Below are 55,941 nucleotides of genomic sequence, written 5' to 3'. Positions count from 1 at the left end.
GGCGGGGTGGAACCACGAACTGTTTCGGGGTGGCACAATCATGGTTTGTGAAACGTCGTGTGACGGACCGGAAGCTGGATCTCGACACGTTGGACGTGCTGCAGCGTGTCTCGGAGTCGGGCTCGTTGTCGATGGCTGCGAGCCAGTTGGGCATCACTCAACAGGCGGTGTCAGCGCGGATTGCGGCGGCGGAGCGGATGGTCGGGGTGCAGCTGGTGGTGCGTTCCTCGTCGGGTTCGTGGCTCACCGATGCTGGGGCGACGGTGATGGAGCTTGCCGCACCGGTGTTGGATGCGGCAGCACGATTGGAGGCAGGTGTGCATGCACTGCGGCTGCCATCGGGCACGATCACGGTTGCCGCGTCGCAAACGATCGCGGAGTTGATGTTGCCGGAGTGGTTGTTGCGCTCCCGTCGTGCGGCGCCGGAGATCAGTGTGCGCATGTTGGCGGGGAACAGCACCGACGTGATCGGGTACGTCCGCACCGGCGCCGCTGACATCGGGTTCGTTGAGGGGCCACACACGCCGGTGGATCTTCATGCGATGCCGGTTGCGGACGATGAGCTCACGGTGGTCGTTGCGGCAGAGCATCCATGGGCGTCAGCGGCGTCTGTGACGGCGGCGGATGTCGCCGCGACACCGCTGCTGGTGCGCGAGCAGGGATCGGGCACGCGCGCTGTCGTGGAAGGGTGGTTGCGTGACCAGGGGTTGACGATGGTGGAACCGGCGGCGCAGCTTGATACCACCGCGGTGATTCGCGCGAACGTTCGCTCAGGCGTGGCGCCGGCGGTGATGAGTGTCCGTTCGGTACGTGCGGATGTCGACGCTGGGGTCCTCGTGCGGGTCCCGGTCGATGGCCCATCACCGCTTCGGCGGTTTACCGCGATCTGGTCGACGCCGCCATCAGCCGCGACCGCGGCGTTCCTGCACACCGCAACCCACCCGGTGTAGTCGTCTGCTGGCGAACCGGAGCTGGCGGCCACGGCTTCGCGGGGTTGTCATATTGCGCACGCGTCGTTCCATTCACGGAATGGTGTGTTGGGGTTGGAAACGTCGATGATGGCGTTCGCTGCGGATCGCGGTTCGTCTCGTTGCGTGAACGCCTGCGCGGCTCCGACATCACGGATGGGCGCGCGGACAATGCCGGTACTGGCCCAGATCGTCCAGTCCCAGAGCCCTCGAGCGGGCACTTGCAACAGTCCCCATCCGGTCACGATGAGCACGTCCGCTCCTACCGGGTCGCTGCGGAAGGGAATCGCCACATCCGCTCGTGCTCCCATCGCGGTGATGACCGAAGTGATCGTCTCGTGTTGCACGGCGTAGCCAGCTGCAGTGACCGCGTCACCGAGCGCCGTCGCAACCGCGTGCACGGCGTCGACGGAATCACCATCGACCGCGATGATCGATCGCCGGCCGGCGTACTGCGTGCTCCACTGATGCACCACGTCGCGGTACACGCTGGCGATGGTGTGGGGGGTCATTGGTGCTCCCTTATGTGGCGGCGGGTGTCGGGGACGGATCAAACGGCATGCAGCAGCGGAACGAACAGTGCTGCGGCAGCGATCAAGACGACGAGGGAGACGCCGGTGAGCAGCAGCCGCTTCTGCCGGCGGGGTTGCCCATCTGGTGCGTCGCCCCACACGCTCGCCCGGACGGTGATCTGGTGCGCATCGCCGACCAGACGGCGGATCGTCGGATCGGACAGGTCCAACAGTCCGTTGCGGGCATTGGCCGAGATCTGCGCAGCTTCCCGCATGCTCATCGACATCCGCGACACGCTCCGATCACGTTCCGCGTCGTTGGCACTGAATCGTCTGCGAGACCGACTCGTCCGTTGCATCAGAACGTCTGCCCGTTCTCGTCGCCAACCTGCTTGACAGAATTGCCATGCACCACGGGGCCATCCGGAGCATCTGTGAATGGGCCGCGCCCGATCGGGATGCCAGCCTCAGGGTGATTCAGGTCGAACGCCGGGGACTCCGACCGGATCCTGGGGATCGAGGTGAAGTTGTGTCGCGGCACCGGACACTGGGTTGCCCACTCGAGGGAGCGACCGTACCCCCATGGGTCATTGACCTGCACCTTGGGTGCCTTCCGAGCCGTGATGTAGATATTGAACAGGAATGGCAGGAATGAGATCCCGAGCAGTATCGACCCGATCGTGGAGACCTGGTTCAGCCAGGTGAACCCGTCCTGCGGCAAGTAGGTCGCGTAACGGCGGGGCATGCCGATCACGCCGAGCCAGTGCTGCACGAGGAACGTGGTGTGGAACCCGAGGAACAGTAACCAGAAGTGGATCTTGCCGAGCCGTTCGTTGAGCATCTTCCCGGTCCACTTCGGCCACCAGAAGTAGAAACCGCCGAACATTGCAAACACGACGGTGCCGAACACGACGTAGTGGAAGTGGGCGACGACGAAGTAGCTGTCGGAGAGGTGGAAGTCCAACGGCGGAGACGACAGGATCACGCCGGTAAGGCCACCAAAGGTGAAGGTAATGAGAAACCCGACAGCCCAGAGCATCGGTGTTTCGAATGTCACCGAGCCGCGCCACATGGTGCCGATCCAGTTGAAGATCTTCACCCCGGTCGGGACTGCGATCAGCATCGTCATCAGTGAGAAGAACGGCAGCAGGACGCTGCCGGTGACGTACATGTGGTGTGCCCACACGGTCACCGACAAGGCTCCGATAGAGATGGTGGCGTAAATCAGTGTCTTGTAGCCGAAAATCGGCTTTCGGCTGAACACGGGCATGATCTCGGAGATGATGCCGAAGAACGGCAACGCGATGATGTACACCTCGGGGTGCCCGAAGAACCAGAACATGTGCTGCCACAGCAGCGCTCCACCGTTGGCGGGATTGAAGATCTGCGCGTCGAAGACACGGTCGAGGCCGAGGCCGAAGAGGGCAGCGGCCAATACCGGGAACGCGATCAGTACCAGCAGCGCAGTTACCAGGACGGTCCAGGAGAAGATCGACATGCGGAACATCGTCATGCCGGGGGCACGCATGCAGATGATGGTGGTGATGAAGTTGACCGACCCGAGGATTGATGCGAATCCGACGAGGATGAGCCCGAACACCCACAGGGTGCCACCGAGGCCTGGCGTGAAGGTCGTGTCCGACAGTGGCGCGTACGCGGTCCACCCGAACGATGCTGCACCCTGCGGAGTCAGGAAACCGCCCACAGTGATGAGGCCGCCGAACAGGTAGATCCAGTACGAAAAGGCGTTCAGTCGGGGAAACGCGACATCCGGCGCGCCGAGGTGCAGCGGCATGATCGCGTTCGCAAAACCCGAGAACAACGGTGTCGCGAACAGCAGCAGCATGATCGTGCCGTGCATGGTGAACAGTTGGTTGTACTGCTCCTTTGTCGCCACGATTTGGAGGCCCGGTTCGAACAGTTGCGCGCGGATCACGAGGGCCATGACGCCGGCGAGGAGGAAGAACATGAATGAGGTCATCATGTATAGGTAGCCGATGACTTTGTGGTCGGTGGAGGTGATCCACCGGACAATGATGTTTCCTTTTGCGCCGGTCCGGGGCGCATCGAACACGGGCACCCCGGTGTCGGTGGTGCGCGGGGTTGTGGCGGTCATGAGCTGCCTTTCGACATGCAGTGCAGAGACTGGTTGGGCGAATTCTGCCGGCTCGCTGGGGTCACACGAATAGGACGGCAGCGATCAGGCACGCACTGGGGCTGGCATGAGCCCAGCAGCGCTAGCAGGCTGGCGGTGACGCACCCGGGTCGTGGCATGTGACTGCACCACCTGCTCAGCTTCGGTGACGACGTCGGCGACTGCCTGGTCGTGCATGTCGAATGCATCCGTCGCGACGTAACACCGGCTGCGAGCCGTTCCGTTGAGCGGTCCACCCGAACGTTGATTGGGGCGCATCAGCATGGCTCTCCTGTTCGTGGAAGCGTTCCTGCCGATCTTCCTCGCCGCTCGGGCGGTCGGCAACGGAGATTCGGTTGTGACCACACAACGGCGTGTTGTGTGCGGCGGCGGTTGCGACGCGCAGCGGGCGACTTCCATGCCACCGAGCATCATCGGCACGGTGCACTGGTCGGCACGGTGCACTGGTCCGTGTCGTGGTGTCAGCTCGGCGGAACCGGGCCGGGGTTCACTCGAGCGAACCTGCGTCGGGAGGAAGGGGCGGCGGCGGACTGAGTTTCCTCTGTGCCGGCTGCCGGTGCCGCGCGGGATTTCCGGGTGTCAGCGTGGTCGCGTGGGGCGGGTTGCAACGGGAGCGAGCCAGGCGGTGAGTGCGGTGGCCACGATGCTGCCAGCGCCGATGATGACGGCGAGGACGACGATCTGGAATCGTCCGGCCTCGATGGGCGAAACCCCACCGAAGACCGCGCCGACGAACGCTCCGGGAAGCGTGACCAGCCCGGTCGTTTTCGTCTGGTCCACTGTTGGCACCAATGCTGCGCCGATCGCTCGGCGGACCTGGTCGACGGTGGCCTGCCGTGGCTGCGCTCCAAGGGCGAGCCACCCTTCGACTTCGTCCCATCGGTCATCGACGAGTTCGACGAATCGCCTTCCGGATAAGGTCGAGATCGTCATTGTGTTCCCGATCACGATGCCTCCGATCGCGAGAACGTATCGCGGGGTGAGCGCGATGGCCCCGGTTCCGAAGACGAGTACGCCGGCGACCATGATTCCTGCAGCCATGCACGTCGCGACTGGGACAATGCGAGCGCGGAGCGTGCCGAGCCGTCGAGCTGAGGTAATGGCCGCGACCGTGAACATCACCAAGAGCGCGATGGTGATCAGCGCCGGCGAGCGGATGATCCCTGTCAGCAGCACGCTGATCGCAGCCAACTGCAACACCCCCCGCCCAACTGCGAATGCTGGAGCCCACGGTGAGGGTGCGCGCACTGCCAGCAACACCGCCGCCGTAACACCGACGAGAGTGACCACGCCGACGAGAGTGCGGACGGCTTCATCGGAATTGATCAACTCGCTCCTTCCACCGGCGGCCGCCACGCGCTCAGGTTGCAGGCGTACCCAGATCGGGAAGAAAAGAAGGTGTGTCCGGCCAAGGCGCGCGTCCCCTTGCCCTCGGGCAGGACCGCCCGCCTGAGCATCGTTGATTCGGTCCGCCGGATCGCCGGGAGCATGCCGACTATTGGTCACCGCCCTGTCTGCCAAAGTCGACGAGAAAGATGAAGATGCGTTGCCCATCACGCATCTCGTGCGTCATCTCCCGGATCGTACCGATCTGACCATCGCGCGTGAGCGCCTGCTGCAGCGCCGGGACCTGCACAAGATGGTTCACGTCTACGTCGAACCACTCCACATGGTGCGCGTCAACATCGGATGCCATCCAGTCATCTGCTGGTGCGCTTCGGTCCCACCCGTACTGATGCGTCTCCACTGGAGACCATTTCACGATGCGCTGCATTGTCGCTCACCGCTGCCCGATCAAGCCGTAGGGCAGTCCCGGGTGCTGCTCGGCGATTTCGGTGAGCCGGTTGTACTTTGCGACCCGTTCCCCGCGGGCGGGTGCGCCCGACTTGATCTGCCCAGTACCGGTTCCGACGACGAGGTCGGCGATGAACGTGTCCGTGGTCTCCCCGGAACGGTGGGAGACCATGCTGGCCATCCCGATGCTGGTGGCGGTGGCGATCGCACCGAGGGTCTGGGAGACCGTACCGATCTGGTTCGGCTTGATCAGTGCCGCGTTCGTCAGGTGTTGCTCGCCGCCGTCGCGGATGCGCTGGGGGTCGGTGACGTAGAGGTCGTCGCCGACGGTCTGGATCCGGTCACCGAGCGCCGCTTGCATGCGGCGGAACCCCTCATGGTCGTCCTCAGCGAACCCGTCTTCGATGCTGCGGATCGGGTACGTGTCGATGAGCTGCCGGTAGTAGTCGACCAGCCCGTCCCGGTCGAGGCTGTCGTCGAGCATCCGGTACGAGCCGTCTCCGAGGGAGAACTCGTTCGCGGCCGGATCGAGGGCGATCGCCACCTGGTCGACGCCCGGCTCGTAGCCTGCGGCGCGGATCGCGGTGACCAGCAGGTCGAGCGCTTCCTCGGGTGCAGCGATCGATGGTGCGAAGCCGCCCTCGTCGCCGAGGCCGAGGCTACCGAACCGGTCCCGTACCAGGCCCGCGAGGGCGTGGTAGACGTCCGCGCCGATGCGGACAGCGTCGGCCATCGTTGAGGCGTTGACGGGGGCGATCATGAACTCCTGGAAGTCCAGCTTGTTCGCTGCGTGCGCGCCGCCGTTGAGGACGTTGAAGTGCGGGACCGGCATCCGCGGCGTCGAGCCGGTGATCTCGGCGATCCACTGCCAGAGTGGGAGGTCCGCGGCGTGTGCGAGGGCCCGGGAGGCGGCGATGGAGGTTGCGACGACGCTGTTCGCGCCGAGCCGGCGGTACCCGGTGGTGCCGTCGAGTTCGGCGAGGGCGGCGTCGACCTGTCCGATCGCGGACCAGGACCGGCCGGTGAGCAGGCCCGCGATGTCGGTGTTGATCAGGTGGAGCGCCTGGGTGATGTCGCGGCCACCGAACGCTGTTCCGCCGTCGCGGAGCTCGACGGCTTCGTGGGCGCCGGTGGATGCGCCCGCGGGGGCGTCGCCGGTGACGGTGCGGCCGTCGTCGAGTTCGAGCAGGACGCGGACGGTCGGGTAGCCGCGGGAGTCGAGGATGCGGGTGCCGTGGACGGCGTCGATGGTGACGGGGTGGTCGCGGTGGGTGACGTACTCGCCCTGGTGGGCTCCGAGGTGGTGGATGCCGCTGATGTAGTCGTTCATGGTGACGCTCCTTCTGGTCGGGTCATGCGTCGTGGTCGTGCGGATGGAAGGGAAAGCCGCGGGGAGGCGGAGGGGACGACCTGCTGGCGATCACTCAGCGCCAGTGCCTCCCCGCGGCGGTCAAGGGGCCCGTGGATCACGGGTGTCGGGTGTGGGCTTCCTGTGCGGTGCGGATGACGGCTTCGGCAGCAGGACGGTTGGCCCACCCGTTGGTGGTGACGTGCTTGCCGTGTTCGATCTCCTTGTAGTGGGAGAAGAAGTGCTCGATCTCGATGAGGGTGTGCTCCGGGACGTCGCTGATGTCCTGCAGGTCTTCGAACCGGTCGTCGCCGGCGGGGACGGCGAGGATCTTGTCGTCGCCGCCGTTCTCGTCGACCATGCGGAGCATCCCGATCGGCCGGACCGTGATGACGACGCCCGGGAACGTCGGTCGGGGCAGCAGCACGAGCGCGTCGAGGGGGTCGCCGTCATCGCCGAGCGTGTCATCGATGGAGCCGTAGTCCTGGGGGAACACCATGCTGGTGAACACGGCCCGGTCGAGCCGGATCCGGCCGGTGGTGTGGTCGACTTCGTACTTGTTGCCGCTGCCGCGGGGAACCTCGATCGTGACGTCGAACAGCATGGGAAGGCCCGTTCCAGGATGTGGGGTGGCGGTCACAGCAGACCGCCAAGGAGGATGCCGGCGATGGCTGCCGCGACCGAGAGGACGAGCATCCCGAGACCGTTGACGGCTGCGGCGGTGATCCGGCCGCTGCGGGCGAGGCGGACCGTTTCGAAGTTGGCGGTACTGAACGTGGTGTAGCCGCCCATCACCCCGGTGCCGAGCACCGCCACGGGGGCTGCGCCGAGGTGACTGGCGGCGCCGACGATGAGCCCGAGCAGCAGCGACCCGGTGATGTTGATCGTCAACGTGCCGACGGGGAGCCGGAACTCCCGGCCGGTGTTGATCAGCCCGTCGAGGAGGAACCGGCCGGCAGCGCCCACGCCGCCACCGGCCGCGACCGCGAGGAGGATGCCGGCGTTCATGCGGACACCGTCCGGGGGCGGAACCAGCCGGCGACCACCAGTCCGACCGCGGTCGCGATCGCACCGGCTATGACGGTCAGTAGCGCGTACCCGGTGCCGGCGAGACCGTGGCCGGTGAGGAACAGTGCGGCGGTGGACTCAGCGAGGGTGCTGTAGGTGGTGAAGCCGCCGAGCACTCCCGTGCCGAGCAGCAGACGCAGGACACGGCGGCGGCCCGCGTCGGGACCGCGATGCGCCAACGCTTCCAGGAGCACCCCGAGCAGCAGCGCTCCGCTGATGTTGATCCAGAAGATCGACCAGCTCACCCCGCCGTCTGCTGGGAGCAGCGCACTGATCACGTCGCGCAGGAGTGTGCCGACCGTGCCACCGACCGCGACGAGGCCGACGTACCGCCACCGCAGGTGCACGGGCCGCATGGCCGTTGCGGGGTCGGAGACGTCCACATCCGGGTCGGAGGGGAGCTGATCATCGGGCATCGGGGTGTCCGTTCGGGTGGTCATGTTCCGCCTTCTGCCGCGACCAGCGCCGCGGCGTGGTGCGCTGCTACCGGATCCAGGAACGCCCCACCACGCGGGACGAGAGCACCCGTCGGCGTAAGCTCATACTGCAGCGGCTGCCCCGTGGGCAGGTTCAGTGCGTGCAGTTCCGGCTCCGTGAGGTCGTCGATGCACGCGCACATGGCGCGGAGCGAGTTGCCGTGCGCGACGACGAGGACGCTCCGACCCGACCGCACCATCGGTAGAAGTCGGTCCTGCAGCACGGGTCGGACCCGATCGATGACATCGGAGAGGGCCTCGGTGCGTCGGAGGGCAGCGTCTGACAGGTCGCGCAGCGCGGAACTTGACCGCAGCGCCGTCCACACTTGCAGGGACATCGCCGGTGGTGCGCCGTTCCGGGACCTGCGGATTCGGGTGTATTCGTCGTCGCCGAGCGTTCGGCGGGCATCGGTCTTGGTCATCCCGGTGAGTGCGCCGTAGTTGCGTTCGTTGAGCTGCCAGACCTTCTCCGTCGGGATGGCGATGCCGAGGGTGTCGAGGACCAGTTCCGCAGTGTGCACGGTGCGTTGCAGCGTCGACGTGAGCACCTGGTCCGGCAAGATGCCTGCTGCCTGCAGGAGCCGCCCCGCGGTCACGGCTTGCTGGACACCCTCGACGGTCAACGGTTCGTCGCGGAGGCCGGTGAAGGTGCCGGCCCGGTTCGCGGTGCTTTCCCCGTGGCGCAGCAGCACCAGCCGGCCCGTCACGACGCATCCCACGGCAGGGCGCTCTCGAACCCGACCGGAGCGTGTGGGACGACCACGACGGGACGGTGCTGCTGGTGCGTCAGGCGGGCGGCGACGGAACCGTTCAAGAACTCCGCAACCCGGCGTCGGCCCGTCTGCGACCCGACGACGATCATTACCGCGTCACGTTGCTCCGCCACCGCCGCCAACGCCCGGCTTGGATCTCCAACCCGAGTGAGGATCTCCACCCGGACCGACCGTGCTGCAGCGAGATCGTGGATGACGGCGACGTCGCGGTCGGGCAGCTGCTGCGGTTCGGTGTCCGCCGTGTCCGGATCGATCGGTTCGATGATCTCCGAACCGTCCCGACGAGTTCCTGCGTTCAGCAGCGCCGGATCCACCGCAACACACACTACCGACGCACCGAAATGCTTCGCGATCAGCGTGGCAACGCCGACAACGCTCTCTACCTGCCCGGACTGTACGCCGGCAACGATCGTGCGGGCGGAGTCTGCCTCGACCATGTCTTCTCCCTATCTCGGGCACGCTGACGCGCGCCGTGCTGAGATAGGGACTGTTGTCGACAGGTGTCGAGGTTGGGTCCGGCAAGCCCCACTACCGGGTCCGAAGACACCACCAGTATGCACCCACCACCACGCACCACGCACCACGACAGGAAAGTCCCTCCGGCTTCTGCGGAAGGGGTACGGCCTCTGAACGGTACGGCCACGCGACGCATACCCCTGTGCTGATCAATCACCCAGCCGCCACAGACAGCACATACCCCCAGGGGGTACAGTGCCATTAAATCTACCTTGCACTGTGACGTGCTCAACGCTGCAGCTCGACACTCCGACACTCACCGACCTGATCGAAAGACTGATGCTCACCACCACCGCCTCCCCGCGTCGCCGGCTGCTGTTGCAGGCCGTAGCGACGTTGGCGCTGCTGCTGCTGGTCGGGGTCACGGTCCTGATGCACACGATGGCCGGCCACGAGCACCCGATGGCAGCTCCCGCCGCCACCACCGAGCACGTCCATGCCGTCGCAAACCGCCACGGGGAGCATGCCGCTCCCGCGGCCGCGGTGCTGACGGTCCTCACCGACGCCGGCTGTGACAGCGGCCTGTGCGCGCTGATGTGCTCGCTGATGGGGATGGCGTGCGCGCTGACGATCGCCCTGTTCGCATGGGCGCTAGTGCGCGCACGGACCGGCGGCGTCCTCGCGCTGCTGTCGCGACTGCTTGCGCTGGCTGACCGGCTGCCGCGCCACATCGCAGCACCGAAACCACCGTCACTGACGGCACTGCAGATCATCCGCATCTGATCCTCCCCCTGCGGGACCACACCGCCGCAGGGCGGCTCCCGCATGCCCAGAACCGGGAGGCATCCGCCTGCCCGGACCAATTGACGCATACACGGGAACGGACCTTCCATGCACACCACCACGACCACGCGCATCCTCGCGATCGCCGCCTCGCTCACCCTCGGCCTGACCCTCGCGAGCTGCTCCACCAACAACAGCAGCTCCGACGCGGGCTCGTCCGCCTCGTCGAGATCGGCCGCGTCGGCGCACAACGACCAGGACGTGATGTTCGCGCAGATGATGCTGCCGCACCACGAGCAGGCCGTCGAGATGAGCGACGTGCTCCTCGCCAAGGGCGACGGTGTTGACCCCAACGTCGCCACCCTGGCGAAGCAGATCAAGGCCGAGCAGGGTCCGGAGATCACTCAGCTCACCAGCTGGCTGCAGGGCTGGGGTGAGCCCACGGAGTCGGAGCACCCTGGGTCGGGGCACTCCATGTCCGGGATGATGTCCGATTCCGACATGACCGACCTTGACCAGGCATCCGCGAAGGACGCCGGGAAGCTGTTCCTGCAGCAGATGGTCCAGCACCACGAGGGCGCCGTCGATATGGCCAGGAGCGAAGTCGACAAGGGCAAGAACACCGACGCGGTCGCGATGGCGAAGTCAATCGTGTCGAGCCAGACCGAGCAGATCACGCAGATGAAGGACATGCTCGCGTCCAAGTGACCGGTTCTTCCCCGTTCGTGACCACCCTGTCGCGGCAGAATATGCCCGCGACGTGAAGAAGCAGGTGTATATGTTCGTGATCAACGCAGTCGGTGACGCCCTAGTAGCAGCCGGCTCGATGGGGTGGGAGATCCTCTGGCCCCTCATCCTCGGCTTCACCCTCTCCGGCATCATCCAAGCCGTCGTCCGCACCGACCAGATCACCAAGCTCATGCGCGACGACTCCCCCCGAGCGATCAGCGTCGCAACCGGCCTGGGCGCACTGTCCTCGTCCTGCTCCTACGCCGCCGTCGCCCTCGCACGGGCGCTCTTCCGCAAGGGCGCGAGCCTGTCGTCGGCCATGGCGTTCGAGGTCGCCTCCACGAACCTCGTCGTCGAGCTCGGTCTGATCCTCGCGTTCGTCATGGGCTGGCAGTTCACCGCAGCGGAGTTCGTCGGCGGACCGCTGATGATCATCCTCATCGCCCTCGGGTTCCGGCTCTGGATGCGCGGGAAGATCGTCGACGCCGCCCGCGAACAGGCCGACAAGGGCCTCGCCGGCGCGATGGAGGGCCACGCAGCCATGGACATGTCCGTGCAGGGCGACCAGGGCTTCTGGCGGCGACTGTTCTCGAGGCCCGGGCTCACGAGCGTGTCGCAGTACTTCGTCATGGACTGGGCATCCGTCATCCGCGACATCGTCATCGGCCTACTCATCGCCGGCGCCTTCGACGCCTGGGTCCCGAAGGCGTGGCTGCAAGCACTGTTCCTCGAGGGACACCCGACGCTCGCGTTCCTGATCGACCCGCTCATCGGACCGATCCTGGCGATGGTGAGCTTCGTCTGCTCCGTCGGCAACGTCCCCCTCGCAGCGGTCCTCTGGAACGGTGGGATCAGCTTCGGCGGTGTGATCAGCTTCATCTTCGCCGACCTGATCATCATCCCGATCATCATCATCTACCGGAAGTACTACGGCTGGAAAGCAGCCCTCCGCATCACCGGGATCTTCTACGGCGCCATGGTCCTCGCCGGCTACGCCGTCGAACTGCTCTTCACCCCGCTGCACCTTATCCCCACGAACCGGCACCTCACCATCGTGACGACCTCGATCAGCTGGAACTACACCACCTGGCTCAACATCGTGTTCCTGCTCGTCGCGGCGTTCCTGCTCGTCGTCTTCACCCGCAGCGGCTCATGGCCCATGCTCCGCATGATGAGTGACCACCCCGATACCCACGACCAGGCAAACGCCAAGCACAGCCAGCCCTGACCCGACCGGCCACGCCGACAGGGCAAGCTAGGCCACACAGCATTGTCGGAATCACGCCACAAAGCGTTCCCAGCCACATGCGAACCCCCGCGGCGTCCTGTCCTTCATGCCCTTCTCCGCCAAGGAGCAGGAGATCATGCGTTCGCGAGGGGTACAGTTCATCGCATCTTCCCCGATCAACACGGACAGCGGAGCCAATCAAGAGATCGGCAGGCTTCAGGTGCGTCACCTTGTCGAGAGAGGGCATCGCACCATCGCCTTCGCCCGCCTCCGCGACGCACGCCAGGACGTCTTCGGCGACGAGCGCGAGTCGGGGATTCGCGACGAGTGTCGAGACCAGGGCTTGCCTGAACCGACGATCGTGCGCCTCGGCGTGGACCGAGATGAGGCGTTGGTCGCCCTGGACGCTCTCCCGTCGGCTCCCGTCGGGATCGCCTGTTACAACGATGACGTTGCGACCGCACTTCTGTCGGCGGCAACCACTCGGGGCCGCCAGGTTCCGCAGGATATCGCTCTGATCGGCATGGATAACACGCCGATCTCGCAAGTCATCGTGCCCCGCCTGACGACGATCGACTACCCAGCATCCGAGGCCGCCCACCTCACGGTCGCCGGGTTCCTAGCCGCGCTGACGGGCGAGCCGATGCAGGAATCGGATCTCCACCTCGACATCAGGGTCGTAGAGGGCGCAACCACATAGCTGCGGCATCGGCGGTGACCTCGCCCCGCGGCACGTCGCACGCTGCCCGACGCTCGGACCCTTGACGCATCATCATCGGCCCGTCAACGTCGGTCTCGCCGACGCTTCAGTTCGGCTGCTACTTCCGATCCTCGAACGACTCGGTCCCCTCCGCCGAGACGAACGGCCTCCGCCGATCAGACCGACCCCTAGGCGGGCAGACCAACTGGGGAGGACGCCGACGAAAGTCCCACCCTCAAACGAGGCGGTTGCGCGCAGAGCCTGTCGCCGAACGGTCCTCGCGACATCCTCGGTGAGCAGGCGACCGTTTCCGCGAACAATCACGGTTGCTCGGCGGACGACAATCAAGACCATCGCGGCTGGAGTATTAAACACTGTCACGAAGCTCGTCGCCGGGGCAAGAAACGACATGATCTGGTGCAGGGAGACACGATCTGGACTCGACCGACAACACGATCGAGTAACGAGGTAGCGGCGAACCGCGAGAACATCCCGTGGAACGCCACCGTGATGGTGTTGAGCTCCACGAAGCTCCCGTGCTCACTCAAGGTGGAAGTGGCTCCGGCCGAGAACGGACTAGCGCGTCAGTGGTGCAACAAGTCGGATGCACGCCGTTGACCTACTTCCGCTTCGTCTTCGAACGGCCTGCCCTTCGGGCAAGGCGATGGCAGTCTTTGCAGCCGACCGAGCCCTCCGCCACATGATTGTCGGGGCGTTCCTGGAAGTCCCCATGGAGCGGGCAGATCACCGTGACGTAAGTCTTCTGGTCGATGAAGACGACCTTCGCGTAGTCGTACTTGTCGCCGTGCCGGTTGGTTGCACATTGGATGAAACGCTGCGTGCGCAACTCCTGGTTGGCGTTGCGGAAGCCCTTGCAGTCCCGGCATCCCTGGCCACGCTGCGGGCCCCAGGGCGTTTCGCGGACGCGGCGGTGCTCGCGCGGGGTTTGCTCGAAGGGCCCGTGGTCGGGGCAGATGATGGTGACCTTGGTATCGCCGTTGACGTAGCTGCGTTGGACGTGCGCGTAGTCGTATCGGCTGTCGTGGAGCTTCGTCGCGAAGTCGATGAACTCGGCGGCTCGTTCTTCACGGGTGGCGGTGCGGTAGTCCAAGGGGTCCTCCAGGAGTCGTTGTCCTGGAGCTATGCCGGCACGCCCGAACCAGCCGGGAAAGGCGCCGAGCACCCGTCCCTCGAGACCTGGTCGATCTTCTTCTCGGCGTTCCTTCCGTCAGGGTGCGGCCGTCAGGCATAGCCGTGGCATGCCTTCGCTCCCTACCGCCGTTCGAACGGCGCTCCGCTCACCGAGCTCAACCGAGCACCTCGTCGTGCCAGACCTGGAGACCGTCACGTCCGCGACCGCCCTGGGGCGACCGATGGGCGCCGCCTTCGGCCGTCCGTTCCCACGTCAAGGTCCCGTCGAGCACTGCTCGCACATCCAATGTTGGGAACCCGAGCCGCTCATCCTCGGGCACTCAACGCTCGGGACCCGAAATTCCAAGGCCGACGAGGGCCCGCTTGTCGCGCAGCTTCGCCCGGAGCCCATCCACGCGATGCGGAAGTATCGGAGCCAGTCGGTTCCCGCAGACCGGTGGGCCAACATCGAGCCGTTCGTCCTGGACGCTGTCGCACTCGTTGCACCCGCGTGCGCGTACCTTGCTGAACGGCTCATGGTCGCGGCGACGCCGTACGTTGACTGGGTCGTCCACGTCAACGGGATGCCGAAGGTCACCAACGTGTTCCACCCGGTGCTGATCCGCCGGTACATCTCCCGCGACGACCTCCACCTGAAGGACAAGACGCTCCGCGATTACCGGTCCTTCCTGCTCCGGATTTCGGAGGTCGTCCTCCCCGACGAGGGTCCGATCGAGTTTGCGCCGTTGAACGGGCAGTCCGTCACTGCCCCGTACACCGACCCCGAACTGAACCTGCTCGAGTCCTGGGCACGCGGGCAGTCAACCGCACTGCGACGTCGAGGTGCTGGCGCGGTCCTTACCCTCGGTGCAGGCGCTGGGCTTGACCCATGGGAGATGCAGCACCTGCGGCGCAGCGACGTGTGCGTCGACCGGCACGGAGCGCTCGTCAACGTACAGGGCGGGACGCCGAGGTTGGTGCCCGTGCTCGAACGATGGGAGCAGCTTCTCATCGACTCCCTCGCGGACGTGCCAGACAACGCATGGATCCTCGGCGGGGCAGACAGGAAGACGACCTACAACTTCGTCACGCCGTTCATCAACCACACCGACTTCGGCAACGAACCGAAGCCAGTCCCGACGCGAATGCGCACCACCTGGATCACCAGGCACCTTGCTGGTGGCACGCATGCCGGGGATCTCATGGCTGCCGGCGGACTGCGCAAGCCCGAGCACTTGGTCACGTCCCTCCGGCACATTCCGACGATGAACGCTTCCGAGCACCGTCGACGGATCCTCGCTGAGGCCCGCGAAGTTCGGTAACGCCTTCAGAGGACACGGAACCGTGCGGCCCGGAGCTGCTGCTCGCGTTCGGGCAGCAGGCGGCCGCGGGCGTGCTGGGCTCGTTGCTGGGCGACCCACCGTCCGATCGTCACCTCCGTCTGGTCGGCCGCGCGACGACGCGGCGGTCGCTGATGATCAGCCCAGAACTGCTGGTGCGCGGCGAGCATCGCGGACCACTGCGCGTCCCGGGGGTTCCAGGCGAACCCCGGCACCGCTTCAAGTCGTCGAACCTGGTACGAGCAGTAGCCACCCGCAGCGCCGACCTGCCGGAAGTAGGTGAGGGCGTCGACGAGGCTCTGCTCGGCGGTGGCAGGGCGCGGACGGGTCGAGTCGGCGCGGGGCATCCGTCCGCGCCTGCCGACGAAGTCGTCAAGGTCGTGCACTCGGTCGATCCAGCGTCGCACGAAAGGTTCGACCTCGACGGCGTCATCGGTGTCGGCCAGGTAGAACGCAACGCCGCGCCGCTGGTCGAGGGTGAGCGTCAGGGCTGGCTGCGCTGCGTGGTCGGCATACTCGCCGTGGAGCGCTGCGAGCGCCGTGGTCGGGGTGGGCATGTGGTCCTCTCCGAGGCCGGCGGTCGGCCTCGGAGGGGGTATGCGCGGAACGGGCGTGATCTTGGAGGACGCGCGGGTCGCAGACGAGCGGGGTCCGCAAACAGGACCAATCCGGCCGCGAAGATCACTACGTTTTCTGAGTCCCCGAAGCAGAGAGCCGCCCGGATCGCATGCACATGGCCAGCGTCACGCGTACGACGCCGACGCTGACGCCGCATGCGCTGGCAAGCGGCGACACGCCCGGGGTGACGCGACCGTTCGCATGCGCGGCAACCCCGGCAGATCCGCGCGGGCATGCGGATCGGACGGCAGCGAGATCGGAATCTGGGGCGCCTTCCCACAGCTCGTCCCGGGTCGCTTGCATAGGCCGGGCATGCCTAGCCAGATGCTCCGGTCACCGCGTCGGTACACCGCCGCGATGCTGCGCGCCCTCCTGTCGTTCTCCACGCGCGGAGGAACACCGGTGAAGTACGTTCCGACGTTCGCGGAGGACCGTTGGAGCGTTGTCCGGGAATTCGTGGTCAGCGCAGTCGCCGAGGCGGCAGCGTCCATTGCTCAGCCCGCCGACCGACTCATCGTCGTCGCGGCACCGTTCGTCGACTGGGTCGTTAACGTCAACGGATACCCGGCGAAGACCGCCGTCGTGTTCCACCCCGTCATCATCCGGCGCTACATCACCCGCACCGACGTCACCTGGTCGGACACCACGCGTCGCACATACCGGTCCTCTCTGATGCGCATGTCCGAGGTCCTCGTCGGCGAGGTGCCGCTGAAGTTCGCACCGACGACTCCGCAGAACACCGCAGCACCCTACGACGACCTAGACCTGCACCTCCTCGAGAGCTGGGCGACGGGCCAGTCGACCGCGGCGCGGCGCCGCAGCGCCGGCGTCGTCCTCGCACTCTGCACCGGAGCGGGGCTCAAAGCGAACGAGCTCCTCCAGACCCGCCGCCGCGACATCCTCGCTGACGCCGAGGGCATCCTCGTCACTGTCAACCCGGGAGCCCGGACCGTTCCGCTCCTGGCCCGCTTCGAAACGCTCCTGCTCAACTCCATCGCCGAGGTCGAGCCGGAGCACTGGGTGTTCGGATCCCCGAAGCGCGTCAAGCACGGCATCAGCACGCTCACCACGTTTCTCTACGACACCGATCGTGGCAACGAGCCAGACCCCGTCACCACCCGCATGCGGAACACGTGGCTCATCACCCACCTCATCGCCGGCACCAACATGCGTGCCCTGATGACCGCCGCCGGTGTCACGAAGTTCGAGCACCTCGACCAGCTCGTCGCCCACGTTCCCGCGCCCGACACTGCTTCCTACCGTCGTCAGCTCCGTGCGGAGGTCGCACGATGACCGCGCCGAAGCCGAAGCATCACGACTTCGACGACGCCGAACGGTGGATGCAGGACGACTTCGGCATGAAGATGTCGACATACATCCGCATCGGTCAGGCCTTCCCCCTTGAGCTGGCGACGTTCGAGACCGTCCGCCTGTTCGACAGAGCGTGCATTCGAGCGCGCATCGAGCGCTGGAAAGCGGAAGACCGGACATCCGACCGAGGCCGGAAGGCGTTGATGTCGGAGACCTCCGTGCTCATGCTGATGTTCATCACGATGCGAGCTCGGCGGAGCGTCAGCATCCAGCAGATGACGGAAGTCGCGATGTCCCTGACGACGTCACAGCGTGAAGCAATCGGCATCCTGAAGTTCACCCCACACCAGGACACCCTCTACCGCCGCATCTGGGAGGCAATCAAGCGGCTCCGGAAGCTCATCGACCGACACCCCGGCCCTCGCCGCAACACTATGACCGACGCAGAACGCGCGGCGGCCATTGCGGAGCTGCGCGACCCGGTGGAGATGGCGAAGCGCGCAGCCCGCATGCTCGAACTCACGAACCAGCTGATCGAAGGATCTGTCCAGTTCCTCAACCGTGAAGTTCGCCGGCGATTCAAGGGCGCGATTGCCATCGATGCCACATTCGCGGAAGTCTCGGGCAAGCAGAAGAGTGCCAAAAACATCAAGCCGGGCGACAAGGTCTCCACGAACTACGACTGCGGTTGGTACGGCCGCCAGGGCAGCCACGACCCTGACCATGACGGTGGCGATAAGTACGCGTTCGGATGGGAGCTCGAGTACGCGGTCATGACCCGCGACCCGAACGAGACTGAGGCGAGCTATCCCCTGCTCTTTCTCTCGACCAGCGGTCACAAGCCTGGCGCTCTCACAGGGCACGGCTTGTTCCTCTACCAGTCTGCCGTCGAACGCGGTCACCCCATCAAGACCGTTGTCGGCGACCGCGCCTACTTCCCAGGAGCGAAGCCCGAGGACTTGCAGCGCCCTCTCGCGCAAGCAGGCGTCAAGGTCGTCATGGACTACAAGAACGAGGAAGAAGAGCTCGGTCAGCAAGCGTTCTACGCAAGCGCCGATGGCCGGCACAACCTGGTCATGGTCACGGGTAGCTGGCACCTGCGGTTCATGCCAGCCGCCCTCATCGACGCCGAGAAGACCTACCTCGACTACCTCAAGACCATCACGAGCAAGCCCGAGGCCGAGCGTTCCATACTTCGAGACGAAGCCCATGCGCTTCTCCGTCAGCGCCGCAAGGAGCGCTCCCGCTACCGGCTCATCCCCCGTAGCGGTTACGACGCCACCGGCGCGCGCCAGTACTCCTACCCGGAGTTCACCGACCCGAAGGTCTACGACGCAGAGTCCGACACCTGGATCGACGTTGTCATCCCGGGCAAGACCGTGAAAGTCCCTGGGGTTCTCAGCGACAAGAACGGCGACAAGAACCAGAACCACCTCAAGTACGGTCAGGAGTACGAGTACAAGTCCGATGTGTGGCGCGCCTGGTTCGGCAAGCGTAACAACGTCGAGAACGGCAATTCGTGTCTCAAGGACGCGGACCGCGAGGCGCTCGGGGTTCCGATGAAGCGACGCATGCGTGGCCCCTGGATCGTCGAGATGGCCGGCGCCATGGCAGCAGCGAGCGCCAACATCTCCCGCATCATCGACTGGCTCAAGGCCCGCCTCGCTCTCCGTGGGATGAACCGCATGAACCGCTCGAGCGCCGCGCTCTTCGAGCCCGGCCTCGAAAGCCTCACGGTCGAAGAGCACGATCGTCGCAACCCGTTCAACCGACTTGCAGAGATAGAGCAACTCAGACTCATCGCGTAGCGCACTGCTCGCTCCGAACTGAACATCGACCCTCCTGACGGCCGCCCCGGCCGCGGTACCCCCTGCCCGTTTGTCGGGCAGGGGGTGCTGTCGTTGGCACAGAGCACCTTGGGCCAAGGGGTGCAGTCGCATTCGACGTCTCGCAGTTCGTCCCCGGGGTGCTCAATCCGGTTTTCACGGCACCAAGCTCCCCCAGCCGCGAAAAGTCTCAAACCGAACGCCGAAAACTCGGATCACCCCTCGGCTCCGCCTCCAGGATTCGAACCCGGACCTAACGGCACCAAAGGCCGTCGTGCTGCCATTACACCAAGGCGGAACGCACCCGTGGGTGCTCGTCCATCCTCCCATGACCGACGAGGCTGGCCGTCCGCCCCGGGTTCGGCCAAGATGGAGGGATGCCGCACCAGGACGAGGTCGACCGGATCGTCGCGGCGTGGGGTCGGGAACGTGCCGACCTCGACTTCGGCCCGCTCGAGGTCCTGTCCCGCGTGGACCGGCTCGCCCGGCACCTGGACCGCGCCCGGCGAGCAGCGTTCGACGCGGGCGACATGGAGCCGTGGGAGTTCGACGTGCTGTCGGCCCTGCGACGGGCGGGTGAGCCGTACGAGCTGAGTCCGAAGACCCTCCTGCAGCAGACCCTGGTGTCGAGCGGCACGATGACGAACCGGGTGGACCGGCTGGCGGCGCGCGGACTCGTCGCACGCCGGACCGACCCGAAGGACGGCCGGGGCATCCTCGTGTCGTTGACAACGAAGGGCCGGGTCGCGGTCGACGCGGCCATCGCGGACCTGTTGACGGCCGAGCGGGACATCCTGTCCGGGGTGTCCGACGCCGAGCAGGACCAGCTGGCCGGGCTGCTCCGGCGGCTCATCCTGGGCCTCGGGGACTAGTCTCCGGCCCATGCACGCGATCACCCTGGCCGTCGCCGACGTCGCACGATCGGCGGACTTCTACCGCGCCCTGCTCGGGATCGAGGGCAGCGGCGTCATCGGCACCGAGTACCCGCCGACCGAGACCGAGGCGGGTGGCACCACGGCGATGTTCACCCTGGACGACGGTCTGATCGTCAGCGTCTACGGGCGGGACGACATGGCGAAGGACTCCGGTGTTGCCCTCGCCGACGGCCCCGCGGCGACGATCGGGCACTTCGTCGACAGTCAGGCGGACGCCGAAGCGTTCCTCGACCGGGCCCGGATCGCCGGCGCGACGATGCTCGCGGCGCCGTACACACGGCCGTGGGGCATGTGGTCCGGCTTCTTCCAGGACCCGGACGGCCACCTGTGGGAGGTCGTCGCGAACCCTGGCGGCGGGGCCCCCGAAGATGCGAAGCCAGCGGAGTAGACCCGCTCAGACCCCGAGCAGCTCCGCGACCTCGAGCCAGCGCTCCTCGAGCTGCTCGATCTCGGCCTCGTGCGCCGCGAGCTTCGCCTGCAGCTCTCCGAGCCCGGCGTAGTCCGACTGGTCGTGGGTGGCGAAGTCGTCGAGCAGCTTCTTCCGGTCCGCACCCACCTTCGCGATCTTGCGGTCCAGCGCCGACATCTCCTTCTCGGCCGTCCGACGCTCCGCGCCCGACAGGCCCGAGGCGGCCGCAGCCGACGCGCCGGAACCGGCTGACGCACTGGACCCGGCCACAGCACCGGCCGAGCCGGTCCCGCCAGCGGTGTCGGGCCTCCCGGCAGACGCGGCGGCAGCCGCAGAAGCGGTCCCGCCACCGGTGCCGGCCGCACGGAGACGCATGTACTCGTCGACGCCGCCGGGCAGGTGCCGCAGGTGCCCGCCGAGCACGGCGTACTGCTGGTCGGTGACGCGCTCGAGCAGGTACCGGTCGTGGGAGACGACCAGCAGGGTGCCCGGCCAGGTGTCGAGCAGGTCCTCCATGGCGGCGAGCATGTCGGTGTCGAGGTCGTTGGTGGGCTCGTCGAGGATCAGCACGTTCGGCTCGTCGAGCAGGATGAGCATGAGCTGCAGGCGGCGCTTCTGCCCACCGGACAGGTCCTTGACCGGCGTGGAGAGCTGCTCCGCCGTGAAGCCGAGGCGCTCGAGCAGCTGCGCGGGCGTCATCTCCTTGCCGTCGGCGACGTAGCTCGTCTTCTTGCGGGCGACGACCTCGCGCACCCGGTCGTTCGCGAACTGGGCCAGGTCGGCGAGCTGCTGGTCGAGGATCGCGACCTGCACGGTCTTGCCGGTCTTCACCCGGCCGCTCGTCGGCGCGAGCGTACCCGAGACGAGGTTGAGCAGCGTCGACTTGCCGGCGCCGTTCGGGCCGAGGATGCCGGTCCGCTCCCCCGGTGCGATGCGCCACTCGATACGGTCGAGGATCTGGGTGCCGTCGAACGAGACGCTGACGTCCAGCAGGTCGACGACGTCCTTGCCGAGGCGGGCGGTCGCCGTCTTCGCGAGCGCGACCGTGTCGCGGATCGGCGGGACGTCGTCGATCAGGGCGTTCGCCGCGTCGATGCGGAACTTCGGCTTGCTCGTGCGGGCCGGTGCGCCGCGCCGCAGCCACGCGAGTTCCTTGCGGGCCAGGTTCTGGCGGCGCTGCTCGCTGGCGGCGGCCTGCCGGTCGCGCTCGACGCGCTGCAGGATGTACGCCGCGTAGCCGCCCTCGAACGGGTCGACGACGCCGTCGTGGACCTCCCACGTGTCGGTCGACACCGCGTCGAGGAACCACCGGTCGTGCGTCACGACCACCATCCCGCCCTGGTTCGACGACCAGCGGCGGTTGATGTGCTCGGCGAGCCACTGGATGCCCTCGACGTCCAGGTGGTTCGTGGGCTCGTCGAGGAACAGGACGTCCCAGTCGCCGACGAGCAGCCGCGCGAGTGCCACGCGGCGGCGCTGCCCACCGGACAGCTCGTCGACGCTGACGTCCCACGGGATGTCCGACACCAGACCGCCGATGACGTCGCGGATCTTGGGGTCGCCGGCCCACTCGTGCTCTTCGAGGTCGCCGACGACGGTGCTGCCGACGGTCGCGCCCTCGGGCAGGATGTCGCGCTGGTCCAGGTAGCCGACGGTCAGACCCCGGCGGTGCGTGACACGGCCGTCGTCGGGTTCGAGGCGCTGGGACAGCAGCGCGAGGAGGGTCGACTTGCCGTCACCGTTGCGTCCGACCACGCCGATCCGGTCCCCCTCGTCGATGCCGAGGGTGACGTTGTCGAAGACGACCTTGGTGGGGAACTCGAGATGCAGGTTCTCGGCGCCGAGGAGATGAGCCACGCGTCAAGGGTAGGCGGCGTGGCGGGGTGGTCGGTGCGGGGCGGTGATTCTGGTCGTCCGGCTGGTCGCACGGTGCGCGCTTGTTCGGGTGGTGCGAGGTTGACCGCTCGGTGCGAGGTTGTAGCGGCGCACGGAGCGCACAACCTCGCACCAGCCGACGGACCGCGCACGGTGCGCTGGCGCGTCGGCACGTCGGCCTGGAGGCCCGGGTCAGCTCCCCGGGGCCGGCTCGGCTCCGGCGCGGGGCTCGGTCTCCTGCAGGAACGCTCGCCACTGCCGCCGCTTGCGGACGGTCCAGAGCAGCATCGCGAAGAAGAACACGGTGAGGAGTGCGTACAGCAGCCCGAACCACGTCATCCAGTTGAGCAGGAGCTGGGCGAACGCGAACGGCGTCCACCCGAGGGCGAGCCAGAACGTCGATGTCGATTGGCTGAGTCGACGGCCGGCGAGCGTGACGAGCGCGGTCCGGTGCTGCGGGTCGGCGGGCCGCTGCCCACGAGCCATGCGCTCGATCCGTCGGCGGTCGGCACGGGGAAGCCCGAACGTTGGGTCAGAGATCGCGCTCTGGAACTGCCCACCGCCCCGGACGATGGCGATCACCCAGCAGACCGGGCCAACGATCATGAGCGGGACGATGACGAAGAACGCCCAGTCCGGCAGGCCACTTCCGGTCGAGGGCAGCTCGAAGCGCGGCAGGTGTTCGGCGCTCAGCCACCCGGCTGCAACCGCGGCGACCACGGCCAGCACGATCCAGATGACCCGCCGGACCATCGAACGGCGGACACGCGGTTCGACTGGCGCCCCCGCGAGACGGTCCTCCACCTGCTGCCAGGTCTCCTCAGAGACCGTGGCTCCGGCGAACTCATGCGGGGCCGGCGTGGACACGATCAGCTCGCGGGAGCGGCGTCGCCCTCGCCGGCGGCGTCCTTGGCGCGCTTCAGGCGAGCCTGCGCCTCCCAGTACTCAATCTCGCGCTCGAGTTCGGCGAGCTCCTGCTCCGTGCCGCTGATGCGCTTGGCGCCGTGGGCGTTCCGGGCATCGCCGAGGGTGGCGTACCGGTCCTCGTGACGGGCGGGCTCGATGTAGCGGCCGTGGTTCCGCTCACCCGGGGCCCAGTCGTGGCCGATGGCGAACCAGACGATGCTGCCGACGACGGGGACCAGGATCACGAGGATCACCCACGCGATCTTCGGGAGTCCGCGGATCTGGTCGTCGTTCTTCGTCAGGATGTCGATCAGGGCGAAGACCAGCAGGATGACGGTGATCCCGGGCAGCAAGACGCTCATGTTCGCGATTCTATGGAGAACCTGAGGGCTGTCGCCACGCCCCGAACGCGTGCCGGTGTTGCGATCCGGCCACGGTCAGCTGCGGGGCCGTACAGGGTCGACGTCCGTGCGGTGCTGGGCTGCGAGACAGCGCCGGCCGAGCACGGTGCGACGCACCGAGCACAAGAACTGGGCACCCGTGAACAGACTTCCGGTCAGGTAGACCGGCCAGAAGGCCGTCCCCGCGACGCCGATCGACGACCAGACGACGAGCAACCCGGCCTGCATCGGGAGTGCGGCACCGCTCGCCAGGTCGGTCGCGACGGCGTCGACCACGATCCGTCGATCCGCCGGCGCGTCCGCCTGGCCGACCGCCGCACGGGAGACCGCACGCTGCTCACGCTGCAACAAGGACGCGACGACCTGCTCACGGACGACGGTGCGTCCTGCACGGCGCCGGAACCGGACGGCTCGGATGATCTCCACCACCAGGATGAGCACCGCGATGCTGAGTCCGACGGTCGAGAGCATCAGCCGTGCATCGGAGTCCGGGGGCAGCGCGACGCCGACGAGCACCAGCAGCGCGATCACGAGGGCCACCGCCAGGACGAACCCGCGGATGGGCAGGTCACGACGATCACGCGACTGCGCGAGGTACGCCTTCGCCCGGATCTCCGCGTCGGCCCACCGCCGATCGGCGGCCGTCTGTGCTTCGGTCACCGATCTGAGCGAACCAGCTCGACCTGAGCATCCGTCACAGGGCGGCGACCCACTCGTCCGTGCCGTCGGTGAACCGCTGGTGCTTCCAGATCGGCACTCTCTCCTTCACCAGGTCGACCAGCTCCCCGCACGCTGCGAACGCCTGCGCCCGGTGCGACGACGCCACCGCTGCGGCGAGCGCGACGTCCCCGATGCCGAGCGACCCGACGCGGTGCAGCACGGCGATCCGGACGTCGGGATGCGCGTCGGCGACGGTGCGGGCGACCTCGGCGATGACGTCGCCGGCGCTGGGGTGCCGCTCGTAGTCGAGCGCGGTGACGCCCTTGCCGCCGTCGTGGTCGCGGACGACGCCGACGAACGTGACGACCGCGCCGTCCTGGTCGGTGGCGACGACGGCGGAGACCTCGTCGACGGTGATCCCCCGGTCGACGACGTCGGCGAGCACGACGCGCGCGTCCGGTGCCGGGGACGGGGCCGACGACGCGCTCACGACGCACTCCGCGGCGCGTGGCCCTCGCCGTGCACCTGCGCGAGCACGTGGTCGACCAGCCCGTCGAGCACGGCCAGTCCGTCCGCCACCCCGCCGCGCGACCCGGGCAGCGTGACGATCAGGGATCCGCCGGTGCTGATGCCGGCGATGCCGCGGCTCAGCAGTGCGGTCGGACCGGCCCCCGCGAGCCCGCGACGACGGACCTCTTCGAGGACACCCGGCAGCTCCAGGTCGATGAGGGGCGCGACGGCCTCGGGCGTCCGGTCGGTCGGGGTGACGCCGGTGCCCCCGGTCGTGATGACGATCCGGGCCCCGGCCAGCAGTTCGGCGGTCACGGTCTCGGTGATCGCCCCGCCGTCGGGGACGATCACGGGCTCGGCGACGGTGAAGTCCCGCTCGCGCAGCCACCCCGCGATGACGGGCCCGGTGCGGTCGAGTGCCGGATCGGCGGCGGCCTGCGTGGACACCACCACGACGGCGGCACGGCCCCTGGTCGGCTGCGAGGTCATCGGTTGCTCCAGTCTCCGGACCGACCGCCGTGCTTCTCGAGCACTCGGACGTCCGTGATCGAGGCCGCCCGGTCGACGGCCTTCACCATGTCGTACACGGTCAGCGCGGCGACGCTCGCGCCGGTCAGCGCTTCCATCTCGACGCCGGTGCGCGAGGTCGTGCGGACCGAGACCTCGATCAGCACGCGGTCGTCGGCACCGGTGATGTCGACCTGCACCCCGGCGATGGGGAGCGGGTGGCAGAGCGGGATGAGGTCGGAGGTCTTCTTCACGGCCATGATCGCGGCGATGCGGGCGGTGCCGATGACCTCGCCCTTCGGCAGGGAGCCGTCGAGGATGCGAGCGACGACGTCGGGCCGGGTGACGAGCGTGGCGATGGCGGTCGCCGAGCGGTCGGTCACGTCCTTCGCGGACACGTCGACCATGTGCGCGGAGCCGTCGGCGCGCACGTGCGACAGCTCGGCCGCGTCGGACGGATCGGCCGGCTCGGACGTGGCGACGGGTTCGGTCATCGGAGACTCCAGACGGTCAGGACGTCACCGGGCTCGACGGCGTCGACCCCCACCGGGACGTGCACGAGGTGCGTGGCGGCGGCGTAGTGCGCGAGCAGGTGGGAACTCGGTCCGCCCACGAAGTGGACGACCCCGTCGGCCACCCGGCCACGCCGCACCTGGTGCTTGCCACCCGGTGACTGCGCAGCCGAAGCAGCGGGCAGGTGCAGCTCGGGACGGTCGGCCGGCAGCCCGACGAGGGGCGCGAGCAGCGGACGGAGGAAGACCTCGAACGAGACGAGCGCCGACACCGGGTTGCCGGGGAACGACACCACCGGCACCGGTCGACCGGCGAGCTCCACGCTGCCGAACGCCTGCGGCCCGCCAGGCTGCATCGCGACCGGGGTCACGGCGAGCCCGCGGGGTTCGAGTGCCTGCCGCACGACCTCGTACGCGCCCGCACTGATGCCCCCGGTGGTGAGCACGAGGTCGGCCCAGTCCCCCACGGCGTCGTCGAGCGCGGTGACGAACGCGTCGACGTCGTCGGGGACCCGGACCGTGCGGGACGAAGCACCGACCTCGGCGAGCGCCGCCTGCAGCGCGATGCCGTTCGCGTCGCCGATCGTCGCCGCGTCGGTGTCGGCTCCCTGCAGCTCGGACCCCGTCGAGACCACGAGCACCCGCAGTGGTCGACGAACCTGCACGGTGGACACACCGGCGGACGCGAGCGCGCCGAGCAGGGCTGGGGTGATCGGCGCACCGGTCGGAGCGATGGACGCACCGAGGGCCAGGTCGCTGCCGGTCGCCCGCACGAAGGTGCCCGGCACGAGGTCAGCGGGCACCGTGACGTGCCCCAGTTCGAGCGCAGCCGGGAAGGACCCCGGCGACGTGGCCTCCACCGGGAAGACAGCATCGGCACCGTCGGGGATCCGCGCGCCGGTCATGATCGGTGCCGCTGTGCCGGCGGAGAGCGGTGCGGGGACGACCCCGGCGGGAATGGGCGCGACGACCCGGACGTCCTGCCCGGCATCGGCCACCCGGATCGCGAAGCCGTCCATCTGGCTGTTGTCGAAGGGCGGCAACGGGACCGGTGCGGCGACGGGTCCAGCGAGCACGCGGTGCCCGTGACCGGCACGGCCGTCGACGGCCAGGTCGTCGATCCGCCACGACGCACCCCCGAGGCCCGCCAGGACCGGCGCGAGCAGCGCTGCCAGGTCGTCGCGGTGCTGACCGATCGTTCGCACACGTGCCTCCGAACAGGGATGGTGTCGCCGCTCCCGGTTCGTCCGGGGCCGGCGTCAGTAGCGTATCCAGCGCGCAGACCGCGCCGACGACCTTTCGGAGGACCTGTGGAGAACGACGAAGCCGTGACGATCGGTGTCATCGGGGGCTCCGGCCTCTACCAGCTGTTCGAGGAGGGGACCGCCGAGGAACTGGACGTGCCGACGCCGTTCGGCCCGACGTCGAGCCCGATCAGCATCGGCACGATGTCCGGCCGTCGGGTCGCGTTCCTCACCCGGCACGGTCGTGCGCACTCCGTCGCCCCGCACCGCATCAACCACCGCGCGAACCTCTGGGCGCTCCGCTCGCTGGGCGTCCGGGCGATCGTGTCCTCGAGCGCCGTCGGTGGCCTGCACCCCGACTACGCCCCGGGCACCTTCGTCGTGACCGACCAGCTCATCGACCGCACCTTCGGCCGCGCGGACACGTTCTTCGAGGACGACGTCCAGCACCTGTCGTTCGCCGACCCGTTCGACCCGACGCTGCGCCGCGCGGCCGTCGACGCGATCGCAGCACTCGATGTGCCGTTCCGTCCGACCGGCACGTGCGTGGTCATCCAGGGCCCCCGCTTCTCGACGCGCGCCGAGTCCGTCTGGCTGCGCGAGGCCGGCGGCCACACCATCAACATGACGATGACCCCCGAGGTCCCGCTCGCCGCCGAGCTCGGCATCGCGACCGTCAACCTGTCGTTCGTCACCGACGCCGACGCCGGCCTGGCCCCGACCGAGGACGAAGCCGCCGCAGCGGCCGCCCACGCGGCCACGGCGGACGCAGCGGCCACGGCGGACGCAGCCGACGCAGCCGACGACGCCGGCGCACCCGTCACCCACGCCCTCGTGATGGAGCGTCTCGCCCGCGCCAACGAGGTGATCGTCCGCGCCATCGGCGGGATCGTCGGCGCGATCCCCGCCGACTTCACGCCGCGCGAACTCGTCCCGGCGAGCGCCAGCGCCAGCATCATGCGGACCCAGCCCACCGCCGCCAGCACGGGTCCCACCATCACCGCTAGCACCACCGCATGACCCGCCTGCTCGTCACCGGCGGCGCCGGCTTCATCGGCTCCGCGATCGTCCGCCGCGCGCTGGCCGACGGCCACGAGGTCCGCGTCCTCGACTCCCTCCGCGACGACGTCCACGGCGATCCCGGCGAGGTCGTGCGCGCGCACCAGCAGCAGGGCATCGAGTTCGTGCACGGCGACGTCCGCGACCGGGTCTCGCTCGACGCCGCGCTCGACGGCGTCGACGTCGTCTGCCACCAGGCCGCCAAGGTCGGCCTCGGCGTCGACTTCCAGGACGCCCCCGACTACGTCTCGTCGAACGACGCCGGCACCGCGTACGTCCTCGCCGGCATGGACCGGCACGACATCGGTCGACTCGTCGTCGCGAGCTCGATGGTCGTCTACGGCGAGGGCGCGTACACGACGTCCGACGGCGAGCCCGTCCGGCCGCCGGCCCGCCGCCGCGAGGACCTCGACGCCGGTCGTTTCGACCCGATCGGCCCGGACGGTCACCCCCTGCTGCCCGGACTGATCGACGAGTCCGCCGCGCTCGACCCCCGCAACGTGTACGCGCAGACGAAGGTCGCGCAGGAGCACCTGGCCTCGAGCTGGGCGCGCGCGACGGGTGGACGGGCGATCGCGCTCCGCTACCACAACGTCTACGGACCCGGCATGCCCGCGAACACCCCCTACGCCGGTGTCGCCTCACTGTTCCGCTCGGCACTGGCCCGCGGCGAGGCCCCCCGCGTCTTCGAGGACGGCGCCCAGCGCCGGGACTTCGTGCACGTCGACGACGTCGCCGGAGCGAACGCCGCCTCGATCGCCGCGACTGCCGACCTGCCCGCCGACTCGTTCCGCGCGTACAACGTCGGGTCCGGCGTCGTGCACACGATCGGCGACATGGCCGCGGCGATCGCGGGCCCCGACGGCCCCCAGCCGGTCGTCACGGGCGAGTACCGCCTGGGCGACGTCCGGCACGTCACGGCGAGTTCGGACCGCATCGCCGCCGAGCTCGGCTGGCGCGCCGAGGTCGACTTCGCGGCCGGCATGCGCGACTTCGCGACCGCTCCCCTCCGGAGCGCCGTCCAGTAGCCCCACTTCGTGAGCAGGAATGGTCGGGTCGCCGGACGCGACCCGACCATTCCTGCTCACCAAGCGAGCGCACCGCGCGCCCCGCGCGCACCGCGCGCCCCGCGCGCACCGCGCCCAGCGCGACCACACGCCGGACGCGACCCGACACGAACGCCCGCCACGGGCCTCCCGTCCGCCTGTCCCCCGTTCTGGGGACCCCGCCCCGAAACAGTGCGCTGTCTGACCATCGGGTACAGATTTCCTGTACCCCGACGCGCGTCGTCGTGTTACGTCGAGTGCATGACAGGACAGACCCGTCGATCTGACGACCGGCACCGAATGACGGACATGAGTGTCGACGTCATCCTCCCGTGCCTCGACGAGGCCGATGCCCTGCCGAAGGTGATCGCACGCCTCCCGGAGGGCTACCGCGCGATCGTGGTGGACAACGGCTCGACCGACGGTTCCGCCGACGTCGCCCGCGCCCACGGCGCCCTCGTCGTCACGGAACCGGTGAAGGGCTTCGGCTCCGCCTGCGCCGCGGGCGTCGCGGCCGCCACCGCCGACTTCGTCGCCTTCTGCGACGCGGACGCCTCGATGGACCCCGCCGAACTGCCGCCGCTGGTCGACCGCGTCGCGAGCGGCCGCGTCGACCTGGCGCTCGGCCGACGTGTCCCGACGAGCAAGGGCGCGTGGGCGCCGCACGCCCGGTTCGCGAACCGCGTCCTCGCCGTCCTCATGCACCGCGCGACCGGCTACCGCCTGCGCGACCTCGGCCCGATGCGCGTCATGCGCCGCGAGGACCTCGTCGCCCTGGACCTGCAGGACCGCCGCAGCGGCTACCCGCTCGAGATGGTCCTGGCCGCCCACGCGGCGGGCTGGCGCGTCGACGAGTCCGACATCGGCTACGCGCAGCGCATCGGCGACAGCAAGGTGACCGGGACGCTCCGCGGCACCATCAACGCGGTCCGCGACATGACCCGCCTGCTGCGTGTGTACCGCCGGGAGGCCCGTGTCCGGGTCGTCGCACCGGCGTCCGTCCGCCACGTGGCCGGCTCCACCGCCGCGACCGGTTCCGCGGCACGGCCCGACTCCGCACCCGTCACCGCCTCGGTCGAGGGGACGCGCGCATGACCGCCGGCATCACCGTGGCCGTGGTCGCGAAGGAGTGCCTGCCCGGCAAGGTGAAGACCCGGCTGACCCCGGCGCTCTCCCCCGAGGGTGCCGCCCGTGTGGCGTCCGCGAGCCTCGCCGACACCCTGTCGACCGTCCGCGCCCTGCCCGCAGAGCGCCGCGTGCTGTTCTTCGACGGCGACGTCGTCCCGGAGTCGGCCGAGGGCTTCGACGTCCTCCACCAGCCCGGCGGCGGACTCGACGAGCGCCTCGGGTTCCTGTTCGACGCCATCGACGGCCCGTTGCTCCTCGTCGGGATGGACACCCCGCAGGTGTCCACCGACGCGCTCGCCCCGGTGTTCGACCGGCCCGAGCGCGACGCGTGGTTCGGCCCCGCCGAGGATGGCGGCTTCTGGTCGCTGTACCTGCAGGCCCCGACCGGCGACCTGCTCCGCGGCGTCCCGATGTCGCAGGACGACACCGGCGCCGTCCAGCTCGCACGCCTGACCGACGCCGGCCTCGACGTCGGGATCCTCGGCGAACTGCTCGACGTCGACACCATGCCCGACGCCGAACGCGTCGCCGAACTCGCGCCGGACTCCGGCTTCACCCAGGCACTCCGTGCCGAGACCGCGGGGAGTCTCCGATGACCATGCACGCACCTGTCTCCTTCGGCGCCGGCGGCGGCGAGCCGTACGCCCGGGCACTGCGCTCGGACGGACGGCTCCGGCTGACCGACCCGGACCGTCCCGACGTCGTCACGACGATGGACGTCGGCCGGTGGAGCGCCGCGGCCGACCGGGTCGACCGCTCGCTGCTCGACGACGCCGACGGCCCCGTGATCGACATCGGCTGCGGCCCCGGGCGGATGCTCGTCGCCGCGCGCAACCGCGGCATCCCCGCACTCGGCGTGGACGTCTCCGCCGAGGCCGTGGCGATCGCCCAGCGGTCCGGTGGCACCGCGATCCAGGGGTCGGTGTTCGACGCGGTCCCCGACGAGGGGCACTGGGACACCGCCCTGGTCATCGACGGCAACATCGGCATCGGTGGCGACCCCGCCGCCCTGCTCGAGCGCTGCGGCGAGATCGTCCGCGCCGGTGGCCGGGTCATCGTCGAGACGAACCCGGACCCGCTGGCCGACCGGGTGTACACCGCCCGCGTGGTGGACGCCGACGGCCACGAGAGCGCCGGGTTCCCCTGGGCCGAGGTCGGACTCGACGCGCTGCACCGGCACGCGGCAGACGCCGGCCTCGTGGCGCGGCAGAGCTGGACGGTCGCGGGCCGGAGCTTCTGCGAGCTCATGGCCTGATCACGCACGTTCGTGCACTTGTTTTGCATCATGCAAGACAGTCACGTACGGTCGAGCACATGACGAACAGCACCTTCCCGCTCGGCGGCACCTTCGTGTCCGGACTCCGCGGCCGTGACGAGCGCGGGTCCTTCACGGGCACCCGCTCCACCGACTCGGTCGGCACCTACACGGGCGCGCCGATCACCGGACGCCTCGGGCGCTTCACCGACGTGCAGCGGTCGCGTCCCGGCACCTGGACCGCCTCCACCCGCACGGCCACCGGCTCGTTCCGCACGGCGACCGGCTCCTTCCGCACCGCCTGAGCCGTGCCGTCGCCCCGGTCGGCGGACACGGCTCCGGCCGCGCTCTGCGGCCCGGGCTGTGCGCCGGCCGGACGCGTCCGGGTGCGCGATGCCAGGATGGACCCATGAACGACCGCGCCGGCACCCCCGCGACCGCAGACGACCTCGTCGACATCGACGCGCTCGTCGCCGCCTACTACGACCGTGTGCCCGATGTCTCCGTCGCCGAGCAGCAGGTCGTGTTCGGCACCTCCGGCCACCGCGGCTCCTCGCTCGACTCCGCCTTCAACGACACCCACATCGCCGCGATCACGCAGGCAATCGTCGAGTACCGGCAGTCGCAGGGCACCGACGGCCCGCTCTTCATCGGGCGCGACACCCACGCCCTGTCCGGCCCCGCCGAGCGCACCGCGCTCGAGGTCCTGGCGGCGAACGGCGTGCACGTCCTGGCCGACAGCGACAACGGCTACGTGCCGACCCCGGCGTTGAGCCACGCGATCATCCGCTACAACCGCGCCGGCAACCCCGACACGGCGGACGGCATCGTCATCACGCCGAGCCACAACCCGCCCCGCGACGGCGGCTTCAAGTACAACCCGCCGCACGGCGGACCCGCCGACAGCGACGCCACGAGCTGGATCGCCAACCGGGCGAACGCGATCATCGAGGGCGGCAACGCCGAGGTGCAGCGCACCGAGCACGCCACCCCCGACCGCTACGACTTCCTGCACACCTACGTCGCCGACCTCGAGAACATCATCGACATCGCCGCGATCAAGCGTGCCGGGGTGAAGATCGGCGCCGACCCGCTCGGTGGTGCATCGCTGCCGTACTGGAACCTCATCCGCGACCACTACGGGCTCGACCTGACCGTCGTGAACCCGGACGTCGACCCGACCTGGTCGTTCATGACGCTCGACTGGGACGGCAAGATCCGGATGGACCCGTCGAGCCCCTCGGCGATGGCCTCGGTCCTGGCGCACAAGGACGAGTTCGACGTCCTGACGGGCAACGACGCCGACTCCGACCGGCACGGCATCGTCACGCCTGACGGCGGCCTGATGAACCCGAACCACTACCTCGCCGTCGCGATCGAGTACCTCTACGCACACCGTCCGGCCTGGCGCGACGACGCCGCCATCGGCAAGACCCTGGTGTCGTCGAGCATCATCGACCGCGTCGCAGAATCGCTGGGGCGCCGTCTGTGGGAGGTCCCGGTCGGCTTCAAGTGGTTCGTGCCCGGCCTGATCGACGGCTCCGTGGCGTTCGGTGGCGAAGAGTCCGCCGGAGCGTCGTTCCTGCGCACCGACGGCACGGCGTGGACCACCGACAAGGACGGCATCATCCTGGCGCTCCTGGCGTCCGAGATCGTCGCCGTCACCGGCAAGACCCCCTCGCAGCTGTACGTCGAGCTGACCGAGCGCTTCGGCGACCCGGTCTACCAGCGCGTCGACGCCGCGGCCTCGAAGGAGCAGAAGGCCCGCCTGTCGAAGCTCGACGGCGACGCCATCACCGCCGAGACCCTGGCGGGCGACCCGATCACCGCCAAGCTGTCGAAGGCCCCCGGCAACGACGCGGCCGTCGGCGGCGTCAAGGTCGTCACCGACAACGCCTGGTTCGCCGCACGACCGTCCGGTACCGAGGACGTCTACAAGATCTACGCCGAGAGCTTCGTCGGGCAGGAGCACCTGGAGCAGGTGCAGCGCGAGGCCAAGGAGATCGTGGACGCCGCACTCGGCGCCTAGTCGGTCACCCGCAGGACCCGCACTGGCGGCGGTCGAGGATCAGTCCTCGGCCGCCGCCAGTGCCAGTTCGCAGAACATCGCGTCGGCCCACGAGAACCACGGGCGCGAGAACTGCGCCGGGTCCTCGACGTCGAACGACTCGTGCATGTCGCCGGTCCCGCCGTCGGTCGCCACGAGCACGTCGAGCAGTTCCCGGCGGCGCGCCGGCGACCCGGAAACCAGCCCCTCGACCGCCAGGGCGATCGGCCACACCCGCTGCGGCAACGTGTGCGGACTGCCGACACCGGCGGCCGCGGTGCCGCTGAACCAGTACGGGTTCGCCGGCGACAGCACGAAGTCCCGCGTCGCCGCCCACACCGAGTCGTCGAGCACCGACGGCGCCGACAACGGCAGGGACAGCAGCGACGGGGTGTTCGCGTCGTCCATGCGCAGCACGCCGCCGAGCCCGTCGACCTCGTAGGCGTAGACGTCCTCCCCCGCGGGCCCGGGCACGACGCCGTGCTGCCGGACGCCGTCCAGGATGCTCGCGCGCAGCACGTCGGCGTCGTCCGCCAGGCCGGTGTCGGACCAGACGTCCCGGGCGATCGCGGCGACGGCGAGCAGCGCCTCGGCGGCGAACAGGTTCGCCGGAACGTTGTAGCCGTACGTGCTGGCGTCGTCCGACGGGCGGAACCCGCACCACGTCATGCCCGTCACCGCGACCGGGGTGCCACGGCCGTCGCGCATCAGGGTCTCGGTCGGGATCGCCCCGTCGCGCACGAACCGGTAGGCCGAGGCGTCGTGGTCCTGCTCGGCCCGCCACTGCGTCACGATCGTCCGGAACACCCGGTGCGCCCGTTCGTCGAGCACCGCGGTCGACCCGGTCGCCCGCCACAGCGCGTGCGCGAAGGTCACCGGGTAGGCCAGGCTGTCGACCTCGTACTTCTGCTCCCACACCAGCGGGTCGGCGTTGAGGTCGTCGGGGTCGTAGTGCGCGCCGTTCGGCTCGCGGTTGAACGAGTTCGCGTAGGGGTCGTGCTCGATCAGCCGGAACTGCCGCCGCACGACCGCCCAGAGCAGGTCCGCGAGCGCCGGGTCGTCCGCCACGAACCGCAGGTACGGCGTCATCTGCGTCGTCGAGTCGCGGAGCCACATCGCCGGGATGTCCCCCGTGATCACGAAGGCGCCGTGGTCGTCGAGCGAGATCGTGTCCCGCAACGTGCGGACGAGCGCGCGCTCCACGCGGTCGCCGACCTCGGTGCCGACCGCGGCCCGGACCCGGTCGGCGGCCGCCACCAGCGTCGGCGTGATCTCCTCGAGCTGCGTCTGCGTCACGACACCCATCGCACTGACTCCTGTCCGTCGGTGACGCGGACGGTCCGCGTCGACCCGGGTGGATCGAGCACGTCGTCCGTCCAGCAGTCGAGTTCGAGCGGCCGTGCACCGAGCCGGAGACCAGCGTCCCACGTGCCGAGCGCATCGAGTCCGAGCGCGTACGCGGTGTCGACGGTCCCACCGGCGGGCACGTCGACCGTCACCAGGGCGAGCAGTCGTCGTCGCCGCGGACGGACACCGGGTTCACGCCGCCGCCCCCACAGGGGCACCGAGACCCGACGGGGTGCGTCCGACGCGTTGCGCACCGTCACCGGGACGGTCACCGTGCCCCCGGCCAGGAGGCGCACAGCAGTCACCGCGTCGCTCCCCTCCGCCAGGCGGACGTCCACCCCGCCACCCGGCCCGGGTGCACCGGTCACGGTCGAGCGGCTGGTCACGTCGACGTAGCCGCGCGCCGTCTCGAGGCGTTCGTCGTGCGCCACGGGCAGGACGCCGTCGGCGCCGGGCCACGTCGCGGGGAGTCGCCCCTCGGCCGGGGCGCCGAACACCACGTCCGCGACGGCTCGACCGCCGGAGGGCCCCGGGAACGGCACGACGAGCACGCTGTCGGCCAGGGCGAGCACCTCGGTCAGGACCCGCGGTCGACCGTCGACGACGACCGCGACGACCGGCAGACCGCTCTCGCGGGCGGCGCGGAGCACGTCGAGCTGCGCCTCGGACACGGCGATCGAGGCGAGGTCGACCCCCTCGCCGTTCGTGGTGTCCGGTGCCGGACCGCTGACGGCGCCGTTGTCCTCGAAGCCGTCGTCGTACGCGCGACGACTCGAGCCGCCGAGCACCACCACCGCGACGTCGGCGCCGAGGAGCGCCGTGCGGACCGCGAGGAGCCCGTCGGGGCCCGGCAGGGGCTGTCGGAGCCCGCTGCCCCGGGCGGTGCGGATCCGGGCGGGGCCGAGCCGGGCCTCCAGGGCGGAGCGGACGGTGGACGCACCGGGGTCGACGGGCGGCCTCGGGGGTGCGTAGTCGCCGAGCAGGGCGTCGACGTCGTCGGCGTTCGGGCCGACCACGGCGACGACGGCGTCGGGTGCGATCGCGGGCAGCACTCCGCCCAGGGCGACCACGGCGCGGTGAGCGGCGCGTTCAGCGAGCGCGATGGTCGCGCGTTCCGGTGGCTCGGCGTTCTCGGCCGGGCCGGGTGCTGGTGCAGGTGCAGGTGTCGCTGGTGGTGCTGTCGGTGTCGCGAGCAGGCCGACGCGGCGCTTCAGGGCGAGCACGCGGTCCACCGCCTGGTCGAGGTCGTCGGTGCTGATCAGGCCCCGGTCCAGTGCCTCGTCGAGGTGCGTGTAGGACTCGTCCCACAGGCTCAGGTCGACCCCGGCACGGAGCGCGAGCGCAGCCGCCGAGGCCGGATCGGGGGTGACGTCGCGCAGCCGGTCGATGGCGGTGCCGTCGGCCATCACGAGCCCGTCCCAGCCCCACGTGTCGCGGATCGTGGTGGTGAGCAGGTCGCGGTTGCCGCAGCACGGCACCCCGTCGACGTCGTTGTACGCCGCCATGAACCCGGCGACGTGTTCGCGTGCCGCGGCGAGCGCCGGCGGCAGGTGCACCTCGGCGAGCTCGCGGCGGCCGATCGGGGCACCGGAACCGTTCCGCCCACCGATGCCGGCGCCCTGCCCGGCCAGGTGCTTCGCGACGACCGCGACGTGTCGGTCGTCGATCGTGCCCGGACCGCCGCCCTGCATGCCCCGGACGGTGGCGGCGACCATGATCGCGGCGAGCGCGGCGTCCTCGGACCAGCACTCCTCGCTCCGGCCCCACCGGGGGTCGCGCAGGACGTCGAGCCCGGAGACGAGGGCGACGTGGGTGCCGCGGGCGCGGACCTCGGCGGCGACCGCGGCCGCGAGGTCCTCGACGAGCTGCTCGTCCATCGCGGCGCCGAGCGCGAGGTTCACGGGCACCGTCGTGCCGCCGAGGGCCTGCAGTCCGTGCGGGACCTCTTCCACGAAGAGCGTGGGGACGCCGCCGTCGCTGTGCGCGACGACGTGGTCCTGCACGGCGGCGTAGGCCTCGGCGGAGCGTTCGGGTGGGATGCCGTTGCCCCAGTGCACGCCGGACCAGGGGTCGGCACGGAGCACGCCGTAGACCGCGCCGATGCCACCCCACCGGTCGACCTCGGCGCGCAGGACGTCGGTGATCCGCGGCCGGCCGTCGACCCAGCGGACGGCCTCCCAGCCCTTCAGGCGCTGGTTGAGCTGGCCGATGCGGGCGCGGACGTCGAGGCTGGCCCCGATCGGCTTGTCGTTCGGGTACTCGGTCATCCCTTGATCGCTCCGGAGACCAGGGCACGCTGCATCTGGCGCTGCAGGATCGAGTAGACGAGGTACACCGGCAGCAGCGTGAACAGCGTGCCGGCCATGAGCATGCCGTAGTCGGTACCGGCGTCGACCTTCAGCGTCGGGAGCGCCACCTGGATCGTCCGCTGCGCGGTGTCCGGCCCGATGAGCACCAGCGCGTACAGGTACTCGTTCCAGAACGACAGGAAGTTCAGCAGCAGCACGGTGGCGATGCCCGGGATGCAGATCGGCAGGTACACCTGGCGCATCACCTGCCACGCCGAGGCACCGTCCATCGACGCGGCCTCCTCCAGCTCGCGCGGGATCGTTCGCATGAACTGGGTCAGGATCACGACGGCCAGGGGCATCGCGGTCGCCGGCAACAGGAGCACGAGGAACGTCCGGGTGTGGAAGAGCCCCATGCCCGCGGCGAGGAGGAACGTCGGGAACAGCGCCGCGAACGACGGGATGAGGAACCCGAGCGAGAACAGCCCCTCGACGATCCGTCCCGCGCGACCGGTGGCCCGGGCGAGGGCGAACGACGCCGGCAGTGCGAGCACGAGCGTCAGCACCAGGGCCGCCACCGTCGTGATCGCCGAGTTCGCGATGGCCGGTCCGAGCGAGGCCTGGCGGATCGCCTCGGTGAAGTTCGACAGGTCCCACGACGCGGGCAGCGCCAACGGGGACTCGAAGATGCCGTCGTTGTCCTTGAACGACGACACCACGAAGTAGTAGAAGGGCAGGATCAGCAGGGCAGCGTAGATCCACGCCACGGTGCCGCTCGTGATGGAGCCGATCCGGTCACGCAGCCGGATGCCGGCGGTGGGTTTCGCCATGGTGGTCTCCCGGGGTCTGTCGGTCAGGGGCGGTCAGTCAGGCGTCAAGGTCAGTGGGTCTTGCGCAGGACACGGCGGATGACGAACATCCCGGCGAGTCCGAGCACGAACAGGACGACGCCGACGGCCTGGCTGTAGCCGAGGTCGGTGTCGACGAACGCCTTCTGGTACACGAGGTACGACAGCGTCGTGGTCGCGGTGCCCGGGCCGCCCTGGGTCAGCAGGAGCACGTTCTGCGCGGAGCTGAACAGCATCGACAGGAACTGCAGCATCGCCACCACCCCGATGAAGTCGCGGGCGATCGGCCAGTACACACCCCACGCCAGCCGCCACGATCCGGCGCCGTCCATGCGGGCGGCCTGCACGACCTCGGTGTCGACGCCGTCGAGCCGGCTCGCGATGAGCACCGCCGAGTACCCGATGCCTGCCCACAGGTCGACGACGATGAGCGCGCCGAGGGCGGTCGCGGGGTCGGCCAGCCAGGCCTTGCCGCCGATGCCGAGCGTCGCGAGCACCCCGTTGACCAGGCCGTCGGGGTTGAGCATCGCGTAGAACATCATCGCCGTGGCCGGTGCCGAGATGAGCGCCGGGATGAAGAGCAGGTAGCGGAGCACCTTGTGCCCGCGCGGCTTCTGCACGACGTGGAAGGCGAGCAGGAACGCCAGCACGATCATGATCGGCAGCCCCACCACGATCTGCACCGTGCTGTTCCGGACCGCGGCCCAGAACGTCTCGTCGGAGAACAGCACCCGGAAGTTGTCGAGCCCCGCGAACGTCGGCGAGACGAGCATGCCGGGCCAGCTCAGGAAGGCGATCACGATCATCGCGACGACCGGCCCGATCATGAACAGGCCGTACCAGACGAGCGCCGGGATCGCGAAGGTCGGGAAGCTGCCGCGGCTGCTGCCGACGGCGCGGGATCCGCGGCGGGCTGGCCCGGGCGGGGTCGACGCCGACCGGACGGGTGGTTCCTCGACGAGTACTGCCATGGGGAGCTCCTTCTCGCAGGGTCGGGTGGGTCAGGCGGCCGTGTAGGCGCGCTCGAAGAGGTCGATGATGCGGTCGGCCGAGGTGCCCGAGCCGTACGCCAGGCTGGTCGCACGGATCATCGGCTCGTACGCCGAGTCGGGCACGAGCAGGTCGGGCAGCATCACCGGGGTGACCTGGTCGTCGGTGAGCTTCGACGCCTGGGCGACGAGCGGGAAGTCGCGGCTGACGGTGTCGGTGATCCGGCTCATGTCGCGGCCGGAGTCGAGGACGAACTCGGTCGTCACCGCCGACGAGTACAGGTACTGCACGAACGGCTTGATGAGGTCGAGCTTCGCCCGGCCGTTCTCGCTGATCCAGATGCCGTGCCCGTTGTAGCTCTTGATGACGCTCGGGTGCGCGATGGCCGCGTGCTGTGAGGGGACCGGCCAGCCACCCACGGTGACCTCCTTCGCGCGTTCCTTCGACACCAGCGCCAGGGCGGAGGACATCGCGGGGACGATCGCGGCCTTGCGCGTGGTGAACTGCGTCAGTTCGGAGTCCGAGGTGAACCCCTGCACCGAGTCCACGAAGACCCCGGCGTCGCGGAGCTCGACGAAGTGCTCGACTCCGCGGACCGCACCGGCGCTCTCCGAGATCCTGCCCGTGGAGAAGACCTTCGCCGCTTCGTCCTGGGACACGAACCCCTGGATCACCTGCATGAGGAGCTTCTGCCCGCTCCAGTCCGACCCACCGACGGTGACCGGCCCGATGCCGGCGGAGCGCAGGCGGTCGGCTGCGGCGATGAGCGCGTCCGAGGTCGTCGGGATCTCGCTGACACCGGCCTGTTCGAGCAGCGCCGTGTTGAACGACACCGGCCAGTTCGTCCGGGTGAACGGGAACGCCCGGAGCCGGCCCTGGTCGTCGGTCCACTCCTCGAGCGCCTCGGGGATGATCTTGTCGCGCAGGTCCCACTCGTCGAGGTACCGGGAGACGTCGATCGTGGCGCCCTCGCCCGTCCAGGACAACGTCCGCCCGACCATGTTCACGATCGCGACGTCGGCTTCCTTGCCGGCGAGGGAACTCGTCTCGAAGACGATCGGCAGGTCGGACCCGTTCGAGAGCAGGGCGACCTTGCGGTCCGTGCGGCGGCGGTAGGCGGCGACGACGTCCGTGAACGTCTGCGCACCCGCGACCGCGCCGCTGAGCTGGGTGTGCACGCTCAGCGTGCCGGGGCCGCTCGAGGCCGGGGTGAGGGCGCTGCACCCGGCCAGGATCGGCGCGAGGATGCCGGCGCCGAGCCCGGCCCCGATGAGGGTGCGCCTACTGATGCCGTCCGTCACGGTGCCTCCCTGGCGGTGGATGGTGGAGCGATCGCGATGCATTTGGTACAGCGGTGTACTTCAGGTGACGAGCAACGTATACCGCTTTACACGACGCGGTCAAGCCTCTACGCTCGACGGCATGAGCGACACCACCGCCGGAGCCGTCGACCGACGCCGCGTGACCATCGCGCAGGTCGCCAAGCGCGCCGGCGTCTCGACCTCGGCGGTCTCGCACGTGTTCAACGGGCGGCCGAACGTGTCCGCCGCCACCGCGGCCCGCATCCGCAAGGCCGCCGACGACCTGAACTGGCGGCCGAACCTGGCGAGCCGCAAGCTCTCCGGCAACGCAGGGCACAGCCTGGGACTGGTCCTCGCCCGCTCACGCGACACCTTCCAGCGCGACCCGTTCACGATGCGGCTGATCGCCGGGCTGACCGAACCCCTCGCCGCGATCGGGTGGTCGCTGTCCGTCACCCTCGTGCAGGCCGACGACGAAGCCGCCGTCTACCGGCAGTGGTGGACCGAGCAGCGGGTCGACGGCTTCCTGCTCGTCGACGTCCGCACCGACGATCCCCGCATCCCGATGCTGCAGCACCTGGCGGCCCCGGCCGTCATGCTCGGCGCACCGATCGCCGGCAGCACCGTCCCGGCGGTCACGGTGGGCGACGCCGACGCGACCGAGTCCCTGCTCGACCACCTCGGTTCGCTCGGGCACCGCCGGATCGCCCGCGTCGGGGACGGCCCGGCGCTCGCGCACACCGGCGCCCGCGACGCCCGCTTCACCGCCGCAGCCGCGCGCCGGGGCGTGGACGCGCTCGTGCTCGGGTGGCGAGCCGACGCCGAGGACCCGGTGGCCGACCTGCTCGCCCGGCTGGACCGCGCCACCGCGATCGTCCTGGACGGCGAGGCGATCGCGGCCGAGGTGATCGCGCACGCCCCCGAGCTCGGCGTCCGCGTGCCCGAGGACCTGTCCGTCGTCGCGTGGGAGGACTCGTGGGTCTCGTCGATCGTGCGTCCGTCGCTGACCGCCCTGGACGCCCCCGTCGAGGAGTCCGCCCGCACCGCCGTCGCCCTGGTCGAACGACTCGTCCGGGGTGACGAGGTCACCGATGCCGAGGTCGGCGGGCGGGCCCTGCACGTCCGCGGCTCGACCGGCCCCGCCCCAGCCGCCGCCACCGTTCCCTGACCGAAGGAGACCGATGACCACCGCCACGCGCTTCGGCGTGAACTACGTGCCCTCGACCGACTGGATGTTCCAGTGGCAGTCGGTGGAGGAATCAGCGATCCGCCGCGACCTCGAGGCGATCGCCACCCTCGGCCTCGACCACGTCCGGCTGTTCCCGCTGTGGCCGACCCTGCAGCCGAACCGCACGCTCATCCGCCGACGGGCCCTCGACGACGTGGCCCTGGTGGTCGACGTCGCCGCCGAGTTCGGGCTGGACGCCAGCGTCGACGTCGTCCAGGGGCACATGTCCGGCTTCGACTTCGTGCCCGCGTGGCTCGTGAACTGGCACGACGGCAACATGTTCACGGACCAGCCGGCGATCGACGCGCAGGCCGCCCTCGTCGCCGCGGTCTACGACGCGGTGCGCGACCGCCCGAACTTCACCGGGCTGACCCTGGGCAACGAGCTCAACCAGTTCCAGCCGCCGAACCCCGCCGCGATGCCCGCCGACACCGCGCAGGTGACGCACTGGCTCGAGTCCCTGCTCGGCGCACCCCGCGACAAGGACCCGCGGCACGTCGTCACGCACTCCGAGAACGACCACCTCTGGTACCGCGACGGCCACCCGTTCGTGCCGGCGCACGCCAGCCGGCTCGGCGACGTCACGACCGTGCACTCCTGGATCTTCAACGGGGTGGCCGGTCGGTACGGCGCACTCTCCGGCGAGTCCGTCCGGCACGCCGAGTGGATGATCGAGCTCGCTCGCGCCTTCGCCACCGACCTCGAGCGGCCCGTCTGGCTGCAAGAGGTCGGGGCACCCGACCGGCACCTCGCCGAGTCCGAGATGCCCGAGTTCCTCGAGCGCACGGTCGCGGCGGCCCTCACGACCGAGCGCCTGCACGCGGTCACGTGGTGGTGCTCCCACGACGTCTCCCGCGACCTGGGCGACTTCAAGGACCTGGAGTACTCGCTCGGCCTGCTCGACGTCGACAACCGCGTGAAGCCGCTCGGCCGCCGCTACGCCGAGGTCGTCGCCGACGCACGGCGCTCCGCCCCGATCCCGACCCCGCGGACGAGTGCCGTGGTGGTCGACGTCGACGAGGCCGACCTGCCGATCCGTCGGGCGGACTTGGCACCGGGCGGCCCCGTCTTCGAGCGCTGGCACCGCCTGCGCGCCGCCGGCGAGGCCGTGACCGTCGTGACGAGCCGGACCGCAGCCGACCCCGCGGCGCTGGCGGCACGGGGTGTGACCCGGGTCGTGGAGACCGCAGCGGTCTGACGGAGTCGAGCCGGGCCTCCTGGCCGTCAACCGGGATCATCACCGAGCCCGCGATCCGGGCGTACCGTGACTGCCGATCCACACAGGAAGCCGCTCCTGAGCAACCGAGCACTTGCGGCAGATGTAACTTTGCAGGCAGCGCAAAAATCGTTTCGCCAGCGCATCGGTACCGGGAGACCCTGCTCATGACCCAGACGGCGACCGCACCCGCGGCCCCCACCACGGCGTCCAACGTCGTGATGAACCACCGACAGATCCTGTTGGTGATCTACGGCCTGATGGCCGGGATGTTCCTCGGAGCCCTCGACCAGACGATCGTCGGCACCGCGATCCGCACCATCGGTGACGACCTGCACGGCCTCGACCAGCAGGCCTGGGTCACCACCGGGTACCTGATCGCCTCGACCGTGACGACGCCGATCTACGGCAAGCTCTCCGACATCTTCGGTCGGCGGCCGCTGTTCATCACGGCGATCGGCATCTTCATCGTCGGGTCGTTCCTCGCGTCGTTCTCGACCTCGATGCTCATGCTCGCCGGGTTCCGGGCGCTGCAGGGTCTCGGTGCCGGTGGCCTGATGTCCCTGCCGCTGGCGATCATGGGCGACATGCTCGCTCCCCGCGAGCGGGCGAAGTACCAGGGCTACTTCCTGGCGGTCTTCGGCATCTCGTCGGTGATCGGTCCGCTCGTCGGTGGCGTCTTCGCCGGCGCGAGCGAGCTGCTGTTCATCTCCGGCTGGCGCTGGGTGTTCCTGATCAACGTGCCGATCGGCGTCATCGCGCTGTTCATGGTGCTGACGTTCCTGCACCTGCCGAAGTTCGGTGACCGTGGCAAGCCCCGGATCGACTGGTGGGGTGCGACGCTCGTCATCGTCACCCTCGTGCCGTTGCTGCTCATCGCCGAGCAGGGCCGCGAGTGGGGCTGGAGCTCCCCCGGCGCCTTCGCCTGCTACGGCATCGGTGCAGCCGGTCTGATCGCGTTCATCATCGTCGAACGGGCGATGGGCAGCGACGCGATCCTGCCGATGAAGCTGTTCGGCTCGCGGGTGTTCTCGATGTCCGCGATCCTGTCGGTGCTCGTCGGCTTCGGCATGTTCGGCGCGATGCTGACCATCCCGCTGTACCTGCAGATCGTGAAGGGCGTCACCCCGACCGAGTCCGGGTTCGCGATGCTCCCGATGGTGCTCGGTCTGATGATCTCGTCGATCGCCTCGGGCCAGATCATCTCGCGGACCGGCAACTACCAGGTCTTCCCGATCACGGGCACGGCGTTCACGGCCATCGGCTTCACGGTCCTGACGTTCCTGACCGCCGACCGCCCCCTCTGGTTCCTGATGCTCGGCATGTTCGGCATCGGGCTCGGGCTCGGGCAGCTCATGCAGACGCTGACCCTCGCGGCGCAGAACTCGGTGTCCCCGCGTGACATCGGCGTCGCCACCAGCGCCGCGACGTTCTTCCGGCAGATCGGCGGCACCATGGGCACTGCCGTGCTGCTGTCCGTCCTGTTCACCCTGATGCCGACGAACATCACCGCGGCGATGCAGAACGAGACCGACCTGAAGAGCGCCCTCAACGCCGCGCTCACCCCCTCGGTCGCGAACGCGTCCGAGAACAAGGGCGTGATGGACCAGATCTGGACGAAGATCGTCGATCCCGTGCAGAAGAACGTGCAGGACGGCCTGAACGACGGCGCCGTGCAGGCGAAGGAAGCCGCCGACGCCGCCGTCACGAAGCAGGTCACCGCCGCCGTGCAGCAGCAGGTCGCGGCCGGCAAGCTCCCCGCCGCCGCAGCCGACACCGTCATCGCCCAGCAGGTCGACGACGCCCAGCCGGCCGCGGAGCAGCAGGCCCTCGAGACGGCTGCGGCCAAGGCGAACGCGACCGTCGTCGACGGCACGCTGCAGGTCGACTACTCGGACAAGGCGCAACGTGAGAACGTCGTCGACGAGGTCGCCCCGACGCTCATCAAGCAGCTGAAGAGCGGCGACTCGAGTGCGAGCTCGTCCGGTTCCGCGGCGACGAGCGACACCTCGTTCCTGAACGGCGCGGACAAGCGACTCACCCGTCCGTTCCTGGTCGGGTTCAGCGACTCGGCCGTCCGCGTGTACTACGTCGGGCTCGCGGTGATCCTGCTCGCGTTCGTGCTGACCTGGTTCTTCCGGGTGCCGCCGCTGCGCAAGACCTCGGCGCTGCAGGAGCAGGCGGACGCCGCACGGACCGCTGACGCTGACGCTGCGGCTGCCGGTGCGGGCGCGGGTGCTGCCGGCGCCGGATCGGGTTCGGCTGCGATCGCGTCGTCGGACTCGGTGCCGACCTCGCCCGACGTGCCCGCCCAGCCCCGGTCGGCTCGCGCTGCCGGATCCTCGGACGTGTCGGTGCTACCGAACGACGTGCTGCCGAACGACGTGCCGCCGAACGACGTCGCCACGGACGGCACTCGCGCGCCGCTGCCCGACGCCACGACGCACGGCGCCCACTCGGCGGCTGCGCCCGTCGACGAACCCCCGACGACGACCGGTGCCATCCGGACCCGGGCTGCGCACGCTGCCCCGGCGGTGGACGCCGGCGCCCCTGCGACCGGGGCCGACGCTGCGGAGGCGAGCCGTGCCTCCCGGCTGGACGACGCCGACGACGCGGCGCACCCGCACGGGCGGCACTCGGCCGAGTAGGCGCTGGCGCAGGTCGGCCCTGCCGACTCGGAACGACAAGGTCGACGTCGCACGACGTCGACCTTGTCGTCTCTGCGCGCGTGCAACTGTTGCGGGCGCGCGGTTGCGTCGTCCTCGATGTCGTACGACGTCGAGGGTGTCGCACTGCGCGCGCCCTCGGTGCGTGTGCATGTTCCGACGATCCACGCGTCGATCACCTCGTGGATCGTCGCAGCATGCCCCCGCATCGTGTGCGTGTGCATGTTCCGACAGAACACGCGTCGATCACCTCGTGGAACGTCGCACGATGCACCCGCATGTACCCACGCGCGGCCGCGCACCCACGCGCGGCCGCGCACCCACGCGCACCCGCGCGCACCCGCGCGCCACCACGCACGCGCCACGGCCGCCCGTCAGCCCGCCGGCACCTCGCCCGCGCGGCCACCCGGCCCCGCACCCGCCACCTCGAACGAGGCCGCCGGCAAGCGCTTCCGCATCACCTCGACCGCGGCCGGGTTGTCGTCGACGAGCACGTACCGCCGCCCGAGCGCCGACGCCACCGCGCCGGTCGTCCCGCTGCCGGCGAAGAAGTCGAGCACCCAGTCGCCCTCCCGCGACGAGGCCTGCACGATCCGCCGCAGCACTCCCTCGGGCTTCTGCGTCGGGTAGCCGGTCTTCTCCTTGCCGGTCGGCGACACGATCGTGTGCCACCAGACGTCGGTGGGGAGCTTGCCGCGCTCCCGCTTCTCGGGCGTGACGAGCCCGGGTGCCATGTAGGGCTCGCGGTCGACCGCCGACGAGTCGAACCAGTACTGCGACCGGTCCTTCACGTAGACCAGGATCGTGTCGTGCTTGGTCGGCCACCGCGACTTGGACTTGGCGCCGTAGTCGTAGGCCCAGACGATCTCGTTCAGGAAGGACTCGCGGCCGAACAGCGCGTCCAGCAGGACCTTCGCGTAGTGCGACTCGCGGTAGTCGAGGTGCAGGTACAGGGTGCCGTCGGTGGTGAGGAGTCGCCAGGCCTCGATCAGTCGGGGCTCGAGGAACGTCCAGTAGTCCTCGAACCGGTCGTCGAACCGCATCAGGTCGCCGCGGACCCGCTCGTAGGTCCGTCCGTGGAACCCCATCACCGGCCCGTCGGCGCTCGGCACCGCGGACGAAGCATGCCGCCGCTGGTACCGCCCCGTGTTGAACGGCGGGTCGAGGTACACGAGGGTGAACGTCCCGTCGGCGAGCGCCGGGGTCACGTCGAGGGCGTCGCCGAGGACCACGCGGTCCGGGCCTCGGTCGTCTCCCGTGTGCACGGGACCATTGTGGCGCACGGACCGCAGCCAGCGGCGACTCGGCCTCGCGGCGTAGCCTCACCGCATGGCAGCACCCGAGGTCCGCAACGACACCGACAAGCAGCAGTACTCCCTGGTCGAGGACGGCGAGGTCATCGGCTTCGCGGCGTACGAGGTCGACGGCGACGAGATCCGCTTCGTCCACACCGAGGTCGACCCGTCGCACCGCGGTGGCGGGCACGCGTCGATCCTCGTGCAGCACGCGCTCGACGACGTGCGCGACGGCAGCCTCCGGGTCGTGCCGCAGTGCAGCTACGTCCGCGCGTGGATCGAGCGGCACCCGGACTACCAAGAGCTCACGACGCGCTGACGCGCAAGCACCGGTCAGTACGACCGGTCGTGCGTCCCGACCCGCGCTTCGTGCCGACCGGCGCTCCGCACCGTCGGCACCTTGATGAGCACGCTGCCGCTGAGCAGGTCGTGGTCGTCGTCCGCCGGTGACGGTGCCTCCTTCGGGAGGCGCGACTGCCGTTCGTACTCGGCTTGCGTCTCGTGGCGGGTCGGCGCGAACACCTCGTCCAGCATCCCGCCGATGCCTCCGGATCCGCCGCTGCGCGTGGACTTGTTCGACAGGTCGATCCACCCCACGCGATCGGCGATCCACACCACGACGGCCACGACGGCCACCGCCCCCAGGAAGATCAACCAGTTCACGCGAGCGACGCTACGTGGACGATCCGGCCACGACATCAGCCGCGCGGGGGATTCTCATGATCCGCACGTGTGGTTCATGGAGTCGGTCGTCACACTGGTCGAGCGGCGGCCGGAGCGTCCCCCCTCTGCTCCGGCCGCCCACCACGAGCCCGCTCACGGGCAGTGCCCGCTCAGGGCACCCGCTCGAGCCACTCCTTCGTCGCGAACTTCGTGCGCACGAGCTCCTGCGCCTTCTCGCGCTCGGCGTCGGTCACCGCGCCGGGAGTCGCCCCGTACAGCTTCGTGAACGTGCCGATCAGCCGGTCGATGATCTCGGCGCGGGACAGCCCCGTCTGCGAGCGCAGCGGGTCCACGCGCTTCGCGGCCGACGTGGTCCCCTTGTCGCTCATCTTCTCGCGCCCGATCCGCAGGACCTGGACCATCTTCTCGCCGTCCATGTCGTAGCTCATGGTGGCGTGGTGGAGCAGGGATCCGGTGCCGAGACGCTTCTGCGCAGCACCGCCGATCTTGCCCTTGGCCGAGGTGATGTCGTTGAGCGGCTGGTAGTACGCGTCGATGCCGAGGGACTTCAGCGCCTCGATCACCCACTCGTCCAGGTAGGCATAAGAGTCCGCGAACGTCATGCCCTGCACCAGGTCGGCGGGGACGTAGAGCGAGTACGAGATGATGGCGCCGGCGTCCATGAACATCGCGCCGCCGCCGGAGATCCGCCGCACCACCTGCACGCCGAACTTCTCGGCGCCGGCCGGGTCGACCTCGTTCTTCAGCGACTGGAACGACCCGATGACGACGGCGGGCTGGTCCCACTCCCAAATGCGCAGGGTCGGACCGCGGCGTCCGGCGCCGACTTCTTCGGTCAGCACCTGGTCGAGTGCGAGGTGCTCGTTCGGGCTGATCGGGCCTTCGTGGATGATCTGCCAGTCGTAGTCGTGCCACGACGACGCTCGGGACAGCGCGCGGCGGACGGCGACCCCGACGGACTCGGGTGTGAAGCCGAGCAGCACGGCGTCGGCGGGCAGCGCCGCACGCACGGCCGCGGCGATGCCGGCGGCGTCGGTCGTCGACGGCAATCCGTTGACGGCCGCGTCGATGAGCGGCAGCGCGTCGTCGGGTTCGAGGAAGAAGTCGCCGGCGAGCCGGAACTCCTGGATGTCCCCGTCCACCACGTCGAGGTCGACGACGACCAGTTTTCCACCTGGGACCTTGTACTCACCGTGCACGCGTCGAGCCTACGCCCGCCACCTGTCGGACTGGAGGCGCGGGTCGGCGCCGCCACGGGCCTCCCGTCCGCCAGCCGGTACCGTCTCAGGACGCGGCGCGCGCCGTCACCCGGTCCAGCCACGCGACCAGGTCGGCCACGACCTCGTCGCGGTTCGTCTCGTTGTAGACCTCGTGCCGCGCGCCCTCGTAGACCCGCACCGTGACGTCGGACAGTCGTCCGCGCCGCCGGTAGGCCTGCGCCAGCCGCTCGACCGACCGCGGCCCACCGAGGGCGTCGTCGGACCCGACCTGCAGCAGCATGGGCAGGTCGTGCGGGATCCCCCGCCGCGGGACCCCGAGCAGCCGGAGTGTGTCGGGCAGCCCGAACAGGCCGATGACGTCGGCCTCGACGGCGAGCGGGTCGACGGACATCGCGTCGATGATCTTCCGGTCGCGGGTGAGCCACTCGAACTTGGTCGGACCGGAGCCCGCATGCCGGGCGTTGAGGTCGCCGCTGTTCATCCAGCCGGGCAGCCGGTAGGCGGTGGCGGAGAGCACGACCCCGTCCCACGACTCCGACGAGCTGTTCACGATCCGCTGCGCCATGAGCGAGCCCCACGAGTGCCCGAGCAGCACCAGTGGGACGCCGGGGGTGTCCGCACGGGCGACCTCCCCCATCTGCTCGACTGCGGCGATCGCGGCGCGCAGTCCGCCGGGGCCGAGCCGTCCGAGCTTGGCGTGGTCGCCGTCCCACTGGCCGAGGCCGGTCCGACCGTGCCCGCGGTGGTCGTTCGCGTGCACGGTGTACCCGGCGCGGACGAGGTCCTGCGCCAGGGGCTCGTACCGCAGCCCGTGCTCGCCGACGCCGTGTGCGATCTGCACGATGCCCTTGGGGCGCGCCGCTCGCCAGGTCGAGTAGACGATCTCGACGCCGTGGGCGTCGGTGAACGAGGCGTCGCCTCGCGCTGCGGAGAAGGTGGGCACACCCGCAGTTTCGCAGACGCTGCCATCTTCGCAGAACCGAGTGACCAGGCACCTGTTCATCCGGCGTTCACGCAGGGGCTTCGGGGCGGGCCTACCGTCCCCGGCATGGACGTCCTCGTCATCGTCGTGCTCGTGATCGTGGTGGCCCTCGTGTTCGACTTCACGAACGGGTTCCACGACACCGCCAACGCCATGGCCACGTCGGTCGCCACCGGGGCGCTCAAGCCCCGGACCGCCGTGCTCATCTCCGCCGTCCTCAACGTGGTCGGCGCGTTCCTCTCCACCGAGGTCGCCAAGACCGTCTCGCAGGGCATCATCCGCGAGGGCCAGGACGGCGTCCACATCTCGCCCACGATGATCTTCGCCGGGCTGGTCGGTGCGGTCCTCTGGAACCTCGCCACGTGGTACCTCGGGCTGCCCTCGTCATCGACGCACGCGCTGTTCGGCGGGCTGATCGGCGCCTCAATCATCGGCGCCGGGCTGAACTCGGTCGACTGGGCGACGGTGGTGTCGAAGGTCGTGCTGCCGGCGCTGCTCTCCCCGGTCATCGCCGGGGTCATCGCGCTGGTGGCGACCTACCTGGCGTACGTGCTCACGAAGAACGCCACAACGCACGGTGCGGCGACGGGCTTCCGGCACGGGCAGACCGTCTCGGCGTCGCTGGTGTCGCTCGCGCACGGCACCAACGACGCGCAGAAGACGATGGGTGTCATCACCCTGACGCTCATCGCCGCGAACTACCAGGACAGCGGGACTGGCCCGGCGCTCTGGGTGATCCTGGCCTGCGGACTCGCGATCGGCCTCGGTACCTACACGGGCGGCTGGCGGATCATGCAGACGGTCGGCAAGAAGATCTCCGACGTGCAGTCGCCGCAGGGCTTCGCGGCCGAGACGAGTTCCGCCGCGACGATCCTCATCTCGTCGCACCTCGGCTTTGCCCTGTCGACGACGCACGTCACCAGCGGTTCGGTGATCGGGTCCGGGCTCGGCAAGAAGCTCGCCGACGTGCACTGGTCGGTCGTCGGCCGCATCGTCGTCGCGTGGGTGATCACGTTGCCGGCGGCCGCGGTGGTCGGCGGGTTGGCGACCTGGCTCGCCTCGACCTCGGCGGTCGGCCTCGTGCTGGTGGCGGTGCTCGCCCTGGCCGGTGGCATGACGTTCTACGTCCTCGCGAAGCGCAAGCCGATCTCGCACGACGACGTCGCCGCCGGATCGACCGAACCCACCGACCAGGCCGAACCGCAGCCGGCCGGCGCGCAGAACTGAGGGGAACGACGATGGAGATCGACTTCACGAGCATCGGCCTGGTCGCGGGCGTCGGCTTCGTGGCCGCGGTGGGCATCGTGCTCGTCTACACGCTCGGCCTGCGGCTGCTCGGCACCGGTCAGCCGCTCGACACCGGGGGCGAACGCACCCAGTACTCCGAGGAGACCCCGCGGTCCGGGCACACGCCGCCGGCAGCACTGGCGGGTGCCGTCCTGTGCTTCGCGGTCTGTGCGGCAGCCGTGCTCGCTGGCATCTGGCTCACGATCCCCCAGTTCCACTAGCACGTTCCTTCCCATCGCTCCCGCGCTGGGAAACGGAAACGGGCGTACCTGGTCGGAACTTCCGACCAGGTACGCCCGTTTCGACCAGGTACGCGACCAACGTCAGTGGGCGCTGTAGCCGCCGTCGACCAGGTGGTAGCTGCCCGTGATGAACGAGGCCTTGTCGCTCAGCAGGAAGAGCACGAGCGCGGCGACCTCCTTGTCGGTGCCGAGACGCTTCGTGGCGTGCTCCGCTTCCAGCGCCGAGATGGCCTCGGGCGTCATGGCGTTGCGGAGCAGCGGGGTGTCGATGAAGCCCGGACCCACGGCGTTGGTGCGGACGCCCTGCGCCGAGTACTCGAGCGCGGCGACCTTGGTCAGGCCGGCCAGGGCGTGCTTCGATGCGACGTACGCGGCGTTCTGCGCGATGCCGACCGTGCCGAGCACCGACGCCATGTTGACGATCGAGCCACCGCCGGCGGCGACCATCGCGGGCAGCTCGTAGCGGAGCCCGTAGAAGACGCCGTCGAGGTCGACCGCACGGACGCGGTCCCAGGCGGCGATGTCGTACTCGCCGATCTTCTGCGGGGCGGCGCCGATGCCGGCGTTGTTCACGGCGAGGTGCAGCGCGCCGTACGTGTCGACGGCGTACTGGACCATGCGCTCGTTGTCGGCGGCGACAGCGGAGTTGGCCTCGAACGCGCTGGCGGTGCCGCCGGCCTCCGTGATCTCGGACGCGACCCGCTGGGCAGCGTCGAGCTTGATGTCGGTGACGACGACCGTGGCACCCGCCGCGGCGAGCTCCTTCGCGACGGACTCGCCGATGCCGCTGCCACCACCGGTGACGATGGCGACCTTGCCCTCGAACTCGGACATGATTCCTTCTCTCTGAACAACACCTGTTGTCCAGGACAACGGTACACCCGAAAACCAGTTCGTTCACTGAACTAATGAGCTAGGCTAACGACCCGTGACCGACGCCACCGACCTCCGCATCGCCGTGAACCGGCTGTCCCGGACGCTCCGCGCGCAGAAGGCCGACACGACCGTCACCGACGCCCAGTTCGCGGCGCTCGCCCGGCTCCACCGCGACGGTGCGATGACCCTCGCCGACCTGAGCCGCCAGGACGGCGTCACCCCGCCCTCGATGACGAAGACCATCGCGGTGCTGGTCGAGCGTGGCCTGGTGTCCAAGGGCGGCCACGACGACGACCGGCGCAAGGTCGTCCTCTGCGCCACCCCGGCCGGGGCCGCGTTCGTCGAGGAGACCCGTCGCCGCCGTGACGGCTGGCTCACCCCGCGGCTCGCCGCACTCACCCCCGTCGAGCGCGCCACCCTCGCCGACGCCACCGAGATCATGAGGAGGCTGGCCCAGCAGTGACCGCCATGTTCCGCTCCCTCGCCGGACGCAACTACCGCATCTGGTTCGCCGGTGCCCTGGTGTCGAACGTCGGTACCTGGATGCAGCGCACCGCCCAGGACTGGATCGTCCTGACCCAGCTCTCCGACAACGACGCCGTCGCGGTGGGGATCACGATGGCGCTGCAGTTCGGCCCGCAGCTGCTGCTCCTCCCCCTGACCGGACTCGCCGCCGACCGCTTCGACCGTCGCAAGATGCTCATGCTCACCCAGGCGCTGATGGGCTTGCTCGGGCTGGGCCTCGGTGTCATGGTCCTCACGCACACCGCGACGCTGCTCGCGCTGTACGGCTTCGCCCTCGCGCTCGGCATCGTCGCCGCGTTCGACACCCCGATCCGCCAGGCGTTCGTCTCCGACGTCGTGCAGGGCGAGAACGTCGCGAACGCCGTCGCACTGAACTCCGCCTCGTTCAACGCCGCCCGCCTGATCGGTCCCGCGGTCGCCGGCGTGCTCATCGCCGCCATCGGGTCGGGCTGGGTGTTCGTCATCAACGCCGGCTCGTTCCTGGCGGTCCTCATCGCGCTGCGCTTCGTCGACCCCGCGCAGCTCGCCGAGCGGGTGCACGCCGGCCGCGGCAAGGGGCAGATCGTCGCCGGCTTCCGGTACGTGCGGACCCGGCCGGACATCATCGTCGTGCTCTGCATGATCTTCGTCGTCGGCACGTTCGGCGTGAACTTCCCGATCTTCACCTCGACCATGGCCCGGGTCGAGTTCCACCAGGGTGCCGGCGAGTTCGGCCTGCTCAACTCGGTGATGGCGATCGGCTCGGTGTTCGGCGCCCTGATGTCCGCCCGCCGGGACAAGCCGCGGATGCGCACGCTGGTGCTCGCCGCCGGGGGCTTCGGCCTGGCGTGCACAGCTGCCGCCCTCGCGCCCACGTACTGGACGTTCGCGTTCGTCCTGGTGTTCGTCGGACTCGCGGCGCTGACCTTCATGACCACCGCGAACGCCCTGGTCCAGACCACCACGAAGCCCGCGATGCGCGGCCGCGTGATGGCGCTCTACATGGCGATCTTCGCCGGCGGCACCCCGATCGGCGCCCCGATCGTCGGTGCCATCGCGGACGCGTGGGGTCCCCGCTGGGCCATCGCGGTCGGAGCGGCGTCGGGCTTCGTGGCGCTCGCAATCGCGATCGTCTGGCTCGTCCGCTTCCAGCGCCTCCGGCTCCGGTACGACGCGGACACCCGCCTGCACCTCGCGGTCACGCACGCGATGCCGGTGGTCGGCACTCGCGCCTCGCGCGCCGCGCTCCGCCAGGAGCTCGAGCGCGAAGAGGCGGTCGCCGACCGCTCCAGCGCCGTCTGACGCGTCCGCTCCCCGAAAGCGACAGATCTCCGCGACGCGGCAGCGTCCACCTCGCGAAAGCGACAGATCTCCGCGAACCGTTGGCGGGGCTCTGACGCTTTCGCGTGGCGGACGGGAGGCACGGGTCGGGCCCGCCACGGGCCTCCCGGCCGTCGCCGGTCCGGTCCAGGGCCGCGATCAGTGCGCGGGTTCGGTCACCGCGAAGACGCGCTCGTCGAGCGCCGCGGTGACGCGGTCCGCAGCGGCCGCGAGCCGGTCGCCGGCATCGCCGACGACGCCGAGGGCCGCGTCCGTCGGGACGGCCTCGAGCCGGTCGCGGGCGGCGGAGAACGCCGCGACCTCCTCCGCGACGCAGGACGGTGCCACGTCGGCCAGGCACTCGGCGGCCCGTCGGACGGTGAAGCGCAGCGACCGTGGACTGTGCTCGTCGAGGAGCAGGAACGCCGCGGCGTCGTCCGGCACCGGATGGTGGTCCCGGCCACGCAGGAACGCCTCGCCCGCACCGCAGGCCCGGAGCGCCGCCGTCCACGAGGTGACCGAGTCCGGTTCGAGCAACCCCGAGGCGAGCAGCCGGGCGGTCGAGGCGACCCGGGTCAGGGAGCGGCCCAGGGTGAAGAACTCCCAGACCTCGTCGCGACTGGCGTCCCCCTCGACCACGCCGATCGCGAGGGCGCTCCGTTCCCGAGCCCAGCCGAGGAACTCGTGCGCGCGGCCCGGGGCGATCTTGCGCGGCATGCGCGAACGGGTGACGTCGAGGCAGTCCCAGAGTTCGCTCGAGACGACCTCGCGGGCTCGACGGGCGTGGTCCCGCGCGACGGCGACCGCGGCGGCGATGGACGCCGGCTCGTGGCGGTCCAGCGCCAGGGCGTCGATGGTCGCGGACCGGTCGGCGTCGTTCGCCGGTCCGGCGGTCCCCACCACCGAACGGAGCTCCGCGGCGACGACCCGGTCGTCCTCGACGGTGCCGGGTTCGCGTCGGGCGACGTAGACGTCGAGCAGGCGCGCGACCACGTCGGTGCGCTCGACCGCGCTCCCCACGTGGAAGACGTTCCCCGCGAGTCGGCTCAGCACGGCTGCTCCTGCATCCCCAGAACCTAACCAGCGGGCGTTGCGGGAGTGTTTCGGAGCCGCGTCACGGGTGTTGCAGTGTCCGATGTCCGCGCACGGGCCTGGGTCTCCGCCGCGATACCCGCCCCTCGCTAGACAATCTAACTAGAGCGTCTAGCATTGCAGGATGACGTCCGAGGTCCTGACCAGCACCGCGGGGTTCTGGTACGAGGACTCCCCGGTCACCGCCGTCGACGTCCTGAACGCCCTGCGCCGGTACCGCACCGCCGAGAGCGCCGCGCAGCGTCGGGCTCGTGAAGCCCTGGGCATCGGCGAGAACGCACTGCTCGCACTGCGGGTCCTCATCGACGCCGAGCACGACGGCCGGACCGTCAACGCGAAAGACCTGGCCGAGCGCCTCGAGATCACGGCGGCGTCGACCTCGGCACTCGTCGACCGGCTGGTCCGCAGCGGCCACGTCGAGCGGCACCAGGACCCGATCGACCGCCGCGGCGTGATCCTCACCGCGACGGGGACGTCGATGGGCCATGCCCTCCGCGTGATCGAGGAACTCGACGCCCGTGCCCTCGAGGTCACCGAGCACGTGCCGACCGACGAGATGGCCGTCGTCGTGGACTTCCTCGACGAGATGGTCCGCGTGGTCGACGACGTCGACGCGGGCACCCGCACGCTCCGCCGCGCGTAACCTGCTGTCCATGGACCCTCGCGGCACGCACGACCCCGAGGACGACATGCCGTTCGCCGAACTCGACTCCCGGGCCCGCGCCGACGCCGCACTCCGACGGATCCAGGGCGGGGCCGATCCGACGCGCGAGGCCTTCGACCTGGCGAACACCATGAACGACGAGGCCGTGGGGCGGCTCACGGCGCGGCTGCGACGGTTCCTC

General features: G+C 69.6%; 59 protein-coding genes and 1 tRNA gene (1 of these 60 running past the window's edge). 27 read left to right on the top strand and 33 right to left on the bottom strand.

Annotated features, from left to right (window positions below; translation table 11 throughout):
• Positions 1-29: 29 nt before the first annotated feature.
• Positions 30-950, top strand: a complete 921-nt coding sequence (locus tag EDF53_RS11715; RefSeq protein WP_235035966.1) for a LysR family transcriptional regulator — start codon at positions 30-32, stop codon at positions 948-950.
• 47 nt (positions 951-997) lie between these two features.
• Here EDF53_RS11715 and EDF53_RS11710 read toward each other — a convergent pair whose 3' ends face one another.
• The 11 genes from EDF53_RS11710 to EDF53_RS11665 form a co-directional block, all read right to left on the bottom strand.
• Positions 998-1,480, bottom strand: coding sequence for a hypothetical protein (locus EDF53_RS11710; RefSeq protein ID WP_123293733.1), 483 nt, complete (start codon positions 1,478-1,480; stop codon positions 998-1,000).
• A 38-nt stretch (positions 1,481-1,518) separates the two neighbouring features.
• Complete coding sequence (locus EDF53_RS11705; protein WP_123293732.1) at positions 1,519-1,767, bottom strand: hypothetical protein; 249 nt, start codon at positions 1,765-1,767, stop codon at positions 1,519-1,521.
• Positions 1,768-1,838: 71 nt separating this feature from the next.
• A complete protein-coding gene (gene ctaD, locus EDF53_RS11700) occupies positions 1,839-3,596 on the bottom strand; it encodes a cytochrome c oxidase subunit I (protein WP_123293731.1) in 1,758 nt (585 codons plus the stop codon).
• Between the two features lie 618 nt (positions 3,597-4,214).
• Positions 4,215-5,189, bottom strand: coding sequence for an ABC transporter permease (locus tag EDF53_RS11695; protein ID WP_123293730.1), 975 nt, complete (start codon positions 5,187-5,189; stop codon positions 4,215-4,217).
• Positions 5,131-5,409 carry a hypothetical protein gene (locus tag EDF53_RS18975; RefSeq protein WP_131845087.1) on the bottom strand — a complete coding sequence of 93 codons (279 nt, stop codon included), beginning with the start codon at positions 5,407-5,409 and terminating at the stop codon, positions 5,131-5,133. Before EDF53_RS18975 ends, EDF53_RS11695 begins: the two co-directional genes overlap by 59 nt.
• A gap of 6 nt (positions 5,410-5,415) precedes the next feature.
• On the bottom strand, positions 5,416-6,759 hold the full coding sequence (gene eno, locus EDF53_RS11690; RefSeq protein WP_123293729.1) for a phosphopyruvate hydratase: 1,344 nt from the start codon (positions 6,757-6,759) through the stop codon (positions 5,416-5,418).
• A 136-nt stretch (positions 6,760-6,895) separates the two neighbouring features.
• On the bottom strand, positions 6,896-7,381 hold the full coding sequence (locus EDF53_RS11685) for an inorganic diphosphatase (RefSeq protein ID WP_123293728.1): 486 nt from the start codon (positions 7,379-7,381) through the stop codon (positions 6,896-6,898).
• A 32-nt stretch (positions 7,382-7,413) separates the two neighbouring features.
• The gene (locus tag EDF53_RS11680; protein ID WP_123293727.1) at positions 7,414-7,785 is read right to left on the bottom strand and encodes a CrcB family protein; all 372 of its coding nucleotides are present in this window, start codon (positions 7,783-7,785) and stop codon (positions 7,414-7,416) included.
• On the bottom strand, positions 7,782-8,285 hold the full coding sequence (locus EDF53_RS11675; protein WP_235035968.1) for a CrcB family protein: 504 nt from the start codon (positions 8,283-8,285) through the stop codon (positions 7,782-7,784). The genes EDF53_RS11680 and EDF53_RS11675 overlap by 4 nt, the downstream gene beginning before the upstream one ends.
• On the bottom strand, positions 8,282-9,028 hold the full coding sequence (locus EDF53_RS11670) for a 2,3-diphosphoglycerate-dependent phosphoglycerate mutase (RefSeq protein ID WP_123293726.1): 747 nt from the start codon (positions 9,026-9,028) through the stop codon (positions 8,282-8,284). The genes EDF53_RS11675 and EDF53_RS11670 overlap by 4 nt, the downstream gene beginning before the upstream one ends.
• Complete coding sequence (locus EDF53_RS11665) at positions 9,025-9,531, bottom strand: universal stress protein (protein WP_123293725.1); 507 nt, start codon at positions 9,529-9,531, stop codon at positions 9,025-9,027. The genes EDF53_RS11670 and EDF53_RS11665 overlap by 4 nt, the downstream gene beginning before the upstream one ends.
• Positions 9,532-9,889: 358 nt before the next feature.
• On the opposite strand from EDF53_RS11665, the gene EDF53_RS11660 reads away from it, so the two are divergent.
• The 4 genes from EDF53_RS11660 (at position 9,890) to EDF53_RS11645 (ending at position 12,990) form a co-directional block, all read left to right on the top strand.
• On the top strand, positions 9,890-10,333 hold the full coding sequence (locus tag EDF53_RS11660) for a hypothetical protein (RefSeq protein ID WP_123293724.1): 444 nt from the start codon (positions 9,890-9,892) through the stop codon (positions 10,331-10,333).
• A 108-nt stretch (positions 10,334-10,441) separates the two neighbouring features.
• A complete protein-coding gene (locus tag EDF53_RS11655) occupies positions 10,442-11,041 on the top strand; it encodes a DUF305 domain-containing protein (protein WP_123293723.1) in 600 nt (199 codons plus the stop codon).
• A 52-nt stretch (positions 11,042-11,093) separates the two neighbouring features.
• Positions 11,094-12,290 carry a permease gene (locus EDF53_RS11650; RefSeq protein ID WP_200849224.1) on the top strand — a complete coding sequence of 399 codons (1,197 nt, stop codon included), beginning with the start codon at positions 11,094-11,096 and terminating at the stop codon, positions 12,288-12,290.
• Between the two features lie 106 nt (positions 12,291-12,396).
• Entirely contained in the window at positions 12,397-12,990 is a 594-nt protein-coding gene (locus EDF53_RS11645; protein WP_123293721.1) for a substrate-binding domain-containing protein, read from the top strand.
• A 619-nt stretch (positions 12,991-13,609) separates the two neighbouring features.
• On the opposite strand, the gene EDF53_RS11640 is transcribed toward EDF53_RS11645, so the two are convergent.
• On the bottom strand, positions 13,610-14,101 hold the full coding sequence (locus tag EDF53_RS11640) for a hypothetical protein (protein ID WP_123293720.1): 492 nt from the start codon (positions 14,099-14,101) through the stop codon (positions 13,610-13,612).
• A 214-nt stretch (positions 14,102-14,315) separates the two neighbouring features.
• On the opposite strand from EDF53_RS11640, the gene EDF53_RS11635 reads away from it, so the two are divergent.
• The gene (locus EDF53_RS11635; RefSeq protein WP_123293719.1) at positions 14,316-15,443 is read left to right on the top strand and encodes a hypothetical protein; all 1,128 of its coding nucleotides are present in this window, start codon (positions 14,316-14,318) and stop codon (positions 15,441-15,443) included.
• Between the two features lie 5 nt (positions 15,444-15,448).
• Here EDF53_RS11635 and EDF53_RS11630 read toward each other — a convergent pair whose 3' ends face one another.
• Positions 15,449-16,018, bottom strand: a complete 570-nt coding sequence (locus tag EDF53_RS11630) for a helicase associated domain-containing protein (protein ID WP_123293718.1) — start codon at positions 16,016-16,018, stop codon at positions 15,449-15,451.
• A gap of 517 nt (positions 16,019-16,535) precedes the next feature.
• Here EDF53_RS11630 and EDF53_RS11625 point away from each other — a divergent pair.
• Both EDF53_RS11625 and EDF53_RS11620 read left to right on the top strand, forming a co-directional pair.
• Positions 16,536-17,372: a hypothetical protein gene (locus EDF53_RS11625; RefSeq protein WP_148058334.1), complete on the top strand. Its 837-nt coding sequence runs from the start codon at positions 16,536-16,538 to the stop codon at positions 17,370-17,372.
• Positions 17,369-19,198, top strand: a complete 1,830-nt coding sequence (locus tag EDF53_RS11620) for a hypothetical protein (protein ID WP_123293716.1) — start codon at positions 17,369-17,371, stop codon at positions 19,196-19,198. The genes EDF53_RS11625 and EDF53_RS11620 overlap by 4 nt, the downstream gene beginning before the upstream one ends.
• Positions 19,199-19,442: 244 nt before the next feature.
• Here the strand turns inward: EDF53_RS11620 and EDF53_RS11615 are convergent.
• Positions 19,443-19,514 (bottom strand) — tRNA-Gln (locus EDF53_RS11615).
• Positions 19,515-19,593: 79 nt separating this feature from the next.
• Here EDF53_RS11615 and EDF53_RS11610 point away from each other — a divergent pair.
• Together EDF53_RS11610 and EDF53_RS11605 are read left to right on the top strand one after the other, a co-directional pair.
• On the top strand, positions 19,594-20,088 hold the full coding sequence (locus EDF53_RS11610) for a MarR family winged helix-turn-helix transcriptional regulator (RefSeq protein ID WP_123293715.1): 495 nt from the start codon (positions 19,594-19,596) through the stop codon (positions 20,086-20,088).
• A gap of 10 nt (positions 20,089-20,098) precedes the next feature.
• On the top strand, positions 20,099-20,539 hold the full coding sequence (locus EDF53_RS11605) for a VOC family protein (RefSeq protein WP_123293714.1): 441 nt from the start codon (positions 20,099-20,101) through the stop codon (positions 20,537-20,539).
• Positions 20,540-20,545: 6 nt separating this feature from the next.
• On the opposite strand, the gene EDF53_RS11600 is transcribed toward EDF53_RS11605, so the two are convergent.
• From EDF53_RS11600 to glp, 8 genes are all read right to left on the bottom strand, one after another.
• Entirely contained in the window at positions 20,546-22,417 is a 1,872-nt protein-coding gene (locus EDF53_RS11600) for an ABC-F family ATP-binding cassette domain-containing protein (RefSeq protein ID WP_123293713.1), read from the bottom strand.
• Between the two features lie 210 nt (positions 22,418-22,627).
• The gene (locus tag EDF53_RS11595) at positions 22,628-23,239 is read right to left on the bottom strand and encodes a hypothetical protein (protein ID WP_148058333.1); all 612 of its coding nucleotides are present in this window, start codon (positions 23,237-23,239) and stop codon (positions 22,628-22,630) included.
• Between the two features lie 65 nt (positions 23,240-23,304).
• Positions 23,305-23,703 (bottom strand): PLDc N-terminal domain-containing protein, encoded by a 399-nt coding sequence (locus EDF53_RS11590; protein ID WP_123293711.1) that lies wholly within the window; start codon positions 23,701-23,703, stop codon positions 23,305-23,307.
• A 75-nt stretch (positions 23,704-23,778) separates the two neighbouring features.
• Positions 23,779-24,402, bottom strand: a complete 624-nt coding sequence (locus tag EDF53_RS11585; RefSeq protein ID WP_123293710.1) for a hypothetical protein — start codon at positions 24,400-24,402, stop codon at positions 23,779-23,781.
• Between the two features lie 34 nt (positions 24,403-24,436).
• Entirely contained in the window at positions 24,437-24,892 is a 456-nt protein-coding gene (locus tag EDF53_RS11580; RefSeq protein WP_123293709.1) for a molybdenum cofactor biosynthesis protein MoaE, read from the bottom strand.
• A complete protein-coding gene (locus EDF53_RS11575; RefSeq protein ID WP_123293708.1) occupies positions 24,889-25,401 on the bottom strand; it encodes a molybdopterin-binding protein in 513 nt (170 codons plus the stop codon). Before EDF53_RS11575 ends, EDF53_RS11580 begins: the two co-directional genes overlap by 4 nt.
• The gene (gene moaC, locus EDF53_RS11570) at positions 25,398-25,913 is read right to left on the bottom strand and encodes a cyclic pyranopterin monophosphate synthase MoaC (RefSeq protein ID WP_123293707.1); all 516 of its coding nucleotides are present in this window, start codon (positions 25,911-25,913) and stop codon (positions 25,398-25,400) included. The genes EDF53_RS11575 and moaC overlap by 4 nt, the downstream gene beginning before the upstream one ends.
• Positions 25,910-27,136 (bottom strand): gephyrin-like molybdotransferase Glp, encoded by a 1,227-nt coding sequence (gene glp, locus EDF53_RS11565; protein ID WP_123293706.1) that lies wholly within the window; start codon positions 27,134-27,136, stop codon positions 25,910-25,912. Before glp ends, moaC begins: the two co-directional genes overlap by 4 nt.
• 105 nt (positions 27,137-27,241) lie before the next feature.
• Here glp and EDF53_RS11560 point away from each other — a divergent pair, with 105 nt between their 5' ends.
• The 7 genes from EDF53_RS11560 to pgm all read left to right on the top strand — a co-directional run bounded on the left by EDF53_RS11560 (position 27,242) and on the right by pgm (position 33,692).
• The gene (locus EDF53_RS11560) at positions 27,242-28,195 is read left to right on the top strand and encodes an MTAP family purine nucleoside phosphorylase (RefSeq protein WP_123293705.1); all 954 of its coding nucleotides are present in this window, start codon (positions 27,242-27,244) and stop codon (positions 28,193-28,195) included.
• Positions 28,192-29,262 (top strand): NAD(P)-dependent oxidoreductase, encoded by a 1,071-nt coding sequence (locus EDF53_RS11555; protein ID WP_123293704.1) that lies wholly within the window; start codon positions 28,192-28,194, stop codon positions 29,260-29,262. Before EDF53_RS11560 ends, EDF53_RS11555 begins: the two co-directional genes overlap by 4 nt.
• Positions 29,263-29,589: 327 nt before the next feature.
• Complete coding sequence (locus tag EDF53_RS11550) at positions 29,590-30,375, top strand: glycosyltransferase family 2 protein (protein ID WP_311316837.1); 786 nt, start codon at positions 29,590-29,592, stop codon at positions 30,373-30,375.
• Positions 30,372-31,004, top strand: a complete 633-nt coding sequence (locus EDF53_RS11545) for a DUF2064 domain-containing protein (protein WP_123293703.1) — start codon at positions 30,372-30,374, stop codon at positions 31,002-31,004. The genes EDF53_RS11550 and EDF53_RS11545 overlap by 4 nt, the downstream gene beginning before the upstream one ends.
• Positions 31,001-31,663, top strand: coding sequence for a class I SAM-dependent methyltransferase (locus EDF53_RS11540; RefSeq protein WP_123293702.1), 663 nt, complete (start codon positions 31,001-31,003; stop codon positions 31,661-31,663). The genes EDF53_RS11545 and EDF53_RS11540 overlap by 4 nt, the downstream gene beginning before the upstream one ends.
• Before the next feature lie 59 nt (positions 31,664-31,722).
• Entirely contained in the window at positions 31,723-31,968 is a 246-nt protein-coding gene (locus EDF53_RS11535) for a hypothetical protein (RefSeq protein ID WP_123293701.1), read from the top strand.
• Positions 31,969-32,072: 104 nt separating this feature from the next.
• Positions 32,073-33,692: a phosphoglucomutase (alpha-D-glucose-1,6-bisphosphate-dependent) gene (pgm, locus tag EDF53_RS11530; protein ID WP_123293700.1), complete on the top strand. Its 1,620-nt coding sequence runs from the start codon at positions 32,073-32,075 to the stop codon at positions 33,690-33,692.
• 39 nt (positions 33,693-33,731) lie between these two features.
• On the opposite strand, the gene EDF53_RS11525 is transcribed toward pgm, so the two are convergent.
• The 5 genes from EDF53_RS11525 to EDF53_RS11505 are packed head-to-tail and all read right to left on the bottom strand — an operon-like array spanning position 33,732 to position 40,484.
• Entirely contained in the window at positions 33,732-35,006 is a 1,275-nt protein-coding gene (locus EDF53_RS11525) for a glycoside hydrolase family 125 protein (protein WP_260215485.1), read from the bottom strand.
• Entirely contained in the window at positions 35,003-37,324 is a 2,322-nt protein-coding gene (locus EDF53_RS11520) for a glycoside hydrolase family 3 protein (protein WP_123293698.1), read from the bottom strand. Before EDF53_RS11520 ends, EDF53_RS11525 begins: the two co-directional genes overlap by 4 nt.
• A complete protein-coding gene (locus EDF53_RS11515) occupies positions 37,321-38,175 on the bottom strand; it encodes a carbohydrate ABC transporter permease (RefSeq protein ID WP_123293697.1) in 855 nt (284 codons plus the stop codon). The genes EDF53_RS11520 and EDF53_RS11515 overlap by 4 nt, the downstream gene beginning before the upstream one ends.
• 50 nt (positions 38,176-38,225) lie before the next feature.
• Complete coding sequence (locus tag EDF53_RS11510) at positions 38,226-39,164, bottom strand: carbohydrate ABC transporter permease (RefSeq protein WP_123293696.1); 939 nt, start codon at positions 39,162-39,164, stop codon at positions 38,226-38,228.
• Between the two features lie 30 nt (positions 39,165-39,194).
• Positions 39,195-40,484 carry an ABC transporter substrate-binding protein gene (locus tag EDF53_RS11505; RefSeq protein WP_123293851.1) on the bottom strand — a complete coding sequence of 430 codons (1,290 nt, stop codon included), beginning with the start codon at positions 40,482-40,484 and terminating at the stop codon, positions 39,195-39,197.
• 121 nt (positions 40,485-40,605) lie between these two features.
• On the opposite strand from EDF53_RS11505, the gene EDF53_RS11500 reads away from it, so the two are divergent.
• From EDF53_RS11500 to EDF53_RS11490, 3 genes are all read left to right on the top strand, one after another.
• Positions 40,606-41,652: a LacI family DNA-binding transcriptional regulator gene (locus EDF53_RS11500; RefSeq protein ID WP_111085521.1), complete on the top strand. Its 1,047-nt coding sequence runs from the start codon at positions 40,606-40,608 to the stop codon at positions 41,650-41,652.
• Positions 41,653-41,665: 13 nt separating this feature from the next.
• A complete protein-coding gene (locus EDF53_RS11495; RefSeq protein ID WP_123293695.1) occupies positions 41,666-42,910 on the top strand; it encodes a glycosyl hydrolase in 1,245 nt (414 codons plus the stop codon).
• A gap of 185 nt (positions 42,911-43,095) precedes the next feature.
• A complete protein-coding gene (locus EDF53_RS11490; protein ID WP_123293694.1) occupies positions 43,096-45,576 on the top strand; it encodes an MDR family MFS transporter in 2,481 nt (826 codons plus the stop codon).
• Positions 45,577-45,968: 392 nt separating this feature from the next.
• Here the strand turns inward: EDF53_RS11490 and EDF53_RS11485 are convergent, their stop codons facing one another.
• Positions 45,969-46,859 (bottom strand): site-specific DNA-methyltransferase, encoded by an 891-nt coding sequence (locus EDF53_RS11485; RefSeq protein WP_185021019.1) that lies wholly within the window; start codon positions 46,857-46,859, stop codon positions 45,969-45,971.
• 64 nt (positions 46,860-46,923) lie between these two features.
• On the opposite strand from EDF53_RS11485, the gene EDF53_RS11480 reads away from it, so the two are divergent.
• Positions 46,924-47,208, top strand: coding sequence for a GNAT family N-acetyltransferase (locus EDF53_RS11480; protein ID WP_123293692.1), 285 nt, complete (start codon positions 46,924-46,926; stop codon positions 47,206-47,208).
• Positions 47,209-47,222: 14 nt separating this feature from the next.
• Here the strand turns inward: EDF53_RS11480 and EDF53_RS11475 are convergent, their stop codons facing one another.
• From EDF53_RS11475 to EDF53_RS11465, 3 genes are all read right to left on the bottom strand, one after another.
• Positions 47,223-47,552 carry a hypothetical protein gene (locus EDF53_RS11475; protein ID WP_123293691.1) on the bottom strand — a complete coding sequence of 110 codons (330 nt, stop codon included), beginning with the start codon at positions 47,550-47,552 and terminating at the stop codon, positions 47,223-47,225.
• Positions 47,553-47,722: 170 nt separating this feature from the next.
• Entirely contained in the window at positions 47,723-48,772 is a 1,050-nt protein-coding gene (locus tag EDF53_RS11470) for a biotin/lipoate A/B protein ligase family protein (protein ID WP_123293690.1), read from the bottom strand.
• An 85-nt stretch (positions 48,773-48,857) separates the two neighbouring features.
• On the bottom strand, positions 48,858-49,736 hold the full coding sequence (locus EDF53_RS11465) for an alpha/beta hydrolase (RefSeq protein WP_123293689.1): 879 nt from the start codon (positions 49,734-49,736) through the stop codon (positions 48,858-48,860).
• Between the two features lie 105 nt (positions 49,737-49,841).
• Here EDF53_RS11465 and EDF53_RS11460 point away from each other — a divergent pair, with 105 nt between their 5' ends.
• Together EDF53_RS11460 and EDF53_RS11455 are read left to right on the top strand one after the other, a co-directional pair.
• Positions 49,842-51,002 carry an inorganic phosphate transporter gene (locus EDF53_RS11460; protein ID WP_123293688.1) on the top strand — a complete coding sequence of 387 codons (1,161 nt, stop codon included), beginning with the start codon at positions 49,842-49,844 and terminating at the stop codon, positions 51,000-51,002.
• Positions 51,003-51,013: 11 nt separating this feature from the next.
• The gene (locus EDF53_RS11455; protein WP_123293687.1) at positions 51,014-51,283 is read left to right on the top strand and encodes a hypothetical protein; all 270 of its coding nucleotides are present in this window, start codon (positions 51,014-51,016) and stop codon (positions 51,281-51,283) included.
• Between the two features lie 102 nt (positions 51,284-51,385).
• Here the strand turns inward: EDF53_RS11455 and EDF53_RS11450 are convergent, their stop codons facing one another.
• Complete coding sequence (locus EDF53_RS11450) at positions 51,386-52,138, bottom strand: SDR family NAD(P)-dependent oxidoreductase (protein ID WP_123293686.1); 753 nt, start codon at positions 52,136-52,138, stop codon at positions 51,386-51,388.
• A gap of 94 nt (positions 52,139-52,232) precedes the next feature.
• On the opposite strand from EDF53_RS11450, the gene EDF53_RS11445 reads away from it, so the two are divergent.
• Together EDF53_RS11445 and EDF53_RS11440 are read left to right on the top strand one after the other, a co-directional pair.
• The gene (locus EDF53_RS11445) at positions 52,233-52,643 is read left to right on the top strand and encodes a MarR family winged helix-turn-helix transcriptional regulator (protein ID WP_111085532.1); all 411 of its coding nucleotides are present in this window, start codon (positions 52,233-52,235) and stop codon (positions 52,641-52,643) included.
• Positions 52,640-53,986 (top strand): MFS transporter, encoded by a 1,347-nt coding sequence (locus EDF53_RS11440; protein WP_323749192.1) that lies wholly within the window; start codon positions 52,640-52,642, stop codon positions 53,984-53,986. The genes EDF53_RS11445 and EDF53_RS11440 overlap by 4 nt, the downstream gene beginning before the upstream one ends.
• A gap of 177 nt (positions 53,987-54,163) precedes the next feature.
• Here EDF53_RS11440 and EDF53_RS11435 read toward each other — a convergent pair whose 3' ends face one another.
• Positions 54,164-55,057, bottom strand: a complete 894-nt coding sequence (locus EDF53_RS11435; RefSeq protein WP_185021018.1) for an alpha-E domain-containing protein — start codon at positions 55,055-55,057, stop codon at positions 54,164-54,166.
• Between the two features lie 163 nt (positions 55,058-55,220).
• On the opposite strand from EDF53_RS11435, the gene EDF53_RS11430 reads away from it, so the two are divergent.
• Complete coding sequence (locus EDF53_RS11430; protein ID WP_123293683.1) at positions 55,221-55,739, top strand: MarR family winged helix-turn-helix transcriptional regulator; 519 nt, start codon at positions 55,221-55,223, stop codon at positions 55,737-55,739.
• A 10-nt stretch (positions 55,740-55,749) separates the two neighbouring features.
• A protein-coding gene (locus tag EDF53_RS11425) for a hypothetical protein (protein ID WP_111085536.1) crosses the window boundary here: on the top strand, positions 55,750-55,941 show its 5' portion. It continues 12 nt past the right edge of the window; only the first 192 of its 204 coding nucleotides appear in the window; it begins with the start codon at positions 55,750-55,752; its stop codon lies off the right edge, out of view.

Source organism: Curtobacterium sp. PhB78, assembly GCF_003751685.1.
Taxonomy (GTDB): domain Bacteria; phylum Actinomycetota; class Actinomycetes; order Actinomycetales; family Microbacteriaceae; genus Curtobacterium.
This window is presented reverse-complemented; position numbering and strand designations above follow the sequence as displayed.

Coding starts and splice junctions, on each gene's coding strand:
- EDF53_RS11710 (WP_123293733.1), bottom strand. CDS start 1,480: ATGACCCCCCACACCATCGCCAGCGTGTACCGCGACGTGGTGCATCAG.
- EDF53_RS11705 (WP_123293732.1), bottom strand. CDS start 1,767: ATGTCGATGAGCATGCGGGAAGCTGCGCAGATCTCGGCCAATGCCCGC.
- ctaD (WP_123293731.1), bottom strand. CDS start 3,596: ATGACCGCCACAACCCCGCGCACCACCGACACCGGGGTGCCCGTGTTC.
- EDF53_RS11695 (WP_123293730.1), bottom strand. CDS start 5,189: ATGGGCAACGCATCTTCATCTTTCTCGTCGACTTTGGCAGACAGGGCG.
- EDF53_RS18975 (WP_131845087.1), bottom strand. CDS start 5,409: ATGCAGCGCATCGTGAAATGGTCTCCAGTGGAGACGCATCAGTACGGG.
- eno (WP_123293729.1), bottom strand. CDS start 6,759: ATGAACGACTACATCAGCGGCATCCACCACCTCGGAGCCCACCAGGGC.
- EDF53_RS11685 (WP_123293728.1), bottom strand. CDS start 7,381: ATGCTGTTCGACGTCACGATCGAGGTTCCCCGCGGCAGCGGCAACAAG.
- EDF53_RS11680 (WP_123293727.1), bottom strand. CDS start 7,785: ATGAACGCCGGCATCCTCCTCGCGGTCGCGGCCGGTGGCGGCGTGGGC.
- EDF53_RS11675 (WP_235035968.1), bottom strand. CDS start 8,285: ATGACCACCCGAACGGACACCCCGATGCCCGATGATCAGCTCCCCTCC.
- EDF53_RS11665 (WP_123293725.1), bottom strand. CDS start 9,531: ATGGTCGAGGCAGACTCCGCCCGCACGATCGTTGCCGGCGTACAGTCC.
- EDF53_RS11660 (WP_123293724.1), top strand. CDS start 9,890: ATGCTCACCACCACCGCCTCCCCGCGTCGCCGGCTGCTGTTGCAGGCC.
- EDF53_RS11655 (WP_123293723.1), top strand. CDS start 10,442: ATGCACACCACCACGACCACGCGCATCCTCGCGATCGCCGCCTCGCTC.
- EDF53_RS11645 (WP_123293721.1), top strand. CDS start 12,397: ATGCCCTTCTCCGCCAAGGAGCAGGAGATCATGCGTTCGCGAGGGGTA.
- EDF53_RS11630 (WP_123293718.1), bottom strand. CDS start 16,018: ATGCCCACCCCGACCACGGCGCTCGCAGCGCTCCACGGCGAGTATGCC.
- EDF53_RS11620 (WP_123293716.1), top strand. CDS start 17,369: ATGACCGCGCCGAAGCCGAAGCATCACGACTTCGACGACGCCGAACGG.
- EDF53_RS11610 (WP_123293715.1), top strand. CDS start 19,594: ATGCCGCACCAGGACGAGGTCGACCGGATCGTCGCGGCGTGGGGTCGG.
- EDF53_RS11605 (WP_123293714.1), top strand. CDS start 20,099: ATGCACGCGATCACCCTGGCCGTCGCCGACGTCGCACGATCGGCGGAC.
- EDF53_RS11590 (WP_123293711.1), bottom strand. CDS start 23,703: ATGAGCGTCTTGCTGCCCGGGATCACCGTCATCCTGCTGGTCTTCGCC.
- EDF53_RS11575 (WP_123293708.1), bottom strand. CDS start 25,401: ATGACCTCGCAGCCGACCAGGGGCCGTGCCGCCGTCGTGGTGGTGTCC.
- moaC (WP_123293707.1), bottom strand. CDS start 25,913: ATGACCGAACCCGTCGCCACGTCCGAGCCGGCCGATCCGTCCGACGCG.
- EDF53_RS11555 (WP_123293704.1), top strand. CDS start 28,192: ATGACCCGCCTGCTCGTCACCGGCGGCGCCGGCTTCATCGGCTCCGCG.
- EDF53_RS11550 (WP_311316837.1), top strand. CDS start 29,590: ATGAGTGTCGACGTCATCCTCCCGTGCCTCGACGAGGCCGATGCCCTG.
- EDF53_RS11545 (WP_123293703.1), top strand. CDS start 30,372: ATGACCGCCGGCATCACCGTGGCCGTGGTCGCGAAGGAGTGCCTGCCC.
- EDF53_RS11540 (WP_123293702.1), top strand. CDS start 31,001: ATGACCATGCACGCACCTGTCTCCTTCGGCGCCGGCGGCGGCGAGCCG.
- EDF53_RS11535 (WP_123293701.1), top strand. CDS start 31,723: ATGACGAACAGCACCTTCCCGCTCGGCGGCACCTTCGTGTCCGGACTC.
- pgm (WP_123293700.1), top strand. CDS start 32,073: ATGAACGACCGCGCCGGCACCCCCGCGACCGCAGACGACCTCGTCGAC.
- EDF53_RS11520 (WP_123293698.1), bottom strand. CDS start 37,324: ATGACCGAGTACCCGAACGACAAGCCGATCGGGGCCAGCCTCGACGTC.
- EDF53_RS11515 (WP_123293697.1), bottom strand. CDS start 38,175: ATGGCGAAACCCACCGCCGGCATCCGGCTGCGTGACCGGATCGGCTCC.
- EDF53_RS11510 (WP_123293696.1), bottom strand. CDS start 39,164: ATGGCAGTACTCGTCGAGGAACCACCCGTCCGGTCGGCGTCGACCCCG.
- EDF53_RS11500 (WP_111085521.1), top strand. CDS start 40,606: ATGAGCGACACCACCGCCGGAGCCGTCGACCGACGCCGCGTGACCATC.
- EDF53_RS11495 (WP_123293695.1), top strand. CDS start 41,666: ATGACCACCGCCACGCGCTTCGGCGTGAACTACGTGCCCTCGACCGAC.
- EDF53_RS11490 (WP_123293694.1), top strand. CDS start 43,096: ATGACCCAGACGGCGACCGCACCCGCGGCCCCCACCACGGCGTCCAAC.
- EDF53_RS11480 (WP_123293692.1), top strand. CDS start 46,924: ATGGCAGCACCCGAGGTCCGCAACGACACCGACAAGCAGCAGTACTCC.
- EDF53_RS11460 (WP_123293688.1), top strand. CDS start 49,842: ATGGACGTCCTCGTCATCGTCGTGCTCGTGATCGTGGTGGCCCTCGTG.
- EDF53_RS11455 (WP_123293687.1), top strand. CDS start 51,014: ATGGAGATCGACTTCACGAGCATCGGCCTGGTCGCGGGCGTCGGCTTC.
- EDF53_RS11450 (WP_123293686.1), bottom strand. CDS start 52,138: ATGTCCGAGTTCGAGGGCAAGGTCGCCATCGTCACCGGTGGTGGCAGC.
- EDF53_RS11430 (WP_123293683.1), top strand. CDS start 55,221: ATGACGTCCGAGGTCCTGACCAGCACCGCGGGGTTCTGGTACGAGGAC.